This window comes from Pseudoxanthomonas daejeonensis (assembly GCF_022637495.1).
Lineage (GTDB): Bacteria > Pseudomonadota > Gammaproteobacteria > Xanthomonadales > Xanthomonadaceae > Pseudoxanthomonas > Pseudoxanthomonas daejeonensis.
Genome location: NZ_CP093331.1, coordinates 2494642 through 2552312 on the forward strand (window position 1 = coordinate 2494642; position 57671 = coordinate 2552312).

Here is a 57671-nt window from a genome sequence, read left to right on the forward strand (position 1 = left end):
TGGCCGAGGCAGCGCCCCTCACCCCCGGACGGGCAGACCGTGACCGGCACGCGTGCCGTGATGGCCGTGTTCCGTGCCTGCGCCAGCTGGGCGGCCAGCTGGTGCGTGGCCGACGCCGCGCGCTGCCGCTGCAGCGTCTCGCGGAAGCCGGGCAACGCCAGTCCCAGCAGGATGGCCAGGATCGACACTGTGATCGACAGTTCAACGAGGCTGAACCCGGAGAGGTGACCCGGCGCATCCTTGCGCATGGGCGAAGTCCTTTTCGCTCGGGAGGTTCAGGTTGGCGTAATCCCGAGGGCGCCGGGATCGGGCGCGACCGATCCGGGTTGTAGGAATCCGGCCCGGCCTTTGTAGGAGCGGGCATGGCCGCGACCCGGGCGTCGGAATCATAAGGGCGTTCTGTGTTGAGGGCGTCGTGTCGCGGTCATGCCCGCTCCTACAAAAAAGGCGGACTGGAACCGCCGGCAAGGGCGGATGCGCGGCGCGACCCACACGGCGTCGATGCGCCCCCTGTCTATACTGGCCTGTCCCCCCAAGACGGCACCGATCCGCGCATGAGCGAGCGATTCGAGCTGGTATCCCCGTATGCCCCGGCGGGCGACCAGCCGCAGGCGATCGAGAAGCTGGTCGCCGGCTTCGAGGCCGGCCTGGCCAAGCAGGTGCTGCTGGGCGTGACCGGTTCGGGCAAGACCTACACCATGGCCAACGTGGTCCAGGCGGTGCAGAAGCCGACCCTGGTCATGGCGCCGAACAAGACGCTGGCGGCGCAGCTGTACGGCGAATTCAAGGCGTTCTTCCCGAACAACGCAGTCGAATATTTCGTCAGCTACTACGACTACTACCAGCCGGAAGCTTACATCCCGTCGACCGATACCTTCATCGACAAGGACAGCTCGATCAACGACCACATCGAGCAGATGCGCCTGGCCGCGACCAAGGCGCTGCTGTCGAGGCGCGACGCGCTGGTGGTGGGCACGGTGTCGGCGATCTACGGCCTCGGTGCGCCGGAGGACTACCTGTCGCTGCGCCTGATCCTGTCGCGCGGCGAGCGCCTGGACCAGCGCGAGCTGCTGCGCCACCTGACCCAGCTGCAGTACACGCGCAACGAATACGAACTGCAGCGCGGCACCTTCCGCGTGCGCGGCGAGGTGGTCGACGTGCACCCGGCCGAAAGCGACGCCGAGGCGGTGCGGATCGAACTGTTCGACGGGGAGATCGAGAACATCGCGCTGTTCGATCCGCTCACCGGCGAGGTCATGCGCAAGTTGCCGCGCTACACGATCTATCCGAAGACCCACTACGCGACCAGCCGCGAGCGGGTGCTGAGCGCCGTCGACACGATCAAGATCGAGCTCCGCGAGCGGCTCGAGCAGCTGTACGCGCAGAACAAGCTGGTCGAGGCGCAGCGCCTCGCCCAGCGCACCCAGTTCGACCTGGAAATGATGGCCGAGGTGGGCTACTGCTCGGGCATCGAGAACTACTCGCGGCATCTCACCGGCAAGGCGCCGGGCGAGCCGCCGCCGACCCTGTTCGACTACCTGCCGCCCGACGCCTTGCTGGTGGTGGACGAATCGCACGTGACCATTCCGCAGATCGGCGCGATGTACAAGGGCGACCGCTCGCGCAAGGAGACGCTGGTGGAGTTCGGATTCCGCCTGCCTTCGGCGCTGGACAACCGCCCGTTGAAGTTCGAGGAGTGGGAGGAGCGCGCGCCGCGCGCGGTCTATGTTTCGGCCACGCCGGGACCGTACGAACTGCGCGAGGCGGGCGACCAGATCGTCGAGCTGGTGGTGCGGCCGACCGGCCTGGTCGATCCGCAGGTCGAGATCAGGCCCGTGGCGACGCAGGTCGACGACCTGATGGGCGAGATCAACAAGCGCGTGGCGATCGGCGATCGCGTGCTGGTTACCACGCTGACCAAGCGCATGGCCGAGAACCTCACCGATTACCTGTCCGAGCACGGGATCAAGGTGCGCTACCTGCACTCGGACATCGAGACAGTCGAGCGGGTGGAGATCATCCGCGACCTGCGCCTGGGCAAGTTCGACGTGCTGGTCGGCATCAACCTGCTGCGCGAGGGCCTGGATATGCCCGAGGTGTCGCTGGTGGCCATCCTCGACGCGGACAAGGAGGGATTCCTGCGTTCGGCCGGTTCGCTGATCCAGACCATCGGCCGCGCCGCGCGCAACCTGCGCGGTACCGCGATCCTGTACGCGGACCGGATGACCCGCTCGATGCAGGTGGCCATCGACGAGACCGACCGGCGCCGCGAGAAGCAGGTCGAGTACAACACCGAGCACGGCATCGTCCCGCGCGCGGTGGTGCGTCCGGTGATGGACGTCATGGAAGGTGCGCGCTCGGAGCCCGGCGAGGGCAAGGGCAAGACGGCACGCGGCAAGGCGCGGCAGGTCGCCGAGGCGGCCGCCGACTACGGGGTGATGGATCCGGCCCAGGCCGCGGTGAAGATCCGCGAACTGGAGCAGCGCATGTACCAGCACGCCCGCGACCTGGAGTTCGAGGACGCCGCCCGCCTGCGCGACCAGATCCGGCGGCTCAAGGAAGCCAGCCTGGCCGGCTGACCGCCTGCGAATACCGGGCCGGGTGGGCGCTGGCGGAGGGCCGGGTACATGCGCGGCGGCGAACGGACCTGCAGTGACGGCGCGACCGTGCCGCCAGGTTGTGGCTGGCCCCGGCCGCGGGGTAGAATGCGCGCCCTGCCGCGGGCAATCCGCGCAGGTTGGCAGCACCGGGCGGTTAGCTCAGCGGTAGAGCACTACCTTGACATGGTAGGGGTCACAGGTTCGAACCCTGTACCGCCCACCACTGCGGTCCTCTTCGGGCCCGGTGGATTCCTCGGGAACCCTTCGATTTCGTTCCAGTCCCGTCGCGTGCGGTGCATCGGCGCGCCTGCGCGGACGATGCCGGGCACCGGTCGATACCGTTTCGGATATCGAAAACCGGGAAAAAGTCATTGGATCGTTCTGGCTTCTTCGCGCATCGTCGCGGCATCCACCCGGGGAGAGGACGGGCGGAGGGGCAGGTCGGCGATCCGCGTGTCGCCGGTACATTGCGTCCCGGCATGTCTGTTGCGAACGGACCAGGTGATCTTCCACCACTTCTCCCCGAAGCCCTCGTGGGCGCCATCGTGCGCCTGCCCGCAAGCGTCCGAAGGAGAACTGCATGCACCTGCGATCAACCCTGCTGGCCCTGGCCATCGCGAGCGCGTCCGCGCTGCCTGCCTTCGCCCAGGACGTCGTCGTCAAGGTGGATGCCGGCAAGCCGGGTCCCACGATCGACCGCCACATCTTCGGCCAGTTCGCCGAGCACCTGGGTCACGGCATCTACGAGGGCATCTGGGTCGGCAAGGATTCGAAGATTCCCAACACCCGCGGCGTCCGCAACGACGTCGTTGCCGCGCTGCGCGACCTGAAGGTGCCGAACATCCGTTGGCCGGGCGGCTGCTTCGCCGACGAGTACCACTGGCGCAACGGCATCGGGCCGAAGGACCAGCGTCGCGCGATGGTCAACACCAACTGGGGCGGGGTGATGGAGCCGAACGAGTTCGGCACCCACGAGTTCTTCGACTTCATCGAGCAGGTCGGTGCCGATGCCTACATCTCGGTCAACGTCGGCTCGGGCACGGTGCAGGAGGCGGCGGACTGGCTCGAGTACATGACCGCGGTGCACCCGACCGCGCTGGCGAAGGAGCGCATCGCCAACGGCCGCAAGGAGGCGTTCCAGGTGCCCTTCGTCGGCCTGGGCAACGAGAACTGGGGGTGCGGCGGCGCCATGTCGGGCGACTACTACGTCGACCTGATGAAGGTCTTCGCCCGCTACACGCGCAACTACGACCCGTCGCAGAAGATGAAGCAGATCGCGGTCGGCCCGGACGGGGCCAAGACCGAGTACACCGAGGCGGTGATGAAGGCCTGGTCCGAGCGGGTCTGGAGTTGGAACCTCGACGGGCTGTCGCTGCACAACTACACCATCAACGGCTGGCCGCCGAGCATCAAGGCCACCGGGTTCGGCGAGGCCGAATACGCGAAGTTCCTGCATGAAACGCTGGGCATGGACCAGATGATCCGCACCCACGCGGCGATCATGGACCGCTACGATCCGGAGAAGAAGGTCGCGCTGGTGGTGGACGAATGGGGTTCCTGGCTGGCGCAAACCGAGGGAAGTACTCCCGGCTTCCTGGTCCAGCAGAACTCGATGCGCGATGCGATCCTGGCCGCGCTCAACATCAACATCTTCGCCCGCCACGCCGAGCGCGTGCGCATGGCCAACATCGCGCAGATGGTCAACGTGCTGCAGGCGATGATCTTCACCGACAAGGAGAAGATGCTGCTGACGCCGACTTACCACGTGTTCCACATGTACGTCCCGTTCCAGGACGCGACCTTCGTGCCGGTGGCCTTCGACAAGGGCAGCTACAAGGTCGGCGACATCGTCCTGCCGCGGGTGGATGCGATCGCCGCCAGGGACGCGCAGGGAACGCTCTGGATAGCGGTGACCAACATCGATCCGACCCGCCCGGTGGAAGTGGCCCTGGACGTTGCCGGCTTCGATCCGGCTTCGGCCAGCGGCCAGTTGCTCACCGCGCCGCGGATGGATTCGGTCAACACGTTCGAGGCGAAGCGGACCGTGGCACCGGTGCCGGTGAAGCTGGACGGTGGGAAGCTGCGCCTGCCGCCGCATTCGGTGGCGGTGGTGGGGCTGAAGGCGAACTGATCCGGCGCCGGCACGGCCCCGTGGCGGGGCTGCGCCATGCCGGCTGACCTGCCGATGGCCGCCGCCGATCAGCGGCGGCCGGAGATTCAGGGCGATGCTGCGTCCGTACGCAGCAGGCGCAGGTCGAACAGGCGCGGGGTGCGGCGGGTGTTGTGGGCGATGAAACGCACCTCGAGGCCGCCGTCGCGCGCCGCACCGGCCAGCGCCGGTGGCAGGGCGATCTCGCGCTCGATGAAATCGTCCACATCCGAGCCATCGAACTGCAGCGTCGCCAGCTCGACGCCATTGGCCTGCACGACCATGGCGACATGCCAGTCGCCGCCGAACAGGGTCAAGCGCAGCGCCAGCGGCGTGTCGTCGCCGATGACCGGCGGAGCCGCCAGGCGGTAGCCGAATGCATCGCCGGCATCACGCCAGCGCCGGCCCAGGTGCAGGCCCGTCGCCGAATCCCGGCCCTGGTAGCCATGCTCCACTTCCGGCTGTTGTTCGCCCGGCTGCACCCGGTCCACGGTGCGTATTTCGAGCGCCTGGCGCGCGCGTTCCTCGACCTCGACCGCGGCCAGGAGGGCCGGATACCCCGCGACTGTCGTGGTCCGCCAGTACGCCATGTAGCGCGCGTCGTGCACGCGGTACAGCGGCTCCATGCGCAGCGCGCCGAATCCGGCGGGCTGGACCAGTCCAGCGGCGCTGAACACCAGTGGATCGTCCAGCGGGACGATGCCGGAGGCCAATGTGTCGCGATCGCCGACCAGCATCGGCGCCCGGTCCAGCGGCTGGTACGGACCCGGCGCGATGTGGCTGCCACGGCCGGCATCGGCGACCAGGCCTTCGAGGTCTTCCTCGCCGGTGCGCGCGGCCAGCATCAGCGGGCCATGCATCACCGCGACCCAGTCCGATCCGTCGGGCAGGGCCTCGATCCGCGTGTGCATCGGCAGCGCGATCTCGACCCGGTCGCCGTCCTTCCAGCGACGCTCGATGCGCGCGTACGAGGACGGCGTGGATTGCAGGGGCCAGGCGCGGCCGTTGACCATCACCTGCAGCGGCCCCTGCAGCCAGTGCGGATGGCGCAGCTCCAGCGCGAACTTCTGCGGCCGCTCCAGCGACAGCCGGAGTTCGCTGCGCGGCTCTTCCGGGAAACGCGTCAGCTGGCTCAATACCAGTCCGCGCCCGGGCCGGCGCAGCTGCGAATCCAGGTACAGGTTGACCCGCACCGTCCCTTCGTCGTGCGCGTAGACGAACGCGGCGTGGCGCCCATGGTTTTCCATGCCGCTGCCCACGCAGCACCAGAAGCACTCCTGCGGCTGCGAATACACCCTGTAGTGGCGTGGGCGGACCGGTGTGAAGTAGACCAGTCCGCCATGCTGCGGATGCTGGGTGGAGAGGATGTGGTTGAACAGCGTGCGCTCGTAGAAGTCCGCATGCCGCGGATCCGGGCGCAGCCGGTCCAGCAGCAGGGTCAGGCGCAGCATGTTGTAGCTGTTGCAGGTTTCCGGTCCTTCGCGCGATTGCACCATCGGCGAAAAGTCGCCAGCCGGATTGAAGTGCTCGCGCACGCTGTTGCCGCCGAAAGCGATGCTGCGGTGCAGGGCGACCCGTTCCCAGAAGAATCGCGCCGCGTCGATCCACGCTTCGTCGCCGTCGAGCTCGCCGATGCGGGCAAAACCGATCACTTTGGGAATCTGGGTGTTGGCATGCAGGCCGTCCAGCGTGTCCTCGCCGCGCAGGAGCGGATCGAGCAGGGCGCGGTGCGAGAAGCGCCGCGCCAGTGCCAGGTAGCGACGATCGTCGGTGATGGCGCATACGTCGGCCAGCACTTCGTTCATGCCGCCGTGTTCGGTGTCGAGCACGCGCTGCAGTTGCACGTCGTCGAGGTGGGCGACGAGCCGCTCCGCCCAGTCGGCGAAGCCGACCAGCACCGCGCGCGCCTGCGCCTGGCCAGTCAGTAGCCAGGCATCGCGCAGGCCGGCGAAGGTCTTGTGCAGGTTGTAGAACGGCACCCACGCCCCTTCCAGCGAGAACGACTCCGCCTGGAAGTTGCCGGATGCGACCCGTTGCCACAGCACGCGACCGCCCGGTACGCCACCGACGTAGCCGTCGCCGTTGGCGCGCTGGCACGCGGCCATCGCCTGGACCATGTAGTCGAGCCGGCGGCGCATATCCGCATCGCCCTGCGCGGCCTGCTGCGCCAGTGCCGACAGGTAGTGGCCGGCGGTGTGGCCGTCCAGGCCCATCGATTCCCAGTTCGGATACTTCGGCGCGGGCGAGGGCAGGCCGGCTTCGATCCGGCACGGCGCCAGCAGCCGGTCCATGTCCAGCGTGGCGAGATATCGCAGGTTGAGTGCATTCGATCGGGCGAAGAGGCCCTCACCCAAGCGCACGTCACCGGGTGCGGGGAGGTGCAGCGACCGCGCCGCGGGCGCGGTGGCGCCGCGTGCCAGCGGCGGTACCAGCGGCAGGAGCGCCGCCGGCACAAGCGCGCCCAGCAGCCTGCGCCGGTCGGCGTCCACGCCCTGGAATTGCCGCGTAGCCATGCTCAGCGCAGCGGGCCGGGCCTGGGCCCGTCGGAGAGAAAGTCCCCGCCCCGCACGGGAGTTCCGGTCCGGGCCGGAAACGGGGCGGGGCAATCCCGGAATTCAGTGCGAGTCGCGGCCGACCGCATCGCCGCTGCCGCCGACCAGGAAATCCAGGTCCGCGCCCAGGTGCGCCTGCTGCACGTGGTCCACGTACAGCTTGGACCAGCCGCGCGCCGGTGCCGGCGGTGCGGTCCATTCGGTGCGGCGACGTGCCAGCTCGGCCTCGTCGACATCCAGGTGCAGGCGCCGGCCGGGCACGTCCAGTTCGATGAAATCGCCCTCGCGCACCAGCGCCAGCGGACCGCCGGCGGCGGCTTCGGGCGAGACGTGCAGGACCACGGTGCCGTAGGCGGTGCCGCTCATGCGCGCGTCGGAGATGCGGACCAGGTCGGTGACGCCGCGCCGCAGCAGCTTGGGCGGCAAAGGCATGTTGCCGACCTCGGCCATGCCGGGATATCCGCGCGGGCCGCAGTTCTTCAGCACCATCACGCAGGTCTCGTCGATGTCCAGCGCCTCGTCGTCGATGCGTGCCTTGAACTCCTCGATGCTCTCGAACACCACCGCGCGGCCCCGGTGGCGCAGCAGCTGCGGCGAGGCGGCCGACGGCTTGATCACCGCGCCGTCGGGGGCCAGGTTGCCGCGCAGTACGGCGATGCCCGCCTCGGCGCGCACGGGCTGCGCAAGCGGACGGATCACCTCGCGGTTCCAGCACGGCGCCTGTGCGATGTTCTCGCCCAGCGTGCGGCCGTTGGCGGTGATGGCGTCCAGGTCCAGTTGCGCGGCGATCTCGCGCAGCACCGCGGGCAGCCCGCCGGCGTAGCAGAAATCCTCCATCAGGTATTCGCCGGACGGCTTGAGGTTGACCAGGCAGGGCAGGCGCGAACCCAGCGCGTCCCAGTCGTCCAGTGAGAGTTCGACGCCCAGCCGGCCGGCGATCGCCAGCAGGTGGATTACCGCGTTGGTCGATCCGCCGATCGCGGCATTGGCGCGGATCGCGTTGGCGAACGCCGCCCGGGTCAGGATCCTGGACATGCGCAGGTCCTCGCGCACCATCTCCACGATGCGCCGGCCCGACAGGTGCGCCAGGCGGAAGCGGCGCGCGTCCACCGCCGGGATCGCCGCGTTCTCCGGCAGCGACATGCCCAGCGCCTCGACCATGCTGGCCATCGTCGAGGCGGTGCCCATGGTCATGCAGCTGCCCGTGGAGCGCTGCATGCACGACTCGGCTTCGGTGAACTCGTCCTGCGAAAGGGTGCCGGCGCGGACCATCTCCGACATCTCGATCACGCCGGTGCCCGAGCCCAGCGGCTTGCCGCGCCAGTTGCCCGACAGCGACGGCCCGGCGGACACACCGATCGTGGGCAGGTCGACGCTGGCCGCGCCCATCAGCAGCGACGGCGTGGTCTTGTCGCAACCCATCAGCAGCACCACGCCGTCGATGGGGTTGGCGCGGATCGACTCCTCCACCTCCATGCTGGCCAGGTTGCGGAACAGCATCGCGGTAGGACGCATCTGGGTCTCGCCCAGCGACATCGCCGGGAATTCCAGCGGAAAGCCACCGGCCTCGTACACGCCTCGCTTGACGTGCTCGGCCAGCTCGCGCAGCGAACTGTTGCACGGGGTGAGCTCCGACCAGGTATTGCAGATGCCGATCACCGGCCGACCGTCGAACAGGTCGTGCGGCAGGCCCAGCCCCTTGAGCCAGCTGCGGTAATAGAAGCCCTGCTTGCCCTCCCGGCCGAACCACTGGCGGCTGCGAAAGGGCGGTTTGCTGGAGTCGCTCATGCGATCGGGGATTCCTGCCCGGCGGGTGGATTCGGCCGCAACGCCACCTATTCCAGGCAGCACGGTGCGGTCCGTTGCGCGACGATGCTACCCGTCGGGGGAATGCCCGAAAAATAACAAATGCGCCCGGATCGATACGCGTATTGCAATCGAGCGTAGATCGCAGAGGGCACCCTGTTTTCGCTCGGTGGGGCGACGGCGGGGATGCGCGAGACACCCTTCCCGGGACACGATGCGATCCATGCGGTTGCAGGCGCGTGCGCAGCTATTCCATTCGGGGCGCCTGCCATGCCCCTGATGACATTGGTGGGTGCGGGGCGCCGCGACTATCCTGCGCGCGGCCGGGTCGCGGCCGGAAGCGGGCAGGGGAACCGGGGATGACGCGAACGAGGCCATTCGGCCGGCTGGATGACGGCACCCCCGTGCATGCCTGGACGCTGGGGGGTGCGGAGGGGCTGTCGGCGGAGATCCTCGACCTGGGCGGCATCCTGGCGCGGCTGGAGTTCCCCGGTGCCCACGGTCGTACCGGGCTGGTGCTCGGGTTGGGCGACGCGCAGGCCTATCACGACGATCCGGCCTACCTCGGCATCCTGGTCGGGCGCTTCGGCAACCGCATCGCCGGCGCGGCCTGCACGCTGGATGGGGAACGACTCCGGCTCACCGCCAACCAGGGCCGCAACCATTTGCACGGCGGCGCATCCGGTTTCGGTCGGCGGCTGTGGACGGTGGAGGCCCCCGATGCGTCCACCCTGGTGATGCGCTACCGCTCGCCGCACGGGGAAGAGGGTTATCCCGGCAACCTCGACGTGCGCGCGACGTATCGGCTGCAGGGCGCGCGCCTGCGCCTGGACTTCGAGGCGACCAGCGACCGGCCGACGCCGTTCAACCCGACCCACCACCCCTATTTCAACCTCGCCGGCGATCCGGCGGTGCCTGCGTCGGCGCAGTGGCTGCAGGTCCCGGCCAGCGGTTACCTGCCGGTGGACGAAGCCCTGATCCCGCTGGGCGAAGTCGCTGGCGTGTCCGGTTCACCGTTCGATTTCCGCGCCGCGCGCACGCTCGATGCGGCCTTCGATGGGCGCGATCCGCAACTGGGCACGGCAGGCGGCTACGACCACTGCCTCGTGCTCGATGCGCACAGCGACTACGCGGCGATGCTGTACTCGCCGCACAGCGGCATCGCGCTGCGCATCGACAGCGATGCGCCGGCGCTGCAGCTGTATGGCGGCCACGGGCTGGACCGGCAGCACCCGGGCCTCGGGCGCGGACTGTGCCTGGAGCCGCAAGGGTTTCCGGATGCGCCGAACCGGCCTGCGTTTCCCGACGCGATCCTGCGCCCCGGCACGACCTTCCGGCGGCGCATCGAGTACCGCTTCGCCATGCCCGGCCGGACGCGCCCCTGGGAAGAAGTGGCGGCGGCGCTGGAGCGCGCCTGAAGCCAGCAGCGTCCAATCGCTGTCGACCAGGCCTTACCGTAACCGCACTTCGACCGATGCCCGCATCGATCGGCCTTCCCCGGAGACCGCACCCGTGCCACCCATCAACCTCGCCATCGTCGGCATCGGCAAGATCGTTCGCGACCAGCACCTGCCGGCCGTGGCCGGCAACGACGACTACCGGCTGGTCGCCGCGGCGAGTCGCCACGGGCGGGTCGAGGGCATAGAAAATTTCAGCTCGATCGACGCAATGCTCTCGGCGCTACCGTCGATCCAGGCCGTCTCGCTGTGCATGCCGCCGCAGTATCGTTACGAAGCGGCGGTGAAGGCGCTCACGGCCGGCAAGCACGTGTTCCTGGAAAAACCGCCGGGCGCGACGCTTTCGGAAGTCGAAGGCCTCGCCGCGCTGGCCGCGGGCAAGGGGCTTTCGCTCTTCGCCAGCTGGCACTCGCGCTACGCGCCGGCCGTGGAAGCCGCGCGGGAATTCCTCGCCGGCACCCGGATTCGTTCGATGCGCGTGGCCTGGAAGGAAGACGTGCGCCAGTGGCATCCGGGCCAGGAATGGATCTGGCAGCCCGGCGGCCTGGGCGTGTTCGACCCCGGCATCAACGCGCTTTCCATCGTCACCCGCATCCTGCCGAACCCGGTGTTCGCCACCGCGGCGATGCTGGAATTCCCGGAAAACCGCGAGGCGCCGATCGCCGCATCGATCACCTTCAGCGATGCGGAAGGCCTGGACCTGGCGGCGGAATTCGACTGGCGCCAGACCGGCAGGCAGAGCTGGGACATCGTCGCGCTGACGGACGCCGGCGAGATGCTGCTGTCCGAGGGCGGCGCCCGGCTGTCGATCGACGGGCGCGTGGTGCACGAGCAGCCGGAGCAGGAGTATCCGATGCTGTACCGGCGTTTCGCCGCGATCATCCGTGCCGGCGAGTCCGACGTCGATCTCGCGCCGCTGCGCCATGTCGCCGATGCGTTCATGCTGGGCCGGCGCAGACAGGTCGACGCGTTCCACGACTGATCGCCGCAGCGACCGACGAACCTCGAGCGGAGATTATGCCGCTATATCCACGACGTTGCGGCTTGCGCGCAGCCGGACGCGTCCGTCTCTACAGGGCGCCGGATCAGGCCGGCGAGCCGTAGATTTCCGTGGCGGTCTCCTGCAGCGCACGCAGCACCGTGCGTGCGCCGGGCGACAGCAGCCAGTCGGTGCGGGTGATGATCCCGAACGAGTCCATCCTGCAGGACAGGTCCACCGGCACGATCCGGACCATGGCGTGTTCGGCGTAGTGGCGGGCGACGTCCACCGGCACGACGGCCAGGTAGTCGCTTTCCTGCAGCATCTTGGTCATGAACATCAGCGCGGTGGTCGCCAGCACCTGCCGCGGCGGTTGCTGGCCGGCGCTGCGGAACATCAGTTCGAAACGGTGGCGCAGCACGCTGCCCTCCGGCGGCACGATCCAGCTGGCGCGCGCCAGTTCGGCCAGGTCGGGGGCATCCAGCGCCAGGATCGGATGGCCGGGCCGGGCGATCGCGCAGATATCCTCCTCGGCCAGCGCCTGGTAGTGCAGGTAGCGCTTGTCATGGCGTTCGAACAGCCGCGCGACCAGGAAATCGAGCCGGTTCTGCTCCAGCCGTTCCAGCAGGACGTCGCTGCTCTCCACCAGCAGCGACACGCGCAGGTCCGGGTGCTGCCGGGCGATCCGCGCCAGCGCGGTCGGAAGCAGGCTCATCGCCGGCCCGGCGATCGCGCCGACCGCGATGTTGCCGGCCAGGCCGCCCTTGAGCGCCTCGATCTCCGCGCCGGCCTCGCCGAGGCTGGCCAGGGCGATACGCGCGTGCCGGATCATGGTCTCGCCGTACCAGGTCGGGCTCATGCCCCGGGGCAGGCGCTCGAACAGCGGCACCCCGATCATTTCCTCCAGGTCCTTGAGCAGCTTGGAGGCGGCCGGTTGCGACATCGCCAGCGTTTCGGCGGCGCGATGGATGTTGCCTTCCTCGTCGATCGCGATCAGCAGCATGAGCTGCCGGGTCTTGAGCCGTGCACGGACGAACCAGGGGATGTTCTGCGGCACGGCGACTCCACGGATACAAATGTTCGTATATGTTATGCAGGAAATCGGATTGGATGCATATTCCTTCAGTGGGCAGAATGGGTGCAGGCACGTTCCGTCCCTCCCGGGACGGTCTGCCTTCCCATCCACGAGTCGGGCGGAAGGTAAAGATGCGACTGATCCAGCTGCGGGACGAGGCCGGGAACACGCGGGTGGGCGCCGTCGACGCCGACGCGAGCCGCGTGACCTTGCTGGAGGATGTCGATTCGACCTATGCGCTCGCCCACGCGGCCCTGGCCGCGGGCCGGAGCCTGGGAGCACAGGCTGCGGCGACCCTCGGTACGACGACCCTCGACTACGCGGCGTTGCTGCAGGCCGGGCGGGTACTCGGTCCGCTGCATCATCCCGACCCCGCGCACTGCCGGGTCACCGGTACCGGCCTCACCCACCTGGGCAGCGCGGCCGCGCGCGATGCGATGCACCAGAACCTCAAGCAGCAGGCCGACGCGGGCACGCTCACCGATTCCATGCGCATGTTCCGGTGGGGCGTGGAAGGCGGCGCGCCGGAGGCGGGCATGGCCGGCGCGCAGCCCGAGTGGTTCTACAAGGGCGATGGTTCCATCCTGGTCGCGCCCGGCGCGCCGTTGCCGTCCCCGGACTTCGCCCTGGACGGCGGCGAGGAACCCGAACTGGTCGGCCTGTACGTGATCGGCCCGGACGGCACCCCGTACCGGCTCGGTTTTGCGATCGGCAACGAGTTCTCCGACCACGTCACCGAGCGCCAGAACTACCTGTACCTGGCCCATTCCAAGCTGCGTGCGTGCGCGGTCGGCCCGGAGCTGCGCACCGGCGCGCTGCCGCGCGACCTGCGCGGGACCAGCCGCATCCGCCGCGGCGGCGTGGTGCTGTGGGAAAAGCCCTTCCTCACCGGCGAGGCCAACATGTGCCATTCGCTGGAGAACCTCGAATACCACCACTTCAAGTACGCCGCGCATCGCCGTCCTGGCGACGTGCACCTGCACTTTTTCGGCACCGCCACGCTCAGCTTCGCCGATGGCGTCCGCGCCGAGGCCGGCGACGTGTTCGAGGTCGACCTGCCGGAGCTCGGTGCGCCGCTGGTCAACCCGTTGCAAACCGTCGCCGCGGGTTTTGCCCCCGGTGGCGTGCGCGCGCTGTAAGGTTTCGCTGGCACCAGCCCGCACGCCAGGACAGGAAAGGAGAAAAACCGTGAGCGAACAGCGTTTCAGCAGCTACATCGCCGGCCAGTGGGTCGAGGGCGATGGTGGCCACGCCGACGAGAACCCCTCCGACCTGGCCACGCCGGTCGGCCACTACGGCGTGCTCGATGCCGCGCGCACCGCGCAGGCGGTCGATGCCGCCAGCGCCGCTTCGCCGAAATGGGCGCTGTCCAATCCGCAGCAGCGCGCCGACATCCTCGACGCCGTCGGCAGCGAGATCCTCGCCCGCAAGGAGGAACTGGGCCGGTTGCTCGCACGCGAGGAAGGCAAGACCCTGGCCGAGAGCATCGGCGAGGCGGCGCGTGCCGGACAGATCTTCAAGTTCTTCGCCGGCGAGGCGTTGCGCATCCCCGGCGAGAAGCTGGCCTCGACGCGCCCGGGCGTGGACGTGGAGATCACCCGCGAGCCGGTCGGCACCGTCGGCATCATCGCGCCGTGGAATTTTCCGCTGGCGATCCCGGCCTGGAAGATCGCGCCGGCGCTGGCCTACGGCAATACCGTGGTGTTCAAGCCGGCGGAGATCGTGCCCGGCTGCGCCTGGGCGATCGCCGAGATCCTGTCCCGCGCCGGATTGCCCGAAGGCGTGTTCAACATGGTGCTCGGCGGCGGCCGCATCGTCGGCCAGGCGATGGTCGAGCACCCGAAGCTCGACGCGCTGACCTTCACCGGTTCGGCGCCGACCGGCCATGCGCTGCTCAGGCAGGCGGCCGCGCGCGCGCTGAAGGTGCAGATGGAAATGGGCGGCAAGAATCCGCTGGTGGTGCTGGCCGATGCCGACCTGGACAAGGCGGTGGAGTGCGCGGTCAACGGCGCGTACTTCTCCACGGGCCAGCGCTGCACCGCGTCGAGCCGGCTGATCGTCGAGAACGGCATCTACGACGCCTTCGTGGCCAAGGTCCAGGCGCGGCTGGCGAAGGTGAAGGTCGGTGATCCGCTCGAGGCTGGCGTGGACATCGGTCCGGTCGCCAGCCAGGCGCAGCTGGACACCGACCTGGCCTACATCCGCGCCGGGCACGAGGACGGCGGCGAACTGCTCGCCGGTGGCGAGCGCGTGGAATGGAAAACGAAGGGCCACTTCCTGGCGCCGACCCTGTTCGCGGCCAAGCCGTCGGATCGCGTCGCCCGCGAGGAGATCTTCGGGCCGGTCGCCGCGCTGCTGCGCGCCGACGACTACGAGCACGCGCTGGCGCTGGCCAACGACACCGAATTCGGCCTGTGCGCCGGCATCTGCACCACCTCGCTCAAGTACGCCACGCACTTCAAGCGGCATGCGCAGGCGGGCATGGTGATGGTCAACCTGCCGACCGCGGGCGTGGATCCGCACGTGCCGTTCGGCGGGCGCAAGGCGTCCAGCTATGGGCCGCGGGAGCAGGGGCGCTACGCGGTGGAGTTCTACACGACAGTCAAGACGGCCTATACCGCGGCATGAGCCGCGACTTCCGCGGCCGCGCACTGGAGGGTGCGTGGCACGTCGCCGACGGCAAGGCCGGGGCGACGGCGGAGGCACCACATGCATCGAGGGAGGAGCGATGGACAAGGGTTTGAAGCTGGCAGCGGCGATGCTGTGCGCGGTGGTGCTCGGCGCCTGCGGCAAGGGTGGCGGTGACGCTGCGGCGAAGGCGGACGCGATCACGGTCGGCTTCAGCCAGGTCGGCGCCGAGAGCGAATGGCGCACCGCCAATACCCGTTCGGTGAAGGAAGCGCTGGTCGCGCCGGAATTCAACCTCAAGTTCTCCGACGCGCAGCAGAAGCAGGAGAACCAGATCAAGGCATTGCGCTCGTTCATCGCCCAGGACGTGGACGTGATCGCGTTCTCGCCGGTGGTCGAGTCCGGGTGGGAGACGGTGCTGCGCGAGGCCAAGGTCGCCAATATCCCGGTCGTGCTGACCGATCGCGCGGTGGACGTGTCCGACGACTCGCTCTACACCACGCTGATCGGCTCGGACTTCGTCGAGGAAGGCCGTCGCGCCGCGCGCTGGCTGCTCGAGGACTCCGCGTCCCGCAAAAGCTCGGGCGCGGCCGGCCCGGTCCGCATCGTCGAACTGCAGGGCACGGTCGGTTCGGCCCCGGCGATCGACCGCATGGCGGGCTTCAAGGAAGTAATCGGCCAGGATCCGCGCTTCGCCATCGTCCGTTCGCAGAGCGGCGACTTCACCCGGGCCAAGGGCAAGGAAGTGATGGAAGCCTTCCTCAAGGCCGAAGGCCGCGACGGCATCGACGTGCTGTTCGCGCACAACGACGACATGGCGATCGGCGCGATCCAGGCCATCGAGGAGGCCGGTCTCAAGCCGGGCGAGGACATCCGCATCGTCTCCATCGACGGCGTGCGTGGCGCGTTCGAGGCGATGAAGGCCGGCAAGCTCAACGCCACGGTCGAGTGCAATCCACTGCTCGGTCCGCAACTGGCCCAGATCATCCGCGACGTGCATGCGGGCAAGCCGGTGGCCAGGCGCGTCGAGGTCGAAGAGGGTGTGTTCACCCGCGACCAGGCCGCGGCCGAACTGCCCAACCGCAAGTACTGATCGCGTCCGTGGCGCCGGCGATGCGAACGTTGCCATCCGCTTCGTCCGTCGTCCCGGCGTGGGTGCCGGGTTGAGCGCGGTCGTGCTGCAGGCGCGGGGCCTGGCCAAGCGCTACGGGGGTACCGTGGCGCTGGACGGTGCCGGTCTTGTCCTGCGCGGCGGCGAGATCCACGCGCTGATGGGACAGAACGGCGCCGGCAAGTCGACCCTGATCAAGCTGCTCACCGGCGTGGAGCAGGTCGACGCCGGGACGATCGAACTGGACAGGCGTACGATCGCCCCGGCTTCGCCGCTGGCGGCGCAGCGCGAAGGCATCAGCACGGTCTACCAGGAAGTGAACCTGTGCCCGAACCTGTCGGTGGCCGAGAACCTGTATGCCGGCCGTTATCCGCGCAGGTTCGGGCTGGTCGACTGGAAGCAGGTGCGGGCAGGGGCGCGTGCACTGCTCGCCGAGCTGCGCCTGGACATCGACGTCGACCTGCCGCTGGCGGCCTACCCGGTAGCGGTGCAGCAGATGGTGGCGATCGCGCGCGCGCTGGGCGTGTCGGCACGGGTGCTGATCCTGGACGAACCGACCTCGAGCCTGGACGAGGACGAGGTCCGCGAGCTGTTCGCGGTGATGCGCCGGCTGCGCGAGCGCGGCATGGCGATCCTGTTCGTCACCCATTTCCTCGACCAGGTGTATGCGGTGTCCGATCGCATCACCGTGCTGCGCAACGGCGCGCTGGTCGGCGAGTACCTGCCGGCGCAGTTGCCCCAGGCCGCGCTGGTTTCGGCGATGGTGGGGCGCGAGGTCGAGCTGGCCGGCGGACGCGACGCAAGCCACGAAGTGCCGGTGGATGCACTGGTGGTGGTCGAGGCGCGCGGCCTGGGTCGGCGCGGCAGCCTGCAGCCGGTCGACCTGCAGTTGCGCGCCGGCGAGGTGCTGGGCCTGGGTGGTCTGCTCGGTTCCGGGCGCACCGAACTGGCGCGACTGCTGTTCGGGCTGGATCGTGCCGACTGCGGCGAACTGCGCATGGAACACGGGCCGGTGGAGTTGCGGCATCCGGCCGAGGCGGTCGCGCACGGGCTGGCGCTATGCCCTGAAGAGCGCAAGACCGAGGGAATCGTGGCAGGCCTGTCGGTCCGCGAAAACATCGTCCTGGCACTGCAGGCCCGGATGGGCTGGTGGCGCGCGCTGCCACGCGCAAGGCAGGAGGAACTGGCGCGGCAGTCAGTCGCGCTGCTCGGGATCAAGGTCGCCGACATCGAGACCCCGGTCGGTGCGCTGTCCGGCGGCAACCAGCAGAAGGTGGTGCTCGCGCGCTGGCTGGCCACGCAGCCGAGGCTCCTCGTGCTGGACGAACCCACGCGCGGTATAGACATTGCCGCCAAGCAGGAAATCATGGCCGAAGTGCTGCGCCTCGCCCGCCAGGGGATGGCGGTGCTCTTCATCTCCGCCGAGATCGAGGAACTGACCCGCCTCAGCGACCGCATCGCGGTCATGCGCGAGCGGCGCAAAGCCGGTGAACTCCCGGGAGGCAGCGACGGAGGCCAGGTGCTGGCCCTGCTTGCCGCGCACGAGCCCGCCGTTCGTGCAGCCGGCGCGGCGGGCGCATGAGCGGCGCGGAGCCACGCACGAGCTCCAGGCAGGTGCTGCACCGCGGCCTGGCCCACCCCCTGTTCTGGCCTTTGCTGGCGCTGGCCCTGCTGCTGCTCGGCAATGGGCTGTTCAATCCGGGTTTCCTTTCGCTGCAATGGCGCGACGGCCACCTGTACGGCAACCTGGTCGACATCGCCAACCGCGCCGCGCCGCTGGTGCTTGTGTCGCTGGGCATGACCCTGGTGATCGCCGTGCGTGGCCTGGACATCTCCGTGGGCGCGGTGCTCGCCATCGCCGCCACCGTGGCGGCATGGACGATCGCACGGATGCAGGCCGCGGGCAGCGAGGGGCTGGCGCCGCTGTTCGCGGCGATCGCCGCCGCCCTGGGCGTGGCGCTGCTGTGCGGGTTCTGGAATGGCCTGCTCGTGGTCAGGCTCGGCCTGCAGCCGATCATTGCCACGCTGGTGCTGATGGTGGCCGGACGCGGCATCGCCCAGCTGGTCAGCGACGGCCAGATCCTGACCATCTACTACGAGCCCTTCGCCTTCCTCGGCAACGGATTCCTGTTCGGCCTGCCGTTCTCGCTGTTCGTGGTCGCCGCGGTGTTCGTTGGGCTGAAACTGCTGCTTGACCGCAGTGCGCTGGGCCTGTTCGTGCGCGCGATCGGCCACAACCCGGTCGCCGCCCACGTGGCCGGCGTGCGCGCGAAAGCCATCACCTGGTCGCTGTACGTGTTCTGCGGCTTCACCGCGGGCCTGGCCGGATTGCTGGTCAGTTCAAACGTGGCCAGCGCCGACGCCAACAACGCAGGCCAGTTGCTGGAGCTGGATGCGATCCTGGCGGTGGCGCTGGGCGGTACCGCGCTGGCGGGCGGCCGCTTCAGCCTGGCGGGCAGCCTGGTCGGCGCGCTGATCATCCAGGCGCTGACCACCACCATCTATGCCATCGGCGTGCCGCCTCAGGTGAACCTGGTGGTCAAGGCGCTGCTGGTGACGGCGGTCCTGCTGTTGCAGTCGCCCGAGTTCCGCGGGCGCCTGCGTGCACGGCTGTCGCGCCGGGCGGGAGGTGCGACGTGAGTGCACCGGTTGCCGCGATGCGCGCGCCGGGTTTCCTGTCGCGGCTGTGGCGCGATCCGCGCCAGCTCTCGCTGGCGATCACGATCGGCCTGTTCGTGGCCATGTCGGTGGCCGGCGGCGTGATGTACGACGGCTTCCTGCGCCCGCAGGTGTTCCTCAACCTCCTGATCGACAATGCGTTCCTGCTGATCGTCGCGGTGGGCATGACCTTCGTGATCGTCAGCGGCGGCATCGACCTGTCGGTCGGCGCGGTGGTGGCTTTCAGCACGGTCCTGCTGGCCTGGCTGGTGCAGGTCCACGGCTGGCATCCGCTGGCGGCGATCCCGTTGGTACTGGCGCTGGGCGCGGCCTTCGGCGCGCTGATGGGCATGCTGATCGAGCGCTACCGCCTGCAGCCGTTCGTGGTCACCCTGGCGGGCATGTTCCTCGCACGCGGCGCGGCGACCCTGCTCAGCGTGGAGTCGATCGGCATCGACCACGCCTTCCATGTCGCGGTGGCCAACCTGCGTATCCCGCTTGGTGGCGGCGCCTCGCTGTCGGCCGGGGCGGTGATCGCGCTGCTGGTGGTGGCCGGCGGCGCGGTGCTGGCAGGGATGACCCGGTTCGGTCGCGGCGTCTACGCGATCGGTGGCAGCGAAGCCTCGGCCTTGCTGATGGGCCTGCCGGTGGCGGCCACGCGGGTCGGCGTCTACGCACTGAGCGGGTTCTGCTCGGCGCTGGCCGGCGTGGTCTACACGTTCTACATGCTCAGCGGCTACAGCCTGCACGCCACGGGGCTGGAGCTGGATGCGATCGCCGCGGTGGTCATCGGTGGCACGCTGCTGGCCGGCGGCAGCGGCTACGTGCTCGGTACCCTGTTCGGCGTGCTGGTGCTCGGCCTGATCCAGACCCTGATCGTGTTCGACGGCACGCTGAGCTCGTGGTGGACGAAGATCGCCATCGGCGGCCTGCTGCTGGCGTTCTGCCTGCTGCAGCAGCTGCTGGTGCGCAGCTCGCGCCGCAGGGCCCCGCAGGAACCACCTGCATGATCGGACGCGGGTGGAAACTCCGTCTCCGCTTCCTCGCAACGTCCAGCCTGCTGGTCGCGTCCGCGATCCTCGGCACGGCGCCCGCGGCACCGGCGACGACCTGGATCGCCGACAATGGCAACGGCAGCTTCACCAACCCGATCTTCCACGACGAGTTCTCCGATCCGGACCTGATCCGGGTCGGCGACGATTTCTACATGGTCGGCACGACCATGCATGCGGTGCCCGGGTTGCCGGTGCTGCACTCGCGCGACCTGGTCAACTGGACCTTCCTCACCTACGCGATGCCCGGCTTCGGTGCCGGCGACGAGTTCCGCCTGGCGGGCGGCCGCGAGGTCTACGGGCAGGGCATCTGGGCGCCGTGCATCCGCTACCACGACGGCACGTTCTACATCTTCTCCAACATCAACGGCCACGGCCTGCAGGTGTTCACCGCGCGCGATCCGGCCGGCCCATGGGAGCAGCGTTCGCTGGGGCGAAGCCTGCATGACCTCTCAGTTTTGTTCGACGACGACGGACGCGTCTACGCGGTGTACGACTACCAGCAGGTGCGGATGGTCGAACTGAAGCCGGACATGAGTGGCTTCGTCGAAGGCAGCGACCGGGTGGTGATCCCCGCCGGCCAGGCGATGGGCGAGGGCCACCACTTCTACAAGATCGATGGCCGCTACTACATCATCAGCGCCAACTACGCACCGGTCGGGCGGATGCAGGCCGCGCGTGCCGACCGGATCGAAGGTCCCTACGAGACGGTCGTAATCAGCGCCGGCGAGACCATGGGCACGCAGCGCGGCTGGTGGCTGGACAACGTCGGCCAGCGCGCCCCGGTGCCTACCGGCGCTACTGCATTCCGGATGCACAAGCCCGACGCCAACGCGCTGGGTGCGGTGCCGTTGCACCAGGGCGGGATCGTGCAGCTGGCCAATGGCCAGTGGTGGGGCTTCTCGATGATGGACGTCAAGTCGATCGGGCGCACCACGTTCCTCTCGCCGGTCACCTGGCACGATGGCTGGCCGTACTTCGGCCTGCCGGGCAACCTGGGGCGCTCGCCGCGCACCTGGACCAAGCCCGATGTCGGCATCGCCACGGAGCCCGTGGCCACCTGGGAGCGCAGCGACGATTTTTCCGGAGCGGCACTCAAGCCGCTGTGGCAGTGGAACCACGAGCCGGTGGCCGGGCGCTGGTCTTTGTCCGAACGTCCCGGCGCGCTGCGGCTGCATGCCTTGCCTGCCGACGATTTCCTCTGGGCGCGCAACACGCTCACCCAGCGTGCGATCGGCCCGGAGTCGTCGGCCACGGTGCTGCTGGATGCCTCCGGCCTGCGCGCGGGCGATGTCGCCGGCCTGGGGCTGCTGAATATTCCCGCCGCCTGGATCGGCGTGGTCCGCAACGATCAAGGCGCGGTCCTGCGCGCGTACTCGCAGGATGGCGACAGGCGCATCGACCTGCCGTTGTCCTCGACCCGCGTGCATCTGCGCGCCAGCGGCGACTACGAGGCCGACCTGGCGCAACTGTCCTACAGCCTCGACGGCATCCACTTCACGCCGGTGGGCGAAGCAGTGCGCCTGCCGTACGGGCTGAAGACCTTCCAGGGCGTGCGTTATGCGTTGTTCGCCTACAGCAAAGACGGCGTAGCGGGCGGATACGCGGATTTCGACGATTTCGTGGTGGACGAACCGCAGGCCGACCGCTCGCGCAACATTCCCTTCGGCCAGGTGATCCGGCTGGCCAACCTGGCCGATGGCAGCCTGGCCTGGACCAGTCCCTTGGGCATGCTGCACTCCGCCGGTGCCGGCTCCACGGACGCGGCGGGTACGCGTTTCCGCGTGCATGATCGCGGCCAGGGCAGGGTCGCGCTGGAGGTCGTTGATGGCGGCGGCTTCCTCACCGTGGTCGGCGCCGGGCTCGCCGCCGACGTGCGCGTGACCGCGCGCGAGTCCGAGGGAAGCCTGTTCGCGTGGCAGGACATGCTGCGCGGCGAGGCGATGCTGATGTCGCTGCTGACCCACCGCTACGTCGGCCTGTCACCCGGCTCGGGCGAAGCGTATTCCGCGGACCGCCCGGGTACGCGACCGGACCGGCGCGACGGGACGGTACTGTCGTGGAGGCCGGCGCGCTGACCCGTTCAGCGAAGCGGCGTGAGCGAGGACCACGGGCATCCGATCGGCATTGCCTATAATCGAGGCCGTGTCGCCGGCTGCGTGGTGCCGGCTCGCCATGGGGAAACCGGTTTGTCCGAAGACATCACACGACTGCTGCTGTCCTGGCGCGGAGGCGACCTGCAGGCGCGCGAACAGCTGTTCGACGCGGTCTACGAGGCCTTGCGCGAGATGGCCATGGCCCGGCTGGGTGCGGCCCGCGGCGACGTCACGCTGCGCCCGACCTCGCTGGTCCACGAAGCCCTGCTGCGCATGCTCGGCCGCGATGTCGGCTACGCCGACCGCGCGCACTTCTTCGCCCTGGTCGCCTTGAAGATGCGCGCGGTGCTGGTCGACCACGCGCGTTCCAACGTCGCTGCCAAGCGCGGAGGCGGCGCGATCAACGTAACCCTGTCGCACGTGGACCAGGGGGGGGCGCACAACGAAGATGTAGGCGACTACGATGTGCTGGCGCTGCACCAGGCGCTGGAGCAGCTGGCAAGCCACGACGAACGCGCCGGGCGCGCCGTGGAGCTGGCGTACTTCGGGGGCATGTCGCACGAGGAGATCGCCACGGTGCTGGAGATCTCGGTGCCGACGGTGGATCGCGACCTGCGTTTCGCCAGGGCCTGGCTGAACCGCCAGCTCGCCTGAGCGGCGCCACAGGGGGGAGGGGCATGAGCGGAAACGAGCACTGGCACCAGCTGCGCGGCCTGTTCGACGCAGTCTGCGACCTGCCGCCGGAAGCCTGGCGCAGCGAACTCGAACGCCTGACCGCCGACCCGGCCCTGCTGCGTGAAACGCTGGAGCTGTTGCGCTCGCAGACCGTGTCGCTGGAACGCGCCCGCGCGCCGGTGGACGGACTGCTGGCGAGGCTGGCCGGACCGGAGATGCAGCCGGGTGACACGCTCGGTCCCTGGCGCCTGACCGGGCGGCTCGCGTCGGGCGGGATGGGCGTGGTCTTCGTCGCCGAGCGCGCCGATGACCTCTACCTGCAGAAAGTGGCGGTGAAGCTGCTGCGTGGCCTGCCCGACCCGCGCACGGCCGAGCGCCTGGCCGAGGAGCGCCGGATCCTGGCCGGCCTGCAGCATCCCAACATCGCGCGCCTGTACGACGGCGGCACCACGGCGGCCGGCCTGCCGTACCTGGTCATGGAATTCGTCGACGGGCAGCCGCTGGACGCGTACTGCAGCGAACAGGCGCTGGACCTGCGCCAGCGGCTGGCCCTGTTCGTGCGGATGTGCCGCGCGGTGCAGGCCGCGCACGCGCACCTAGTCGTGCATTGCGACCTCAAGCCCGGCAACGTGCTGGTGCGCGCCGATGGCGAACCGGTGCTGCTGGATTTCGGCATCGCCCGGCTGCTCGATGGCGCGGGGCAGGGCGAGCGCACCGCCTATTGCACGCCTGCCTACGCCGCGCCGGAAACGCTGGCGGGCGAGCCGGTCGGCGTGGCCAGCGATGTTTTCAGCCTGGGCGTGATCCTGGTCGAACTGCTCGCCGATCGACGCGTCGAGCGCGATGCCGGCGATCGCGACCGGTCCGTGGTCGTCCCAAGCGAGTGGGCCGGCGGCGATTGCGCCTGGCGCCGGCGCCTGCGCGGCGACCTGGACGCGATTGCCGGCCGCGCCTGCGCGCTGGAACCTGCGCGGCGCTATGCATCGGTCGACGCCCTGGCCAACGATGTGCAGCGCTACCTGGACCATCGTGCCGTCGCCGCGCGACAGGGCTCGCGCACGTACCGGTTCGGTCGCGCCCTTCGTCGCCACTGGCGTGGCGCGAGCGTGGCCACGCTTGTCCTCGGCCTCAGCGCCGGCTTCGTCTGGCAGTTGGGCCAGGAGCGCGATCGTGCGCGCCAGGAAGCCCGGGTCGCCGAACAGGTCGGGCAGTTCCTGCTCTCCGCCTTCGAGGCCGCCGATCCGCGCCAGCGCGGCAAGGGCGAGACCGAAGCTTCGGCGCGCGAAGTCCTCGATGCGGGCCTGGCCCGGGTCGACGTGGAACTGGCCGACTCGCCGGCGATCCGTGCCCGCGTGCAGCAGGTGATCGGTCGCGCCTACAACAACATAGGCCAGCCGCAACGTGCCGAGGTGCTGCTGCGCGCGGCGGTCGAGGGGCTGCTTGCGCCTGGCGTCGACGAGCCGCTGCTGGCGGCCGAAGCGATGGCCGACCTGGCCACGCTGCTGGCCAACGACCGCCGTGGTCCGGACGCCGAAACGGTCGCCCGTCGCGCGCTGGACGTCCTCGACAAGCACGGCGCGGGCGAAGGCCCGGAAACGGCACATGCCTGGAACGGGCTCGGCCTGGCGCTGATGGAGCAGGAGCGTTTCGACGACGCGGAGGCCGCGTTCCAGCACTCGCTGGAGATGCGCAAGACCCTGCCCGAGGCACAGCGCAAGGTTGCGGTCATCACCCACAACCTCGGGCTGCTCTATCGCAGGCGCGGCGACCTGGAGCGCTCGGAGAAAGCCCTGGACGAAGCGCTGGCGATGAAGCGCGAGCTGCATGGCGACCGCTCCTACGAGGTGCTGGGGACGCGCCACGTGCTGTCGATGACGTTGGCCGAACAGGGCCGGTTGCGCGAAGCGGAGGCGCTGCAACGCGAGAACCTTGCGCTGTCGCTGGACCTGTTCGGCGAAATGAGCGACCACACCAGCACCGCCTACAACGAACTGGCCAGCCTCAACCAGGACCTGGGCGAATACCCAGCGGCCGCGGACTACTACGCGCGCGCGCTGGAGGTGGAGGCTGAGGTGGCAGGCGAACAGAGCGTGGGCTACATGGTCACGCTCAACAACCTGGCCACCCTGGAGGAATCGCGTGGCGATGCCGAGCGTGCGCTGCAGCTGTTCCGGCGCTCGTTCGATTACCGCCGCGGCAGCCTGGGTCCCGACAATCCGAACACCCTGCGCGCCGAGGTCAACCTCGGGCGGGCGCTCATGCGGGTCGGGCGCCTGGACGAGGCCGAGCCGCTGATCGCGCGCGTGCAGTCGGTGTGGACGGCGCGCCTGGCCCCGGATGCGGCCGACGTGCTGCGCACGCGCATGGGCTGGGCTGAGTGGGAAATGCGCAAGGGCCGCTTCGATGATGCCCGCCAGACGCTGGACGCGCTGCAGCCGCTGATCGTAGGCAAACCGCCGATGTTCGAGTTCCGCCACCAGACGCTGGTGGCCGAGCTGCTGCAGCGGCAGGGGCATGCGGCCGAAGCGGCGGCGGCCTGGGCGCGCGCCGTGGCCTTGGCCGAAGCGCAGTTCGGAAGCGACACCATCTCCACCGCGCGCTGGCGGCTGTCGTGGGCCGAGGCGCTGCTGCAGTCCGGCGAGGCCGGGCAGGCGAGTGTCCAGGCAGGAAGGGCCGCGCCGGTGCTGCGTGCGCAGCTGGTGCCCGGCTCCGAACTGCCCCGCAGGCTTGAAGCGCTTCAGGCGGCGCTGGGAAGCGAAGCGGGCGCGCCGGTCGGCGCGGCCGCGGCGGACTAGCAGGCAGGCGAGGCAACCGGGTCACGGCCAGGCCCGCGGCGGTGGCGCGCAGGGCCTGCGAAGCCCGGCGCGCCCTCAGACTTCCAGTGAAGCCAGGTCGCCCTTGGTCTCCAGCCACGCCTTGCGATCCGACGCCCGCTTCTTCGCCAGCAGCATGTCCATCAGCGCGCGGGTCTGTTCGCCGTCGTCCACGGTCAGCTGCACCAGTCGGCGCGTGTCCGGATGGATCGTCGACTCGCGCAATTGCTGCGGGTTCATCTCGCCCAGGCCCTTGAAGCGGGTCACGTTGACCTGTCCGCGCGTCTTCTCGCGCGCGATCTTTTCCAGCAGCAGGCGCTTTTCTTCCTCGTCCAGCGCGTAGTGCACCTGCTTGCCCACGTCGACGCGGAACAGCGGCGGCATCGCCACGAACACGTGGCCGGCCGCGACCAGCGCCGGGAAGTGGCGCAGGAACAGCGCCGCCAGCAGGGTGGCGATGTGCAGGCCGTCCGAGTCGGCGTCGGCCAGGATCACCACCTTGCCGTAGCGCAGGCCGCCGATGTCGTCCTTGCCCGGGTCGCAGCCGATCGCCACGGCCAGGTTGTGCACTTCCTCGGAGGCGAGCACGGTGGTGCTGGCCACTTCCCAGGTGTTGAGGATCTTGCCGCGCAGCGGCAGGATCGCCTGGAAGTCCTTGTCGCGCGCCTGCCGCGCGCTGCCGCCGGCCGAATCACCTTCGACCAGGAACAGTTCGGTGCGCGACAGGTCCTGGCTGATGCAGTCGGCCAGCTTGCCCGGCAAAGCCGGGCCCTGGGTGACCTTCTTGCGCACGACCTGCTTTTCGGTCTTCAGGCGCGCACTGGCGCGATCGATCGCGATCTGGGCGATCTTCTCGCCGAGCTCGACATGCTGGTTGAGCCACAGGCTGAAGGCGTCGTGCGCGGCGCCTTCGATGAAGCCGGCGGCCTGGCGCGAGGACAGGCGTTCCTTGGTCTGGCCGCTGAACTGCGGGTCGGTCATCTTCAGCGACAGCACGAACGACACGCGGTCCCACACGTCCTCCGGCGCCAGCTTGACGCCGCGCGGCAGCAGGTTGCGGAAGTCGCAGAATTCGCGCAGCGCATCGGTCAGGCCCGAGCGCAGGCCGTTGACGTGGGTGCCGTGCTGCGCGGTCGGGATCAGGTTGACGTAGCTCTCCTGGACCAGCTCGCCGTCCGGGATCCAGGCCACCGCCCAGTCCACGATCTCGGTGTCCTTCTTCAGCGCACCGGTGAACAGGTCGGCCGGGAGCAGTTCGCGGCCCGCCAGCTCGCCCTTGAGATAGTCGCGCAGGCCATCCTCGTAGTACCAGCGGTCACGCTCGCCGGTCGCCTCGTCGAGCAGGGTGACGCTCAGCCCGGGACACAGCACGGCCTTGGCGCGCAACAGGTGGCGCAGTGCGCGCAGGTTGAACTTGGGCGTATCGAAATACTTCGGGTCGGGCCAGAAGCGCACCCGCGTGCCGGTGTTCTTCTTGCCGACCGTGCCGACCACTTCCAGCGGCGTGGCGCGGTCGCCATTGCGGAAGGTGATGCGGTGCTCGCTGCCTTCGCGCTTGATGTGCACTTCCACCAGCGTGGACAGCGCGTTGACCACGCTCACGCCGACGCCGTGCAGGCCGCCGCTGAAGGTGTAGTTCTTGTTGTTGAACTTGCCGCCCGCGTGCAGGCGGGTAAGGATCAGTTCCACGCCCGGGATCTTCTCTTCGGGGTGGATGTCCACGGGCATGCCGCGGCCGTCGTCGGCCACCTCGCAGCTGCCATCCTTGAACAGGACGACCTCGATCTCGCGGGCATGGCCGGCCAGGGCTTCGTCGACCGCGTTGTCGATGACTTCCTGGGCCAGATGGTTCGGCCGCGCGGTGTCGGTGTACATGCCCGGTCGACGCTTGACCGGGTCCAGGCCGGAGAGGACTTCGATGTCGGCGGCGTTGTAGCGGCTGCTCATGGAACCTTGCGCTGGAAGCGTTGCGATGCAGCGTCGAAGTGTGCGGCCTGGCCCCGGTTTTTGCACCCTGTTGCCTGTTCAGGGGGGCGCAGGCGGCGACGGCGTATAAGGAACCCGGGACGGAAAACAGGCAGTGGAACGCGGGGATCCCGCGTCGCCGCATCCAGTTTCCCGGACCGCAACAACGGGCGGGACCCCTTGTCCGACATCCCGCCCACGCAAAGGAGGAACGCATGAACCGACGTCTGTTCTGGGGTGCCGTGGTCGCCACCGTCGCCGTGGCCGCCGCCGCCCCGCTGCTGGCGCAGAACCGCCAGGCCGGCCAGGGGCAGGGCCAGCAGAACGCCGCGCTGGCCGAGCACAAGGCGCAGGAGCAGCGCGAGCGCGACCAGGCCGCCGAGCGCGCCAAGCGCCGCGAGGCCGCGCGCGCCGGCCAGGACGACCGGGACAAGTCCCGGCCGCAAAAGGAAGAGGAAGAAGAGCAGAAGCGCGATCCGCGCTGAGCCTTGCGGGACGGGGCCTGCCGGTGGATCCGGCAGGCCTGGACCCGGATTCCGGGAGCAGCGGAACGCTGCGTGCGGGGGCGCCCGGCTTGGGTGATGGCGGTCGAGCCGGTAGACTATGGCTTTCCGGAGCCCCGCTCATGACTCCCCTCATTTTCGTTACCGGCGGCGTCGTGTCCTCGCTTGGCAAGGGCATCGCCGCGGCTTCGCTTGCGTCCATCCTCGAGACCCGTGGCCTCAAGGTCACGATGATGAAGCTGGACCCCTACATAAACGTAGATCCCGGGACGATGAGCCCGTTCCAGCACGGCGAGGTGTACGTCACCGATGACGGCGCCGAGACCGACCTGGACCTCGGGCACTACGAGCGCTTCGTCCGCACCCGACTTAGCCGCAAGAACTCGGTCACCACCGGCCGGATCTACGAGGCCGTGATCCGCAAGGAGCGCCGCGGCGACTATCTCGGCGCGACCGTGCAGGTGATCCCGCACATCACCGACGAAATAAGGCGCTGCATCGACGAGGCCACCGAAGGCTCGGACGTCGCCCTGGTCGAGATCGGCGGCACCGTGGGCGACATCGAGTCGCTGCCGTTCCTGGAGGCGATCCGCCAGATCCGCGCCGAGCGTGGCCCGGACAAAGCGCTGTTCATGCACCTGACCCTGGTGCCGTACATCGCCGCGGCAGGCGAGCTCAAGACCAAGCCGACCCAGCATTCGGTCAAGGAGCTGCGCTCGATCGGCATCCAGCCCGACGTACTCCTGTGCCGTTCCGAGCAGCCGCTGCCCGAAGGCGAGCGCCGCAAGATCGCGCTGTTCACCAACGTGCCCGAGCGCGCGGTGATCTCGGTCGAAGACGTGGACGTTCTGTACAAGCTGCCGATCGAACTGCACGCGCAGGGCCTGGACGCACTGGTTGCCGACCGCTTGCGCCTGCCGGTGACGCGCCCGGCCGACCTGTCCGAGTGGGAAGCGGCCGTCGATGCGACCGTGAATCCGGTCGACGAAGTCACGATTGCGGTCGTCGGCAAGTACGTGGACCACAAGGACGCGTACAAGTCGGTAAGTGAAGCGCTCAAGCACGGCGGCCTGCGCCAGCGCACGAAGGTCAACCTGAAGTGGCTGGAATCGCAGGACGTCGAGGAAGACGCGCAGGCGCTGCTCGGCGACGTCGACGGCATCCTGGTGCCCGGCGGCTTCGGCGACCGCGGCTTCGAGGGCAAGGTCCTGGCCGCGCAGTTCGCGCGCGAGCACGGCGTGCCGTATTTCGGCATCTGCTACGGCATGCAGGCGGCGGTGGTGGACTACGCGCGCCACGTGGGCGGGCTGGAAGGTGCCAACAGCACCGAGAACGACAAGCAGTGCCTGCATCCGGTGATCGGCCTGGTCACCGAATGGCGTACCGCCACCGGTGAGCTCGAGCGCCGCAGCGAGGGTTCGGACCTGGGCGGCACCATGCGCCTGGGCCTGCAGGAGCAGCGGCTCAAGCCGGGCACGCTGGCCCGCGAGCTGTACGGCAAGGACGTGGTCGCCGAGCGCCATCGCCACCGCTACGAGTTCAACAACCGCTATCGCACCCAGCTCGAGGACGCCGGCCTGGTGATTTCGGCCAAGTCGATGGACGACCTGCTGGTGGAAATGATCGAGCTTCCGCGCACGGCGCATCCGTGGTTCCTGGCCTGCCAGGCGCACCCGGAATTCCTGTCCACGCCGCGCGACGGGCATCCGCTGTTCGTCGGCTTCATCCGCGCCGCGCGCGAGAAAAAGGCCGGTGGCAAGCTGCTCAAGGAAGCGCGGGCGTAACGGCGTAAAGCGTCATGGCCTGATGATTGCCGAGGGGCGCCGTTGCGGCGCCCCTGGCATCCATGTCCCCCGGCGCCGGTGAAGCCGGCGCCTCCTCCTTTACTTCCTGCCAGGGGCACCGCAACGGCGCCCTGACCGGATGGCAGGCAGTTCTCGAAGGAGGAGGCCGGACGAGTCCGGCTCTACGCAACCGGAGTTGCCGGTGCATCCTTCCATCCGCGCGCCCGAATCGGCGGGTGTCTGCGTGGATGTGCGGCTGTTGCTGTTCCATGCGCGCGGGTCACCTCCGGACGTCGTGGTGAGGGGGTTCCCACCCGCAAGTGAAGGAGGAGGCACCGGCTTCACCGGTGCCGGGGGACATGCAGGGTGGGAACCCCCTCGCCGCGACGCCACCGCCAACCAGTCCGATGCTTTCCCTGGCAACGGACCGCCGGGTGCCTGCGGCGGCCAAGTCACGGAAAACACGGGCAAACCGGCGCATGAACGGCCCCGCTCCGTTAAACTCCGGACCGACTCCACACACCTGACGCATGCCCAGCCCATGACCAGCATCGCCAAGATCCACGCCCGCGAAATCCTCGACAGCCGCGGCAACCCGACCCTCGAAGCCGAAGTCACCCTGGCCGACGGCTCCTTCGGCCGCGCCGCGGTGCCGTCCGGTGCCTCGACCGGCACCAAGGAAGCGGTGGAACTGCGCGACGGGGACAAGACCCGCTACCTGGGCAAGGGCGTGAAGAACGCCGTCGCCAACGTCAACGGCGCGATCGCCACGGCGCTGGCCGGCTTCGAGGCGACCGACCAGCAGGGCCTGGACCGCCGCCTGATCGACCTGGACGGCACCGAGAACAAGGGCCGCCTGGGCGCCAACGCGCTGCTCGGCGTCTCGCTGGCCAATGCCCATGCGGTGGCAGCGTCGAAGAAGCAGCCGCTGTGGAAGTACCTTTCGACGATCACCGAGTCCGACGTGGCCCTGCCGGTGCCGATGATGAACATCATCAACGGCGGTGCGCATGCCGACAACAACGTCGATTTCCAGGAATTCATGGTGCTGCCGGTCGGCGCGTCGTCCTTCTCCGAAGCGCTGCGCACCGGCACCGAGATCTTCCATTCGCTCAAGTCGGTGCTGAAGGGCCATGGCCTGAGCACGGCGGTCGGCGACGAGGGCGGCTTCGCCCCGGACTTCCGCAGCAATGTCGAGGCGCTGGACACCATCCTCGAGGCGATCGGCAAGGCCGGCTACACCGCGGGAGAGGACGTGCTGCTGGGCCTGGACGTGGCTTCCAGCGAGTTCTACGACAACGGCAAGTACCACCTGGTCGGCGAGAACAAGCGCCTGACCAGCGAGCAGTTCGTCGACTTCCTCGCCGACTGGGCCGCGCAGTACCCGATCATCACCATCGAGGACGGCCTGGCCGAGGACGACTGGGCCGGCTGGAAGCTGATCACCGAGCGCATCGGCAAGAAGGTTCAGCTGGTGGGCGACGACCTGTTCGTGACCAACCCGAAGATCCTGCAGCAGGGCATCGATTCGGGCACCGCCAACGCGATCCTGATCAAGGTCAACCAGATCGGTACGCTGACCGAAACCCTGGACGCCATCGCGCTCGCGCACCGGGCCAACTACGCATCGATCGTCTCGCATCGCTCGGGCGAGACCGAGGACACGACGATCTCCGACATCGCCGTCGCCACCACCGCGACCCAGATCAAGACCGGCTCGCTGTGCCGCAGCGACCGCGTCGCCAAGTACAACCAGCTGCTGCGGATCGAGGAAGCACTGGGCGGCTCGGCCCGCTACGCCGGCCGCGACGCGTTCGTCTCGCTCAAGCGCTGACCGGAAGCGTTCGATGCGCACGTTGCGCTGGGTGCTGCTGGGGCTGGTGCTGCTGCTGGGATGGCTGCAGTACCGGCTCTGGTTCGGCATCGGCAGCGCCGGTGAGGTGTCCGCGCTCGAGGCGCAGGTCGCGCACCAGGACCGCGAGAACGGGGGGCTGAAGGAGCGCAACGCGGCGCTGGCCGCCGAGGTGCGCGACCTCAAGGAAGGCGTCGCCGCGGTCGAAGAGCGCGCCCGCAGCGAGCTGGGCATGGTCAAGCCGGGCGAAGTGTTCTATCGCGTGGTCGAGGATCCGGCGCAGCGCGCCGCGGCCGCGCAGGAAGAGGACGATCCGGCCGAAGCCGCCACGCCGGCGGAGATGGACTGATGGCGTCGATCTGGGCCGTGGTCCCGGCGGCCGGGCGGGGCAGCCGCTTCGGCGGCGAACTGCCCAAGCAGTATCTCCACGTCCAGGGCAGGCTCCTGCTGGAGCACACCCTGGATGCGCTGTTGGCGCACCCGGCCGTGTCCGGCGTGGTGCTGGCGCTGGCCGATGGCGATGCGCTCTGGCCCGGCTGGACGGAATACGCGGGCCGGCCGTTGCTTGCCTGCACCGGGGGCGAAAGCCGCGCGGCTTCCGTGCTGGCGGCGCTGCAGGCACTCCCCGACTCGGTACGCGCGGACGACTTCGTGCTGGTCCACGATGCGGCGCGGCCCAACCTCTCGCTGGCCGACCTGGACCAGCTGCTGGAACGGGGTCGTGCCGATCCGGTCGGCGCGATCCTGGCGGCACCGGTTCGCGACACGCTCAAGCGTGCTGGCGACGACGGCGGCATCGACGCGACCGAGTCACGCGACCGCCTGTGGCGTGCGCTGACCCCGCAGCTGTTCCGCCGCCTGCAGCTGACCCGTGCGCTGCAGGCCGCGTCGGAGGCCGGTATCGAGATCACCGACGAGGCCATGGCGCTGGAACGCCAGGGCCTGCGCCCGTTGCTGGTAGAGGGGCGCGAGGACAACTTCAAGGTCACCACCCCGGCGGACCTGGCACGCTTCGAATTCGAGCTCTCGCGGCGCTGAGTACGGGTCCCCTGGAGGGCGGCCCTGCCTGAAGGAAATTCCTGTATCGCGTAGCTGGCCTCCCGCGAAGGGAAGCATGCAGATGGCCCTCCTTCTCCGCAGAGGTTGCCGCGGCGGCATTGCCGCACGCTCCGCAGAACCGGGTGGTATTCGTGCCCATCTCCGCTGCAGGGTGAGAGAATCGTTTCCGGCCCGTTTGCCGGGCGCCAGCAGCGAAGCAGGATCCACATGACCGAATCTTCCGCCACCGTTCCCATCCGCATCGGCCAGGGCTTCGACGTGCATGCCTTCGGCGAGGGTGACCACGTCATGCTCGGCGGCGTGCGCGTGCCGCATGACCGCGGCATGGTCGCGCACAGCGACGGCGACGTCGCCCTGCATGCGCTGTGCGACGCGATCCTCGGCGCGCTCGCGCTGGGCGACATCGGCGTGCACTTCCCGCCATCGGACGAGCGCTGGCGCGGTGCGGACAGCTTGGGGCTGCTGCGCCATTGCGTTGCCCTGGCGGCGGAGCGCGGCTGGCGGCTGGGCAATGCCGACGTCACCGTGGTCTGCGAACGGCCGAAGGTCGGTCCGCATGCGTTGTCGATGCGGGAACGCATTGCCGAGGCGTGCGGCGTGGCGCTGGACGCGATCAGCGTCAAGGCCACCACCAGCGAGAAGCTGGGCTTCACCGGGCGAGGCGAGGGCATCGCCGCGCAGGCGGTGGCTTTGCTGGTGAAGGCGTGAGCGGTCCGGAGGCCCCCGCCGTCGCATTCGGCGCGCCGGTCCTGTCGGCGCGGATCCGGGTGCAGCCGGAGGACTTCAGGGTCGACGAGATCGATGCCTTCGAGGCCAGCGGCGAGGGCGAGCATCTGCTGCTGACCGTGGAGAAGCGCGGCATGAACACCGGGTTCGTCGCCGGCGCGGTCGCGCGCTGGGCGGGTGTTCCCGAGGTGGCCGTGGGTTTCGCCGGACTCAAGGACCGGCACGCGGTCACCGTCCAGCGTTTCAGCGTGCAGTTGCCCGGTCGCGATGCCCCGGATCTGGCCACGCTGGAGCAGGACGGTCTGCGCGTGCTGGCGCAGGCGCGGCACCGGCGCAAGCTGTCGCGTGGCGCGCTGGACGGAAACCGCTTCGCCATCGTGCTGCGCGGCGTTGTCGGCGAACGTGGGGACATCGAGGCGCGCCTGGCGCAAATCGCCGCGCGCGGCGTCCCCAATGCCTTCGGCGAGCAACGCTTCGGCCATGGCGGCGGCAACGTCGGCAAGGCGATCGCGATGTTCGCGCAGGGCCCGCGCGGCAAGCGGATGGGGCGCGAGCAGCGGTCCATGCTGCTGTCGGCGGCACGTTCGGCGCTGTTCAACCGGGTACTGGCGATGCGTGTGGCCGACGGCAGCTGGGACCACGGCATCGATGGCGAGGTGTGGGTGCTGGCGGGCAGTCGCAGCGTGTTCGGCCCGGAACCCTGGAGCGATGCACTCGCGCAGCGGCTGGCTGCGTTCGACATCCACCCCAGCGGTCCGCTCTGGGGGCGCGGTTCGCTGCGCAGCGAGGGTGCCTGTCATGCGCTGGAACAGGCGGCGCTCGACGACGACACCTCACTGTCCCTGCGGGACGGCCTGGAGCGTGCAGGCCTGGAGCAGGAGCGCCGCGCCTTGCGCGTGCAGGCGGGGGCTCTGTCCTGGGAGTGGCTGGATGCGACCAGCCTGCGCGTGTCGTTCTCGCTGCCACCCGGCAGCTACGCTACCGCCGTCCTCGACCAGCTTGGCCTGGTCGAGGACGCCGCCGGCTTCGCCGGCGCGGGTCGCTAGCAACACCTGCGCGCCTCGCGGACCGGCGCGGGTTTGGCCTGATGAAAAGCACTGCGGCCCCAGGTGGGGCCGCAGGCGTTGCTTTGCAGCGTGGGGTCCGGCGCCTGCGCGAGGCAGGCGCCAGCGACTCAGAAGCCGCCGCCGAAGGTGAACTGCAGGCGCTCGATCTCGTCGCCGTCCTTCTTCTTGAACGGGTAGGCGTAGCTGATCGAGATCGGGCCGACCGGCGCGCGCCACAGCAGGGCCACGCCCGCCGACGCACGCAGCTCGTTGGCGTCGAAGTTGTCCCAGCCGTCGTACACGTTGCCGAAGTCGACGAAGGCGGACACGCGTGCGGCCTTGCTGTCGAACAGGCGCGGGAACACCATTTCGATCTGGCCGACGGTCTTCAGCGAGCCGCCCAGCGGCTGACCGCGGTAGCCACCGATCGGTTCGGAACGCGGACCCAGCGTGTTGTCGCGGAAACCGCGGACAGAACGCGTACCACCGGCGTAGAAGTTCTCGAAGAACGGCAGGCCGGTAGCGGTGACGGTCTTGTCGTAGTCCGGCGAGCTCGGCAGGCAGGGTTCGCTCGGTGGCGGGCCGGGGACGTAGGTGTCGATTACGCCATCGCCATTGCTGTCCACGTAGGAGCCCGGGGTGAAGCAGAGGGCTCGCACTTGGTCGTTCCCGTAGCTGTCGCCGTAGCCGAGGTCCAGGCCGGTGCGCAGCACGAACGCCGGATGCAGCATCCAGTACTTGGAGAACTCGTAGTTGAGCTTGTAGTACTCGACCGTCGAGCCCGGCAGCGTGGTTTCCAGGCCCACGCGCTGGTACATGCCCGCGGTGGGCATGAAGTAGTCGTTGCGCGTGTCGCGCGCCCAGCCCAGCTCGCTGCGCCAGGCGTGGAAGGTGTTCTGCCCGATCGCATTGACGTAGTCGACGATCGACTGCGGCGTGCTGCCCGGGTAGGTCTGGATCTGGTTGCTGTCGATGCCGAACAGCAGCGAGACCGAGCTGTTCTCGGTGATCGGCAGGCCCAGGACCGCCTGCGCCGCGGCGTTGGTGCTGTTGTACTGCGCGGTGTTGAAGTCCGAGTAGTCGAGCTCGCGCCACCACAGGTTGTAGCCCAGCGACACGCCTTCGTCGGTGAAGAACGGGTTGAGGTAGGAGAACGCGTAGCGCTGCATGTAGTCGCTGCGCTGCGCCTCCACCGACACGCGGTTGCCGCCGCCGAGGAAGTTGTTCTGCGACAGCTGGATCGAGGCGGTCATGCCGGCCAGCTGCGAGTAGCCCAGGCCGAACACGAAGCTGCCCGAGGTGGTTTCCTTGACGTTGAACACCACGTCGACCTGGTCGTTGGTGCCGGGCACGGCCGGGGTCTCGACCTCGACCGTCTCGAAGTAGCCCAGGCGCTGCAGGCGGATCTTCGAGCGGTCGATCGCCGCCTGCGAGAACCAGGCGTTCTCGAACTGGCGCATCTCGCGGCGCAGCACTTCGTCGGAGGTGCGCGTATTGCCCTTGAAGCTGACCCGGCGCACGTTGACGCGCGGGCCGGGGATGACCTGCAGGTTGATCGCGACGGTGCGGTCTTCGCGGTTGGTCGTCGGGATCGGGTTCACCTGGGCGAAGGCGTAGCCGATGTTGGCCAGGGTGTTGGTGATCGAATTGGCGGTCAGTTCCAGCAACACGCGCGAGAAGGTGTTGCCGGCCTTGGGGATGACCAGGCGCTCGATCTGGTCCTGCGGCAGGATCGTGTCGCCGGTGACCTTGATCTCCGAAATCGTGTAGACCTCGCCCTCGGTGACGCTCGCGGTCAGGTACATGTCGCGCTTGTCGGGGCTGATCGAGACCTGGGTCGAGTCGATGTTGAAATCGATGTAGCCGCGGTCCAGGTACCAGGAGTTGAGCTTTTCCATGTCGCCGGACAGCTTCTCGCGCGAGTACTGGTCGTCGCGGCGGTACCACGACAGCCAGCTGCTCTCGCGCGATTCCCACGCGGCGAGGATCTCTTCGTTCGGGTAGGTCTCGGTGCCGATCAGGTTGACGTGGCGGATCTTGGCCGCCTTGCCTTCCTTGACGTCGATGGTCACGTCGACGCGGTTGCGGTCCAGCTGGCTGACCGTCGGCGTGATCTGCACGTTGTACTTGCCGCGGTTGTTGTACTGGCGCGTCAGTTCCTGCAGCACCCGGTCCAGGCTCATGCGGTCGAAGGTTTCGCCTTCGGACAGGCCGATGTCCTGCAGGCCCTTGAGCAGGTCTTCGGTCTTGATGTCCTTGTTGCCGGTCAGCGTGAGCTTGTTGATCGCCGGACGCTCGGTCACGGTGATCACCAGGATGTCGCCCTGGCGGTCCACGCGCACGTCCTCGAAGAAGCCGGTCTTGTACAGCGCGCGGATGGTATCGCCTGCGCCGGACTGATCCAGGGTCTCGCCACGCTCTACCGGCAGGTAGGTGAACACCGTGCCGGCCGCAATACGCTGCAGGCCGTCGATGCGGATGTCGCTGACGGTGAACGGTTCGACCGACTGCGCCATCGCCGGCAGGCCGTACGTGGTGGCCAGGGTCGAAACGAGGGCAAGGGCGAGCAGGCGGCGCACGGGGAATCGCGTCATGTCACATCCGGTGGGGAAACGTAGGGCTGGAACCACGGTGGAGGGGCGAGAGCCGGTATGGAGGTCGGTCATCGCGGCACCAGACCCAGAATGTCGTTGTAGAAGGCCAGGCCCATCAGGCCGGCCAGCAGGGCCAGGCCGACGTACTGCCCGGCAGCCATCGCGCGTTCGCTCAACGGGCTGCCTTTGACCAACTCGATAAGGTAATACAGCAGGTGACCGCCGTCCAAGATCGGGATCGGCAGCAGGTTGATGATCGCCAGGCTCAGCGACAGCAGGGCGAGGAAGAACAGGAACCAGTCGGCGCCGCGCTTGGCCGAGGCATTGGCCGCCCGGGCGATGGTGACCGGACCGGACAGGTTCTTCACCGAGGCCTCGCCGGTCAGCATCCGTCGCATCATGCCCAGCGAATCGCTGGCCAGGCGGCCGGTCTCGCGCAGGGCGGCGGGGATCGCGGCCAGCGGGCCGTAACGCTGCACGGCGTCGTAGGCGGGCACCTGCGGGGCGGCCAGGGCGATGCCCAGCTCCCAGTGCCCGGCGCGCTGCGGATCGGTGCTTGGGCGCGGGGTGAGCTCCAGGGCCAGGCGTTCCCCGTTGCGGTCGACTTCGACCATGCCCGTGCCGCCGCGTTCGCCCAATTCCTGCACCAGGGGCGAGATCTCGCCGGCCGAATCCACCCGGGCACCGTCGATGGCCAGGACCAGGTCGCCCGGCTGCAGGATGCCGGCGGCGGCGGAGTCGTCGCGGACCGTATCGATCCGCGCCGGTGCCAGCATGAATCGCCAGGTGAAGCCGGACTGCTCGGGTATGCGGCGTTCGTCGAGGTTGTCGGGGAGGTCGGACAGGCGCAGGGTGCGGACGGCCTCCTCGCCCCCAGCATCCTCGACCCGTACCTCGATGTCGCGACGGTCCAGGGCCGGCGTGGCCAGCGCCATGGCCGCCTCGGTCCAGGTGGCGACCTCGCGGCCCGCGACCTCGACCAGGCGATCCCCGGGCTGGAAGCCGGCCTGCGCGGCGACGCCGGTCGCATGGCCGACGATCGGCGCGTAATCCTGGCGCCCGACCATGAACATGGCCCAAAGCAGGGCCACGCACAGCAGCAGGTTGGCCGCGGGACCGGCGGCCACGATCGCGATGCGGCGCCAGACACCCTGCCGGTTGAAGGCATGCGCCTGGCGGTGCAGTGGTACGTCGCCCTCGCGCTCGTCGAGCATCTTCACGTAGCCGCCCAGCGGGATCGCGGCGATCGCGAACTCGGTGCCGGCGCGGTTGTATCGCGACCACAGCGGTTTGCCGAAGCCGACCGAGAAGCGCAGCACGTCCACCCCGCAGCGGCGCGCGACCCAGTAGTGGCCGAATTCATGGAAGGTCACCAGCAGCCCAAGGCTGACCACCAGCCACCAGATGGAGCCGAAGAAGTCACCCATGGGCGGGGCTCTGTCGCGAAACGCCGGGGCGTGCGGTGGCGCTCATGCGATGGAAGTCCGGGAGTCGATCCGTTGGCGGGTGAACCTGCGCGCGTCTGCGTCTGCGTCCAGCAGCGCCTGCAGCGAGCCGGCTGGTGCCGCGGGCAACGCGGCGAGGGCGTCCTCGACCAGCGCGGGGATGCCTAGGAAACCGATCCGGCCCTGAAGAAACGCTGAAACGGCTTCTTCGTTGGCGGCATTGAGCACCGCCGGGGCGGTGCCACCGGCGGACATCGCGTCGCTGGCCAGGCGCAGGCAGGGGAACGCGACCGGGTCCGGAGCCTCGAAATCGAGCCGGCCCTGGGCCAGGAGGTCCAGGCCCGATACGCCCGAGTCGATCCGCTCCGGCCAGCCCAGGCCCACCGCCAGCGCGGTGCGCATGTCCGGCATGCCCAGCTGGGCCAGGGTCGAGCCGTCGATGTACTCCACCAGCGCGTGGACCAGGCTCTGCGGATGCACGAGCACGCCGATGCGGTCGGCCGGCAGGCCGAACAGGTGGTGTGCCTCGATGACTTCCAGGCCCTTGTTCATCAGCGTGGCCGAATCGACGGAGATCTTGGGGCCCATCGACCACTTCGGATGCGCGATCGCCTGCGCCGGCGTCACCTGCGCCAGCCGGGCGCGGTCCCAGCCGCGGAACGGACCGCCCGAGGCGGTCAGCACGATCCGGCGCACGCCGCCGGCCTCGCACGAGCGCAGGCACTGGAACACCGCGCTGTGCTCGCTGTCGATCGGCACGATCTCCGCGCCGGAGCGCCTCGCGGCGGCGATCACCAGTTCGCCGGCGAGCACCAGCGATTCCTTGTTGGCCAGCAGCAGGCGCTTGCCGGCGCGCGCGGCGGCAAGCGTCGAGCCGAGACCTGCGGCACCGACGATCGCGGCGACCACCGTGTCGCAGGCCGGGCCGGCCACCAGCGCTTCGAGTGCTTCGGCGCCGGCATGGGCCCGGGTGTCCAGGCCAGCCTCGCGCAGGCCGTCGCGCAGGCGCGCGTAGGCCGCCGGATCGGCGATCACCGCATGGTCGGGCTGGTGGACCGCGCACAGCGCCAGCAGCGCCTCCACGTTACCGCCGGCGGCGAGCACGCTCGCCCGCATCCGCGCCGGATGGCGCGCGATCACGTCCAGCGCCGAGGTGCCGATCGAGCCGGTGGCGCCAAGCACGGCGACCTGGCGCATGTCCGCAGCGGATTGCATGGGCGAGTTTCCGGTCGTCCTCAGAAGCCCAGGATGTCCTTGCCGATCGCGAACACCGGCAACGCCGCCAGCACGCCGTCGATGCGGTCGAGGATGCCGCCGTGGCCCGGGATCAGGGCGCCTGAATCCTTCACCCCGGCCTGGCGCTTGAGCAGGCTTTCGACGAGGTCGCCGACGATCGAGGCCACCACCGCGACCACGGCCACCAGGGCCAGCGCGGGCAGCTGCGAGGGCGTGGCGCCGGCGAAAGCACCGAACGCCAGGGCTACGCCCACGCCCGCGACCAGGCCGCCGATGGCGCCCTCGACCGTCTTGTTCGGGCTGATCGTCGGGGCCAGCTTGCGGCGGCCGAAACGGCGGCCGGCGAAGTAGGCGCCGGAGTCCGCGGCCCAGACCAGGGCCAGCGCGGCCAGCAGCCAGCGGTGCCCGTTGGCCCCGGGTTCGGGCGAGGCCGACAGTGCGGAAAAACTGTCCGAGTGGATCAGGCACAGCGCGCACCAGGCCGGCACCACCGCCAGCGTGCCGGCGGCCAGCTTGAGTGCACGCGTCCAGGGACGGTGGTCGGCAGTGAAGCCCGGTCGCCACAGCCACAACAACGCCAGCACCCAGCCCAGCGTGCCGGCGAGGGTGACGATCTGGAACAGCACCGGGGAAAAGCCGCCGTCGCCGCGCGAAGCCCAGACCAGCAGCACCATCAGCAGCAGGTTCAGCATCACCAGCACGGTGCGCGGCAGGCTGTCGTCGACCCCGGCCAGCTTCAGCCATTCCCACAGGCCGCCGAGCATGACCAGCGCGGCCAGCGCGGCCAGCCACTGGGTCGGCAACAGGAGGATGGCGGCGATCGCGGCCGGCGCCATGATCAGCGCGGCTATCACCCGGGTGCGGGTCATGGGGCGGCCTCTGCGCCGAGCTGGGCGCTGGTCAGTCCGAAGCGGCGTTCGCGCCCGGCGTATTCGTCCAGGGCCTGCTGCAGCACGTCGGCATCGACGTCCGGCCACAGGGTCTCGGTGAACCAAAGTTCGGTATAGGCGAGCTGCCAGAGCAGGAAGTTGCTCACGCGCTGGTCGCCGCCGGTGCGGATGAACAGGTCCGGCGCGGGCAGGTCGGCCAGGGCCATGCGCGCGGCGACCGCGGCCTCGTCGATGTCCTCCGGACGCAGCCGGCCCGCGGCCACCTCCGCGGCGAGGGCGCGCGCGGCGGCGGCGATGTCCTGGCGGCCGCCGTAGCTGGCGGCGATGGACAGGTGCAGGCGCTGGTGGCCCGCCGTCTGCTGCTCGGCGGCGACCATGCGATCGCGGATCGCGTCCGTGAACAGGGCGCGCTCGCCGATGAAGCGCACGCGCACGCCGCGGCGGTCGAGTTCATCGACTTCGCGTTCGAGTGCGTTGAGGAACAGCTTCATCAGTGCGCCGACTTCCTCGACCGGCCGGCCCCAGTTTTCGCTGGAGAAGGCGAACAGGGTCAGCGCGCCGATCCCGCGCTGCAGGCAGAAGTCGATGACCCGGTTGACCGCGCGCGCGCCGGCCCGATGGCCGATGGCACGCGGCCGGCGCCGGCGCTGGGCCCAGCGTCCATTGCCGTCCATGATGATCGCCAGGTGGCGGGGGACGGGTGCTTCCATGCTGGCGGGATCTGCAGTCATGCCCGATACGGATCGGTCAGACCGCTCAGACCGCCATCAGTTCCTGTTCCTTCGCCTTGACCACCTCGTCGACGTCCTTGATCGCCTTGTCGGTGATCTTCTGGATGTCCTCCTCGGCGCGGCGGACCTCGTCCTCGGTGACCTGCTTTTCCTTGAGCAGGTCCTTGACCTGCTGGTTGGCATCGCGGCGCACGTTGCGGATCGCGACCTTGGCGTCCTCGCCTTCTCCATGCACGACCTTGGTCAGGTCGCGGCGTCGCTCCTCGGTCAGGGCCGGGAGGTTGAGGCGGATGGTGGTGCCGGCGGTGTTCGGGGTCAGGCCCAGGTCCGAGGCGAGGATCGCCTTCTCCACGGCGCCGACCATGCCCTTGTCCCACGGGGTGATCACCAGCGAGCGCGCATCGGAGACCGAAACGTTGGCGACCTGGGACAACGGCACGTCGCTGCCGTAGGCGTTGACCCGGATCGTGTCGACCAGGCCGGTGGACGCGCGGCCGGTGCGGACCTTGACCAGGGTGTGGCGCAGAGCATCGATGCTCTTCACCATGCGGGCCTGCGCGTCTTGCTTGATCTCGTTGAGCATCGCCGTATTCCGTCGAAAAAGCCGAATCGGCCGATTATACGGGCATCGCCGATCCGCGGCGCAGCCGGCGGGACGGGGCGGTAGGGCTCAGCGGCGGGCGCGGACCAGGGTGCCGATGCTGTCGCCGCGCAGGATCCGCATCAGGTTGCCGGGCACGGAGATGTCGTAGACGCGCAGCGGGATGCCATGGTCGCGGCACAGCGCGAAGGCGGCGGTATCCATCACCTGCAGGTCGCGGGCGATCACTTCGTCGTGGTCCAGCTCCTCGAAGCGGACAGCGTCGGCATGCTTCTTCGGGTCGCGGTCGTAGACGCCATCGACCTTGGTGGCCTTGAGCAGCAGGTCGGCGTTGATCTCGATCGCGCGCAGGGCGGCGGCCGAATCGGTGGTGAAGAACGGGTTGCCGGTGCCGGCGGCGAAGATGCCGATGCGGCCCTTCTCCAGGTGGCGCACCGCGCGGCGGCGGATGTAGTCCTCGCACACGTCGTTGATCTTGAGCGCGCTCATCACCCGGACCTTGCCGCCGATCTTCTCCAGCGCGTCCTGCATGGCCAGCGCGTTGATCACCGTGGCCAGCATGCCCATCTGGTCGCCGGTGACCCGGTCCATGCCGGCGGCGGCCAGGCCGGCGCCGCGGAAGATGTTGCCGCCGCCGATCACCAGGCCGATCTCGGCACCGGCCTCGCGCACTTCCATGATCTCGCGGGCGATGCGGCCGATCACCACCGGATCGATGCCGTAGTCCTCGGCACCCATCAGCGCTTCCCCCGAAAGTTTCAGCAGGACGCGGCGGTAGGCGAGATCGGACATGGCGGCACCTGGGGGGAATGGCAAACGCGCGAATTCTAGCGGAAAGCCCCGGTGCGCGGCTCGCGCGTGGCGCGCGCGGACGCAGCGCCGTTCATTGCCCGTGCTGGCTGACCCGGTTGCGCCCTTCGCGCTTGGCGCCGTACAGGGCGTCGTCGGCGGCCTGCAGCAGGCTGCGGGCGTCGGCGAACTGGCGGCTCGTGCCATGGGTGGCCAGGCCCGCGGAGAAGGTGACGTAGAGCGGTTTGCCGTCGACCTCGGCCATCGGCATGCGCGAGGTCTCCTCGAGGATCCTGCGCAGCACGCGCCCGGCCGCCGCTTCGTTGGAGTGGCTCAGCACCACCAGGAACTCCTCGCCGCCGTAGCGCGCGACCAGGTCGGTGCTGCGCAGCATGCGCTGCAGGGCCTGTGCGAACTGGTGCAGCACGCGGTCGCCGACCAGGTGGCCGTGGCGGTCGTTGATGTTCTTGAAGTCGTCCAGGTCGATGAATGCGATCGACAGGGGATGCTGCAGGGCGACCGCCGTGGCGAACTCGCGTTCCAGCACGTCTTCCATCTGCAGCCGGTTGTAGACCCCGGTCAACGGATCGCGGCGCGCCTGTTCGGTGAGCCGGCGCACCTGGTCCTCGGAAGCCTGGGCCTCGCTGCGCGCGCGGGCTGCGTCCTGGATCTCGCGCAGGTTGCGCACGATCAGCAGTTCCTTGGCGTCGTCGATGATCGCCGCCAGGTGCGCGGGATGGGCGATCTGCACCTCGAACAGGGTCGCGACCTCGGGCAGGGCCGTCTCGATCTGCACCAGCAGGCCGTCCAGCCGGGTGCTGTCGGTCACGCACGCTTCCACCCGCGCGCGCGCATGTTCGCCCAGTTGTTCGACCTGGCCGTTGGCCAGCCACAGGTCGGCGATCGTTCCGGACGCCACGACGCAGGCCTGGAAGGCATCGTCGCTGTCGGCTTCGCTGGCGGCGATCGCGTCGACCAGGTAGGACGGCAGTCGCCAGTGGCGGGCCAGCCATGCACCGACTTGGGCATGGTCGGCACCGAATGCCGTGCGCTCGCGCTGCAGCAGGTCGGCGTTGTCGACGGCCTGCGCGCGCAGGGTCGAGTACTCCTCGGGCATGGCCTGGAGCAGCGCCAGCGCGCCGATGTCCTGGAGCAGGCCGGCCAGCAGCAGGTCCTCCAGGCGCCTCACGCCGGCATGATGGCCAAGCAGTCGGGCCACCAGGGCCGCCAGCGCGCTGCGACGCCAGATGCAATCCTGCTCGGCCGCCGTGCCGTTGGTTCCGCGCAAGCCCTGCGCGAGCGAGAAACCCAGTGCCAGACTCAGCGTCGCGTTGACGCCGAGCAGGGTGAGTGCCTGGCCCAGGTTGTCCACCCGGCGCCGGCCCGCGTAGAGCGGCGAGTTGGCCACGCGCAGCATGCGCGCGCTCAACGCGGCGTCCATGCCGATCAGGCGCGCGGTCGCCGCCAGGTCGGCCCCCGGATCCTGCGCCAGTTCGATGATCCGCAGCGCCACGGCAGGCGGCGACGGAAGGTTGCGGCAGTGCAGGAGTTGGGTTTCGAGTTCCGGACGCATCACTACGCGGTCATGGCGGTTTGCCCGACGAGTATGCGGCCAAAACCGTGTCGCAGTCAGCACTTTCGCTGCATGAAGTGATCACGATGGGCGACGTGCGCGTCGGAAACGAAGAAGGCCGCGGAAATCCGCGGCCTTCGATGCAGCCCGTTACCGGTGGTGCAGGATCAGACCTGCATCGCCTTGGCGACTTCGGCGGCGTAGTCCTCGACCACCTTCTCGATGCCTTCGCCGACAACCAGGCGCTGGAAGCCGATCACGTCGGCACCGGCGGCCTTGACCACCTGCTCGACGGTCTTGTCGCTGTCCAGTACGTACGGCTGGCCGTACAGGGTCACCTCGTTGACGATCTTGTTGATCTTGCCGGAGATGATCTTCTCGAGGATCTCGGCCGGCTTGGCCTTGTCCTTCTCGGACATCTTGGCCAGCTCGATCTCCTTTTCCTTGGCGACGAACTCGGCCGGCACGTCGGCGGCCTTGTTGTGCGGCGGGTTCATGGCGGCCACGTGCATGGCGATGCCACGGGCCAGCTCGGCGTCGCCGCCGCTGATCTCGACCAGCACGCCGATCTTGCCGCCGTGGACGTAGGCGGCCACGTTGTGCGCGCTGTCGATGGCGACCACGCGGCGGACCTGCATGTTCTCGCCCAGCTTGGAGATGGCGGCGGCACGGGCTTCCTCGACGGTCTCGCCGGAAGGCAGCTTGGCCGACTTCAGCGACTCGATGTCGGTGGCGCCGGCGGCCAGTGCGGCAGCGGCGACGGCATCGGTGAAGGCGATGAAGTTGACGTCCTTGGCGACGAAGTCGGTCTCGGAGTTGATTTCGGCCAGCACGGCCTTGCCACCGTTCTGGGCGACCGCGATGCGGCCTTCGGCGGTGACGCGATCAGCCTTCTTGTCGGCCTTGGCCAGGCCGGACTTGCGCAGCCACTCGCCGGCGGCGTCGATGTTGCCGCCGTTCTCGGTGAGTGCCTTCTTGCACTCCATCATGCCGGCGCCGGTGCGCTCGCGCAGTTCCTTGACCAGGGAAGCAGTGATTTCCACGGGATTACCTCTTTATGGGATGAATGTGGCTCCGCGGGGCGGAGCAGGGCGGACGGTCGATCGCGCCTGCGGCGCACGCGGTCGTCCGGCCCGGACCGCGGACGGCGCGCGTGGCGCCACCGTCCTGCGGGTTGGCGGCCGCACGAGGCGGCCGCCGGATGGATCACTCGGCAGCGGCAGGAGCAGCGGCTTCGCCGCCTTCAGCCTTGTCCTTGCGCGGCGGACCCTTGCGGGCCGGGGCGCGACGGCCCGGCTTGTCGCCATCGGACTCGGCGAAGTCGTTCTCGCTGACGGTGGCGGCGTGCGGCGCAGCGGCCTTGCCTTCAAGCACGGCATCGGCGGCGGCACGGGCGTACAGCTGCACGGCGCGGATGGCGTCGTCGTTGCCCGGGATCGGGTAGTCGACCAGGGCCGGGTCGTAGTTGGTGTCGACGACCGCGATCACCGGGATGCCGAGCTTCTTGGCTTCCTTGATGGCGATGTCTTCATGGCCGATGTCGATGACGAACAGCGCGTCCGGCAGGCGGTTCATGTCCTTGATGCCGCCCAGCGAGGCTTCCAGCTTGTCGCGCTCGCGGCGCAGGCCCAGCACTTCGTGCTTGACCAGCTTTTCGAAGGTGCCGTCGGTCTCGGCCGACTCCAGTTCCTTCAGGCGGGCGACCGACTGTTTCACGGTGCGGAAGTTGGTCAGGGTGCCGCCCAGCCAGCGCTGGGTCATGTACGGCTGGCCGCAACGCTCGGCTTCTTCCTTCATGGACTCGCGCGCGCTGCGCTTGGTGCCCAGGAACAGGATGGTGCCGCGCTTCTGGGCGATGGCCGAGATGAAGTTCATCGCGTCTGAGAAGAGCGGAACGGTCTTCTCGAGGTTGATGATGTGGATCTTGCCGCGGGCGCCGAAGATGTACGGAGCCATCTTCGGGTTCCAGTAACGGGTCTGGTGGCCGAAATGGACGCCGGCTTCCAGCATCTGACGCATGGTGACCTGGGGCATTGCATGTAACTCCTGGCAGTGGAATCGCGTCGCACGTGCGGCTGTTCTTGGTAGACCGCGCATGGATCGGCGGGCCCTTGCGAAGGGCGCGCAGCGACGATTCCGGGGTTGGGCCTCCCTGGCGCTTCCGTGTCCGAACCGGCTTCCGTGGAAGCAGGCACCCCGGCACGGGGCATGGCGTCAGGTGTGGATTCGCCGGGGCCGGACAGGGCCGGCGCCTTCCCGCCCGGCGTGGGCGGCCCCCGGATGGAATCAGGAGGGCGCAGGAAAGCCGCGGAAGTATAGCCCCAGGGCTGCGGCCCGGGCAAATCGCCTCAGCGCCCGCTGATCAGGACCTGTTCCGGGACCAGGACCACCGGTTCCCCGTTCACGTCGGCCTCGAAGCGGCCGTAGGGTGGCTGGCCGACCTCCTCGGGCAGCGGCCAGAGCTTGTAGCGCCCGGCCAGCACGTATCCGGCGAGGTTCGGGGCCAGCACGTGGCGGCGCCCGCCGGTACCGACGAAGGCCAACCCCGCGATGCGGGCATGGCGTCCACCACTGTTGTCCAGCCGCAGCAGGCGGCGTCCGGACGCGTCTTCCTCGATCCTGGCGCTGAGCCTGGAGGCGGCGGCCGGCGCCGAGGGCTGCACGAAGACCGGGATCGAGTAACGGAGCAGCGAAGCTTCGCTCCCGGCGCCTGCCGCGGAGGCAGCGACGGTGGAGGGCAATTCGTCCACGACCAGGCGGTAGGCGGTCTCGGTCGCGGGAGAGCCGCTCCCGAGCCGGATCAGCCGGACCCGCTGGCGACCCAGCGGCGGGACTTCCATCAGCGGCGGGCTCACCGCCAGATCGCGGGTCGGGGCCAGCACCTCGCCGCCCCCGTCCTGGGTCCAGGAGAACAGCCGCACCTGTGCCTGCAGCGGCTGCCGGCCCGTGTTGCTCAGCCACAGGCTGGTCGAGTCCTCCGACGGATGCATGACCAGCGACACCGGTTCCAGGCGCAGGTCGCCCGTGTGGGCAGGAATGGCGGCGCCAAGCCAGGCGGCGAGCGCCAGCGCCAGCGACGTGGCCTTGGCGCGTGGCATCAGAAGACGATCGTGGTGACCCGCGATCCGTCCACGGGACCGCTATGCGGAACGGGGAGGTGCGAGAACTGGTCGCCGTCGGCGATCCGGTAGGGGGCGGCTGCCGGGGTGCCCGGTGCGGCCATCGTCCAAGGCACGCCGATCGAACAGTCGACGCTGGGGCTGGTGGTGCCGTCGCGGACGTCGCATCGGTCGACGACGGTCATCGAGATCCGCAGGGTGCTCTGCCTGCTGGATGCCTGCACGGCCCCTGCCGAAAGGGCCAGAGCTGCCAAGGCCAGGATTGCTTTGCGGGTACGCATCGGCGGCTCCTTGCCAGTCGGGGAGACCGGCCTTCAGCCACGCTTTCGGCGGGTGACGCGGAAAGTTGAGCCCACCGTGGACCCGGGGGTGTTGCGTCGGCGTGATCTGTGCAATGGATCACGCAAATGGCGCGAAGCGCCGGCCGGCCCTGCAAGCCGGCGGGCAATCGCCGCCGGGGGCGCCTGCCCCGGATCAATAAGTCAGCGTAATGGTGATCGTGTCTGAGTAAGTGCCCGCGGAGTTGATCGCCTGCGCGGGGACCTGGCCATAGACGGTCAGCGTTTGCGTGGCGTTGTTCCCGGTGCCGGCTACGTCGGTCGAGGTGGTGTTGCCCCACGGGATGCTTCGCGCCGAATCCTGGAACAGGTGATAGGTGACGTAATTGCTGGCGGGTCCGATCATGCGCCGGGTCGTTCCCGTCGGATTGTTCCCGTAGCTCAGTGCAACCTGCCAGGCCGTGTTGTTCGGGCAACGCAGGCTGATGGTCGACGTCTGGTTGCGCGCCGTGGCCAGGTTGACCACCGAGTTGAAATCCATGTCGGTGGCCGCGCTGATGTAGCAGGTGTTGGCGAAGCTCGCGTAGACCTCGAAGTAATCGCTGGCTTGCGGTCCGGACGCGCACAGCGATGTCGCGGGCGCGGTCGTGCCGCCCTGCGACGGGGCCCGCAGCACGAAGTTGTTCTGGGCGATGTACGAGTCGGCCGACATTGTCTGGCCGGCCGGGATTCGCGCGTAGAAGGGAATCGAGCCGGTGGTCTGGCCCGTGGAGCTGGTGGTTCGCACCACGCTCTGGACGGCATGGCCGCTGGTTTCCGAGCCGATGAGTTGGGTCATCGCCGGGTCGGAATAGAGGTCGTAGTTCATGTATTCGACCGGCCACCACTGCCGGATCAGCCGGCGTGGCGCGACGCCGGTGGGCAACGACGGATTCACGTACAGGCAGATCCGGAAGGTACGTTGGGCCGGGCTATCGTTCTGGCAGATGTAGTTGAGCGTGCCCGACGAGGTGCCGCCACCGCTGCCCACGGTTCCGAACGACACATTGCTCAGGGAGCTGAACCAGCAAGAGTTGGCGGCCATCGCCTTGCCTGGCATCAGCCACACGCAGGCCAACATCGCGACGACTGGGAGGGTGCGAAGCCAGCGGCGCGCACGGTCCGGGGTCGGGAAGAGGTTGTTCATCGGCATACCACTCCATCCAGTTCGACGAATCCCGACGGCTTGGGCAGCTCGGGCAGGACGACGTCGCAATAGGCGCCATTCTGGCGGATCTTCAGGCCGGCACCGGGCGGCAGCTCCTGCAGGTAGATCAGGCCGTCGTAGCCGACCACCGTCAAGGCAGGCGAGGTGTCAGGGTCGGCGTCCTGCAGCCAGACCGGGCTGCCGGCGGCGATGGGCCGGCCGTCCGGGGCGGTCACGGTCGCCTGGATCGACAGCACGCTGCGCATCGGGAACCTGGCGAGCATGCCGCTTCGGCTTTCCGGGACCGCATACATTTCCGTCCGGTCCATGCGCACGTCGGTCGGCGTCTTCAGCGGATCGATCGAAAGCCGGTTGTTCTGCCACGAGTTGAGTCGATTCACCAGCAGCAGGCCGTCCTCGTTGGTGTAACCGATCAGGCGGTTTTCCTGGAGGATCGGGACGTTGGCGATGCCGTCCGTGGTCACCAGCGCGAACGCGTCTTCGACCCGGCGCATGGCGAACAGGTGCTTCTCCATGAACAGCACGCTGCCGGTTGCGCCAGCGAAGCCGCTGGTGGTGTCGGGCGCGCCGCCATCTCCACGCATGTAGAGCAGGCCCGCATTCCAGCCACCAAAGCGACCGAGTCCGGAAATCTGGCCCTGGGCGCCGGGTCGCTCGCCCAGCGTGGTCTGCGCGCGCCAGCCCAGGCCACCCAGGTCGCTGTCGACGGGGCGGTTGGCCTCGAGGGTGAGATTGTCCGAATCGCGGCTGTGACGGAGCGAGGCGGACACCGACACCCGGCGATCCAGGGGCATCGACCAGTACAGGAAGGCGCTGTCCGAGTCGCGGTTCTCGAGGTCGCGATTGACGCTCAGGCTGAGGTAGCCGTTGTGGGGCAATTGCCTCGACCAGTGAAGACTGGCGTAGCGCGCGGGAGTCTGCCCGGCCATCTCCTGGCGCACGTAGCTGGCGCCAATCTGGGCGACGCCCCAGTTCACGCCCATGAAGACGCTGTCCATCCGGCGGGGCAGGATCGCATCTTCCAGGGTGGCCACGTCGGCGAACTCGTCACTGCGACGGAGCGTGGACATGCCCACGTTGAAAATGGACGAGTTCCACTGGTAGCCCGCGCCATACTGGTGGCCCGACTGGCCGTCGTACTGGCTGCCGGCCACGTTCAGGTCGAGCACGCCACCGCGGTCGCCGAGCAACCACGCCCCCCCGGCGCCGGCCATCTGCAGATCGGCAGTGCCTTCGGCATGGAATTCAAGCGTGGCGCTGTCGCTCAGGCCATGGCGGACCGTGGCGCTGCCCATCGGGTCGTCGGCATAGGAGAACGAACGCAGGCCATAGTCGCGTCGCACCTTGCCAGCCTCGACCGACCAGTCGGTCAGGCCTTGCTGCAGCAGGTATGGCGTGTTGTACAGGGCGAAACTGACGACCCGGCTCTGGCCGTTGATGTCGGTGATGACCATCTGTGCCTGCCCGGCGCCGGTGATGGTCGGGATGCTGTCGATCTGGAACTGGCCAGGCCGCACTTCCTGGCTGGACTGGCGCACGCCGTTGATGAACAGGTCGACCGTCGATGGGAGCACCGCTTCGCCGGCGAACGAGGCCAGCGGCGTGGTCACCCGATACGGCTGCAGGGCGAAATTGGTCGATGCGCGCACGCCGCCGATGCGCGTGGTGCGGGTCCAGCCCAGCCCCCCGCTGTAGGTATCGCCCACGACCACCGAGACCATGCTGTCCTGCAGGTCGAGCTGCCAGGACGTGTCCAGGCGCGTGGTGTCGTGGATGTCGCGCTCGCCTGGGAGGGAGTCCACCCGGCTGACCAGGCTGGTGCTCCAGACGCCCGGGCCGACGCCGAACAGGCGCAGCTCGTTCCAGCTGCTGATCGAGCGGTAGTCGCTGTCGCCCTGGGCATAGACGTCGTAGTTGAACAGCAGGCCAGGGGCGCGGGTCAGCGGATCGATCTTCGGCGCCGTCCGGTCGGCGATGCCGAAGTGCTCCCGGTCGCCCGACAGGGCTTCCAGCGGAGCGGACAGGGCGAGAATCTGGTTGCTCGCGTCGTAGCGCGCCTGCAAACCCGGGATATCGTCGAGCGCCACCAGGTCGCCCGCCGTCTCGCTGCCCGGCCATTGCAGGCCCAGTTCGCGCAACGTCGAAGCGCTTGCATGCAGGCGCCCGTCGATCATGACGAAACGGGCCAGTCGCCCCGTTGCGAACTCGTTGAGCGAGACTTCGAGATAGAGCTCCTGCGAACCAGCCGCTGCTTCCGCGTCCGGTCCGCCGGTTTCGATCAGGTCCAGCGCACCCGGCGCGAAGAATGGGGCGGGCGAGGGATTGGGGGCAGGGGCGGCCAGCAGCGCACAGGGCGCGCAGGCCGCGGCGACGCTAGCTGCCAGGATTTTCCAGCGGCAATGTCTGGTCGTTCGGATCGTCATTGAACCTGACCTTCAGGCTGCCTCCATTGGCGCGCTGCTGCGGCGACAGCGGAATAGTCCACTGCATCCGTTGCCCGGCCAGCACATAACCGAACAGGCCCGGTGCGAGCTCGGTGCGATGTCCGCCGGTATCCACCCAGACCAGGTTGCTCAACCTCACCCGCTGCCGCTCGGGGTTGGTGATGCTGAGCAGGCTGGCATCCCCGCGTGCTTCCAGACGGGCGGACAGCGTGGTGGGTGTGCCGGTGGACGGTGGGGTACTGGCGGTCCGTCGCGAGGGACTCAGCGGTTCGGTTCCCTCGGCCAGGACAAACACCGGCACCGAATAACGCAACAGGAACTGGAGGCCCGAGCGCTGCGGTTCCGAACCATCGGCAGGCAACTCGTCGATGGTCAGCCGGTAGGCGGCTTCGGTCTGCAGCGGTTCGCTCCGTGGACGGATGATCCGCACCAGCTGCTGCTGCCCGGCCGCGACCTCCAGGATCGCCGGACTGGCCACGAGGTCCCGGCTGGGTTCGGTCTGGTCCGTGCCCCCGGCCTGGCTCCAGGCCGATACCCTGACCTGGGCCTTGAGCGGCTCGGTTCCCGTGTTGCTGAGCCACACCGCCTGCGACTGCTCGCCAGGTGCGAACTCGAGCATGATCGGGTTGACCTGCAGGTTGGCGGCCAGCGCGGCCGGTCCGGCAAGCGCCAACGCCGCAAGCAGCAGCCACCCCCGGATGCGGGAACCACGCCCCTTGGGGGGGCGCGGCCGGTCCTGATCAAGCGTCATCGGGGCCATAACCCGACCTCATCGAGTCGATCAGTAGTTGATCGTCGCGGTGATGGTATCGGCATACGTGCCGGCCGGCACATTGGTGTCGGCGCTCAGCACGCGGCCGTAGACCGAGACGTTCTGCGCGTTGCCGTTGCCGGTGCCGGCAACCGTGTCGGTACCGGCCGTGTTGCCCCAGTTCTGGGTGCGGCCGGTATTGCGGTACAGGGTGTACGGAACCGAGACGCCGACGCCCGTGCCGTTGTGCATGCGACGGGTGGTCACGGTGGCGCCGCCGTAGCTGCCAGCATTCAGGGCGATGGTGTAGGGGGTGCCGCTGGTGCAGGTGACCACCAGGGTACCGGTGGCATCGACGTCGCCGGCGGAGGAACGGGCCTTGGAGAGGAAGTCGACATCGGAGGCGCCGGCGGTGCTGAAGGTGCACGACTCGGTGATGACGATCTTCGCCTGGAAGTTGCCGGTGGCGGTGGCGGCATTGGCAGTGCCCGCGAAACCGGCGGCGACCAGGGCGGTGGCGATCAGGGTGCTCTTGAACAGGTTCATCGGGGACTCCGGGAGATTGTTGTCTGGGTGGTTGTGAGGCTTGCGAGGGGGATGGAGCAGGAAGCGTGCCAAGTCTCTGGCGCCTCGACTTCCGCGTCCCCGGGGCGTCTCGGGACGCGGCCGCCACAACCTGAATAGGCATACTGTGACACAGTTCGCGCCCGATGTAGTGCCTATTAAGCAAAAAGTGACCCGGCACGTCAGTTGTTTGACGTCACCTATTCAGGTGCGGGGGCGGGGTCGGCGGTGCAGGTATCGGGGTGCGTCAATTCCCGGGCGGAGGCCCGTCGGGCCGATGCGCGTTCAGGAAATCGCCGGATCGGCGATAATCCCCGCATGAGCCTGCACCTGAAGACCCCCGACGAAATCGAGCAGATGCGCATCGCCGGCCGCCTGGCCGCCGAGGTGCTGGAGATGATTGCCCCGCATGTAAAGCCGGGCGTGACCACCGAGGAGCTGGACCAGCTGTGCCATGACCATATCGTCAAGGTGCAGGGCGCGATCCCGGCAAACGTCGGTTACCGGGGCTACCCCAAGACGGTCTGCACCTCGGTCAACAACGTGATCTGCCACGGCATCCCGAGCCCGGGCAAGGTCCTGAAGGACGGCGACATCGTCAATATCGACGTCACCGTCATCAAGGACGGCTGGCACGGCGACACCAGCCGCATGTATTACGTCGGCACGCCGTCGGTGATGGCCAGGCGCCTGGTGGAAGTCACCTTCGAGGCGATGTGGCGCGGTATCCGCGCAGTGAAGCCCGGCGCCACGCTGGGCGACGTGGGCCATGCGATCCAGAGCTATGCCGAGGCCGAGCGTTTCACCGTCGTGCGCGAGTACTGCGGCCATGGCATCGGCAAGGTCTACCACGACGAGCCGCAGGTGCTGCATTACGGCCGGCCCGGCGACGGCCTGGTGCTCAAGCCGGGCATGACCTTCACCATCGAGCCGATGATCAACGAGGGCACCCGCTATACCAAGGTGCTGCCGGATGGCTGGACCGTGGTGACCAAGGACCGCAAGCTCTCGGCGCAGTGGGAGCACATGATCGCGGTGACCGAGGACGGCGTGGACGTGCTGACGCTGGCCGCCGGCCAGCAACCCCCGGCGTGAGTACCGGCATGGGCGTCGGACCGCTGGTCGCCGAAGCCCATGGCGGAAAGGAGCCGGCGGACGATGCCGGCTGGGCCGCGCATGCGCGGGAACTGCTGGCGCACGGCGATGCGCGCCTGCTCAAGCGCTACGGCCGCGAGGTCGACATCGGTCGCTTGCTTGCCCTGCGCGCGCGCCTGGTCGATGACCTGCTGCGACGCGCCTGGCACCACTGCATTCCCGACGACGCGGCCCTGTCGCTGATCGCGGTGGGTGGCTACGGCCGCGGCGAGCTGTTCCCGCGTTCCGACATCGATCTGCTGGTCCTGGCCGAGCCGGAGGCGCAACAGGCGCAGCAGGCCGGCCTTTCGCGCTTCTTCGCGCTGCTGTGGGATTTCGGCTTGCCGGTCGGCCATGCGGTGCGCTCGGCGGCCGAATGCACTGCAGCGGCGGCCGACCAGACGGTGATGACCGCGCTGCTCGAGGCGCGCCCGGTGGCCGCCGAACCGGAGGCAATGGCGGCGCTGGCCGCAGCGATCGCGCCGGAGAAAATCTGGCCGCCGCGCGACTTCTTCATGGCCAAGCGCGAGGAGCTGCTGCTGCGCCATCGTCGCCATGGCGATACCTCCGACAACCTGGAACCGAACATCAAGGACGGCCCCGGTGGCCTGCGCGACCTGCACACGCTGGGCTGGATGGCGCAACGCGCGTTCGGCGTGAGCGACCTGGAGGCCGTGGTCGGCCTGGGCCACCTCGGCCCGGACGAAGCGGCGGCGCTGGCGCGCGAGCGGCGTTCGCTGGGGCGGCTGCGCTTTGGCCTGCACCTGGTGGCCGGCCGGCCCGAGGAGCGCCTGCGTTTCGACTACCAGAAGGCGCTTGCCCAGCGGCTGGGCTACGACGACGACGAGCACAGCCTCGGCGTCGAGAAGATGATGCAGGGCTTCTACCGCAGCGCAGCGATCGTGCGCCGGATCAGCGACCGCCTGCTGCAGCGTTTCGAGGAAACCTTCGACGGCGAAGCCACGCCCGAGGTCCTCAATCCCGATTTCGTCCTGCGGCGCGGTTACCTGGCCGCCGCCGCGAACTATTGGCCGGAGGCCGACCTGCGCGAGGTGCTTGCGCTGTTCGCCACTTGGGCGGCGCATCCGGAGGTGCGGGGCCTGCACTCGCAGACCGCACGCGCGCTGGCGGAGTCGCTGCCTCGCCTGCCGGCCTACACGGTGGCCGGACCGGCCGCGCGCGCGCGCTTCATGGCGCTGCTGCGCGGACCACGCCCGGTCGAAACCCTGACCCGGATGGCGCGGCTGGGCGTCCTCGGCCAGTACGTGCCGGCATTCGCGCAGGTATCCGGGCGGATGCAGTTCGACCTGTTCCACGTCTATACCGTCGACCAGCACACCCTAATGGTCCTGCGCAACATCGCCGGTTTCGCCAGCGGTGCAGGCGACGAGCGCTTTTCGATCGCGCACGAGGTCTGGCCGCGCCTGCGCAAGCCCGAGCTGCTGCTGCTGGCAGGCCTGTTCCATGACATCGCCAAGGGCCGCGGCGGCGACCACTCCGAACTGGGCGCGGTGGACGCGCGCGAGTTCTGCTCGGCCCACGGGCTGAGCGACGCCGATACCGGCCTGGTCGTGTGGCTGGTGGAGCAGCACCTGCGCATGTCGGTCACCGCGCAGAAGCAGGACATCTCCGACCCTGACGTGGTCCGCGCCTTCGCCACGCTGGTGGGCGACCGCGAACGCGTGGACTACCTGTACCTGCTCACCTGCGCGGACATCGCCGGCACCAGTCCCAAGTTGTGGAACGCGTGGAAGGACCGGTTGCTGGCCGACCTGTACCTGTCCACGCGGCGGGTGCTCCGCGAGGGGCTGGAGACGCCGGTCGATGCGGAGGCGCGCGTCGCCGAGGCCCGCGAGGCCACCCGCGAAACGATGCGGGTGCAAGGCCACGACGATGCCACCATCGATCGGCAGTTCGCGGAGATGCCCGACGAGAGCTTCCTGCGCTTCCGGCCCGAGCAGCTGGCCTGGCAGGCGGGGGCGCTGGTCCAGGTGCGGATGGGCGACACCCGGGTGGCGGTTCGCCGTATCGGCGGGCAGGGCGGCGAACAGGGGGGGGCGCTCGAAGTGTTCGTGCACTCGCCCGATCGCGACGGCCTGTTCGCCGCGATCGTTGCCACGCTCGACCGCCACGGTTACGGCGTGCACCAGGCGCGCATCCTGATGGGCCCGCATGGCACGGTCTTCGATACCTTCGAAGTCCTGCCGGCCGACAGTTTCGCCAGCGGCGATCCGCTCCAGCTGGAACAGGCACTGCAGCAGGCGCTTTCCGGCGCGCTGGAGAACGTGCGCGCGCCGCGCCGTGCGGCGCCGCGGCAGCTGCGCCATTTCAGGTTCCCGCCGCAGGTGGAGTTCAGTGCGGCCGCCGATGGCCGCCGCAGCCTGCTCCGCCTGGTCTGCCCCGATCGCCCCGGACTGCTGGCCGACCTGGCCCAGGCCCTGCGCGCCTGCCGCCTGCGGGTGCATGACGCGCGCATCGCCACCTTTGGCGAGCGCGCCGAAGATATTTTCCAGATCACAGACGAACACGACCAGCCGCTGGACGCCGCCGCGCAGGAATTGCTGCGCGGCGAACTGCGTGCGCGGCTGGAACCCGAAAACCTGACTCCCGGAGCCCCAAGCTGATGGCCACCAGCCCGAAGAAGACCGCCACACGCAAGACCGCGCGCAAGCGCCCCGCCGTGCCCGCCGGCCCCGGGCTGGAAGAGCTGAAGTTTTCGATCGACAGCGCGTTCGCGCGCCGCGCCGCGCTGACCCTGGACGAGATCGACGGATCCACCCGCCCGCTGGTCGAGCGCGTGATCGGCGGCCTGGAGTCCGGCGAATTCCGCGTCGCCGAGCCGGACGGGAAGGGCGGCTGGCAGGTCAACGAATGGCTGAAGAAGGCGGTTCTGCTGTACTTCCGGGTCAACGACATGACCGTGATGGAGGGCGCGCCCGCGCCGTTCTGGGACAAGGTCGCGACCCGCTTCGAAGGCTACGGCGAGGCCGAGTTCCGCAAGCTCGGCGTGCGCGTGGTGCCCGGCACGGTGGCGCGCCGCGGTGCCCATTTCGGCAAGGACGTGGTGCTGATGCCGAGTTTCATCAACATCGGCGCGCATGTCGGCGAAGGCACGATGGTCGATACCTGGGCCACGGTCGGGTCGTGCGCGCAGGTCGGCAAGCACTGCCATATTTCAGGCGGCGCCGGCATCGGTGGCGTGCTCGAGCCCCTGCAGGCCAGCCCGACCATCGTCGAGGACCACTGCTTCATCGGCGCGCGCTCGGAAGTGGTCGAGGGCGTCGTCGTCGGCCACCACAGCGTGATCGGCATGGGCGTGTTCATCGGCCAGTCCACCCGCATCTACAACCGCGCCACCGGCGAGGTGTCCTACGGCTACGTGCCGCCGGGCAGCGTGGTAGTGTCTGGCTCCCTGCCGGCTGCCGACGGCAGTCACTCGCTGTACTGCGCGGTGATCGTCAAGCAGGTCGATGCCAAGACCCGGGCCAAGACCAGCATCAACGAGCTGCTGCGTGGGTGAGATGACGACCCTGTACGGCTTGAAGAACTGCGATACCTGCAAGAAGGCGACGAAGTGGCTGGACCGCTTCGACGTGCCGTATGCCTTCGTCGACTACCGCGACAGCAAGCCTTCGCCGGAAGTGCTGGTGGAGTGGGCCGGCAAGGCTGGTGGCTTCGATGCGCTGGTCAACAAGTCCTCGACCACGTGGCGCCAGCTGCCCGACAACC

At 69.0% G+C, this 57671-nt stretch carries 45 protein-coding genes and 1 tRNA gene (2 of these 46 only partly in view); 25 read left to right on the forward strand and 21 right to left on the reverse strand.

Going from position 1 to position 57671, the window contains the following annotated elements; all coding sequences use genetic code 11:
- Positions 1-248 carry the beginning of a GspH/FimT family pseudopilin gene (locus MNQ95_RS11180; protein WP_241952911.1) on the reverse strand. Its footprint begins 289 nt before the window's first position, so the window shows 248 of its 537 coding nt (coding positions 1-248); its start codon is at positions 246-248; its stop codon lies off the left edge, out of view.
- A 306-nt stretch (positions 249-554) separates the two neighbouring features.
- Here MNQ95_RS11180 and uvrB point away from each other — a divergent pair, with 306 nt between their 5' ends.
- From uvrB to MNQ95_RS11195, 3 genes are all read left to right on the forward strand, one after another.
- Positions 555-2579 carry an excinuclease ABC subunit UvrB gene (gene uvrB, locus MNQ95_RS11185; protein WP_162410152.1) on the forward strand — a complete coding sequence of 675 codons (2025 nt, stop codon included), beginning with the start codon at positions 555-557 and terminating at the stop codon, positions 2577-2579.
- A gap of 169 nt (positions 2580-2748) precedes the next feature.
- A tRNA-Val gene (locus tag MNQ95_RS11190) sits at positions 2749-2823 on the forward strand.
- A gap of 357 nt (positions 2824-3180) precedes the next feature.
- A complete protein-coding gene (locus MNQ95_RS11195) occupies positions 3181-4731 on the forward strand; it encodes an alpha-N-arabinofuranosidase (RefSeq protein WP_241952912.1) in 1551 nt (516 codons plus the stop codon).
- Between the two features lie 86 nt (positions 4732-4817).
- Here the strand turns inward: MNQ95_RS11195 and MNQ95_RS11200 are convergent, their stop codons facing one another.
- Complete coding sequence (locus tag MNQ95_RS11200; RefSeq protein ID WP_241952913.1) at positions 4818-7262, reverse strand: glycoside hydrolase family 127 protein; 2445 nt, start codon at positions 7260-7262, stop codon at positions 4818-4820.
- Positions 7263-7364: 102 nt separating this feature from the next.
- Complete coding sequence (locus MNQ95_RS11205; RefSeq protein WP_241952914.1) at positions 7365-9089, reverse strand: IlvD/Edd family dehydratase; 1725 nt, start codon at positions 9087-9089, stop codon at positions 7365-7367.
- 377 nt (positions 9090-9466) lie between these two features.
- Between MNQ95_RS11205 and MNQ95_RS11210 the strand changes: the two genes are divergently transcribed.
- Positions 9467-10525: an aldose epimerase family protein gene (locus tag MNQ95_RS11210; protein ID WP_241952915.1), complete on the forward strand. Its 1059-nt coding sequence runs from the start codon at positions 9467-9469 to the stop codon at positions 10523-10525.
- Between the two features lie 94 nt (positions 10526-10619).
- Positions 10620-11546 (forward strand): Gfo/Idh/MocA family protein, encoded by a 927-nt coding sequence (locus MNQ95_RS11215; protein ID WP_241952916.1) that lies wholly within the window; start codon positions 10620-10622, stop codon positions 11544-11546.
- Positions 11547-11649: 103 nt separating this feature from the next.
- Here the strand turns inward: MNQ95_RS11215 and MNQ95_RS11220 are convergent, their stop codons facing one another.
- Positions 11650-12600 (reverse strand): LysR family transcriptional regulator, encoded by a 951-nt coding sequence (locus MNQ95_RS11220; protein ID WP_241952917.1) that lies wholly within the window; start codon positions 12598-12600, stop codon positions 11650-11652.
- A gap of 149 nt (positions 12601-12749) precedes the next feature.
- On the opposite strand from MNQ95_RS11220, the gene araD1 reads away from it, so the two are divergent.
- The 9 genes from araD1 (at position 12750) to MNQ95_RS11265 (ending at position 25633) form a co-directional block, all read left to right on the forward strand.
- Positions 12750-13757, forward strand: a complete 1008-nt coding sequence (gene araD1, locus MNQ95_RS11225) for an AraD1 family protein (RefSeq protein ID WP_241952918.1) — start codon at positions 12750-12752, stop codon at positions 13755-13757.
- A gap of 49 nt (positions 13758-13806) precedes the next feature.
- Complete coding sequence (locus MNQ95_RS11230) at positions 13807-15246, forward strand: aldehyde dehydrogenase family protein (RefSeq protein ID WP_162410132.1); 1440 nt, start codon at positions 13807-13809, stop codon at positions 15244-15246.
- Between the two features lie 100 nt (positions 15247-15346).
- On the forward strand, positions 15347-16339 hold the full coding sequence (locus MNQ95_RS11235; protein WP_241952919.1) for an ABC transporter substrate-binding protein: 993 nt from the start codon (positions 15347-15349) through the stop codon (positions 16337-16339).
- 70 nt (positions 16340-16409) lie between these two features.
- On the forward strand, positions 16410-17939 hold the full coding sequence (locus MNQ95_RS11240) for a sugar ABC transporter ATP-binding protein (RefSeq protein ID WP_241952920.1): 1530 nt from the start codon (positions 16410-16412) through the stop codon (positions 17937-17939).
- Positions 17936-18997: an ABC transporter permease gene (locus tag MNQ95_RS11245; RefSeq protein ID WP_241952921.1), complete on the forward strand. Its 1062-nt coding sequence runs from the start codon at positions 17936-17938 to the stop codon at positions 18995-18997. The genes MNQ95_RS11240 and MNQ95_RS11245 overlap by 4 nt, the downstream gene beginning before the upstream one ends.
- 17 nt (positions 18998-19014) lie before the next feature.
- On the forward strand, positions 19015-20025 hold the full coding sequence (gene yjfF, locus MNQ95_RS11250; RefSeq protein WP_241954416.1) for a galactofuranose ABC transporter, permease protein YjfF: 1011 nt from the start codon (positions 19015-19017) through the stop codon (positions 20023-20025).
- Positions 20022-22145 (forward strand): glycoside hydrolase family 43 protein, encoded by a 2124-nt coding sequence (locus MNQ95_RS11255; RefSeq protein WP_241952922.1) that lies wholly within the window; start codon positions 20022-20024, stop codon positions 22143-22145. The genes yjfF and MNQ95_RS11255 overlap by 4 nt, the downstream gene beginning before the upstream one ends.
- 18 nt (positions 22146-22163) lie before the next feature.
- The gene (locus MNQ95_RS11260; RefSeq protein WP_202922853.1) at positions 22164-22817 is read left to right on the forward strand and encodes an ECF-type sigma factor; all 654 of its coding nucleotides are present in this window, start codon (positions 22164-22166) and stop codon (positions 22815-22817) included.
- Positions 22818-22840: 23 nt separating this feature from the next.
- Positions 22841-25633 carry a serine/threonine-protein kinase gene (locus tag MNQ95_RS11265; RefSeq protein WP_241952923.1) on the forward strand — a complete coding sequence of 931 codons (2793 nt, stop codon included), beginning with the start codon at positions 22841-22843 and terminating at the stop codon, positions 25631-25633.
- A gap of 75 nt (positions 25634-25708) precedes the next feature.
- Here MNQ95_RS11265 and parE read toward each other — a convergent pair whose 3' ends face one another.
- Positions 25709-27598, reverse strand: a complete 1890-nt coding sequence (gene parE, locus MNQ95_RS11270) for a DNA topoisomerase IV subunit B (RefSeq protein WP_162410127.1) — start codon at positions 27596-27598, stop codon at positions 25709-25711.
- A 233-nt stretch (positions 27599-27831) separates the two neighbouring features.
- On the opposite strand from parE, the gene MNQ95_RS11275 reads away from it, so the two are divergent.
- The 7 genes from MNQ95_RS11275 (at position 27832) to truD (ending at position 34586) form a co-directional block, all read left to right on the forward strand.
- Positions 27832-28101, forward strand: a complete 270-nt coding sequence (locus MNQ95_RS11275) for a hypothetical protein (RefSeq protein WP_162410126.1) — start codon at positions 27832-27834, stop codon at positions 28099-28101.
- 140 nt (positions 28102-28241) lie between these two features.
- Positions 28242-29903 carry a CTP synthase gene (gene pyrG, locus MNQ95_RS11280; protein ID WP_162410125.1) on the forward strand — a complete coding sequence of 554 codons (1662 nt, stop codon included), beginning with the start codon at positions 28242-28244 and terminating at the stop codon, positions 29901-29903.
- Between the two features lie 541 nt (positions 29904-30444).
- Positions 30445-31737: a phosphopyruvate hydratase gene (gene eno / locus MNQ95_RS11285; RefSeq protein ID WP_241952924.1), complete on the forward strand. Its 1293-nt coding sequence runs from the start codon at positions 30445-30447 to the stop codon at positions 31735-31737.
- Positions 31738-31750: 13 nt separating this feature from the next.
- Positions 31751-32104 (forward strand): cell division protein FtsB, encoded by a 354-nt coding sequence (ftsB, locus tag MNQ95_RS11290; protein ID WP_162410123.1) that lies wholly within the window; start codon positions 31751-31753, stop codon positions 32102-32104.
- The gene (gene ispD / locus MNQ95_RS11295) at positions 32101-32793 is read left to right on the forward strand and encodes a 2-C-methyl-D-erythritol 4-phosphate cytidylyltransferase (RefSeq protein WP_202922859.1); all 693 of its coding nucleotides are present in this window, start codon (positions 32101-32103) and stop codon (positions 32791-32793) included. The genes ftsB and ispD overlap by 4 nt, the downstream gene beginning before the upstream one ends.
- A gap of 228 nt (positions 32794-33021) precedes the next feature.
- Positions 33022-33522 (forward strand): 2-C-methyl-D-erythritol 2,4-cyclodiphosphate synthase, encoded by a 501-nt coding sequence (gene ispF, locus MNQ95_RS11300; RefSeq protein ID WP_241952925.1) that lies wholly within the window; start codon positions 33022-33024, stop codon positions 33520-33522.
- On the forward strand, positions 33519-34586 hold the full coding sequence (gene truD, locus MNQ95_RS11305; RefSeq protein ID WP_162410120.1) for a tRNA pseudouridine(13) synthase TruD: 1068 nt from the start codon (positions 33519-33521) through the stop codon (positions 34584-34586). The genes ispF and truD overlap by 4 nt, the downstream gene beginning before the upstream one ends.
- Positions 34587-34714: 128 nt before the next feature.
- Here truD and bamA read toward each other — a convergent pair whose 3' ends face one another.
- From bamA to MNQ95_RS11385, 16 genes are all read right to left on the reverse strand, one after another.
- Complete coding sequence (bamA, locus tag MNQ95_RS11310; protein WP_241952926.1) at positions 34715-37180, reverse strand: outer membrane protein assembly factor BamA; 2466 nt, start codon at positions 37178-37180, stop codon at positions 34715-34717.
- 68 nt (positions 37181-37248) lie between these two features.
- Positions 37249-38607: an RIP metalloprotease RseP gene (gene rseP, locus MNQ95_RS11315; RefSeq protein WP_162410118.1), complete on the reverse strand. Its 1359-nt coding sequence runs from the start codon at positions 38605-38607 to the stop codon at positions 37249-37251.
- Positions 38608-38649: 42 nt separating this feature from the next.
- Positions 38650-39840 (reverse strand): 1-deoxy-D-xylulose-5-phosphate reductoisomerase, encoded by a 1191-nt coding sequence (locus tag MNQ95_RS11320; RefSeq protein ID WP_241952927.1) that lies wholly within the window; start codon positions 39838-39840, stop codon positions 38650-38652.
- Between the two features lie 20 nt (positions 39841-39860).
- A complete protein-coding gene (locus MNQ95_RS11325) occupies positions 39861-40730 on the reverse strand; it encodes a phosphatidate cytidylyltransferase (protein WP_241952928.1) in 870 nt (289 codons plus the stop codon).
- Entirely contained in the window at positions 40727-41482 is a 756-nt protein-coding gene (uppS, locus tag MNQ95_RS11330) for a polyprenyl diphosphate synthase (protein WP_202922852.1), read from the reverse strand. Before uppS ends, MNQ95_RS11325 begins: the two co-directional genes overlap by 4 nt.
- A gap of 25 nt (positions 41483-41507) precedes the next feature.
- On the reverse strand, positions 41508-42065 hold the full coding sequence (gene frr / locus MNQ95_RS11335; RefSeq protein ID WP_162410115.1) for a ribosome recycling factor: 558 nt from the start codon (positions 42063-42065) through the stop codon (positions 41508-41510).
- 87 nt (positions 42066-42152) lie between these two features.
- Positions 42153-42875, reverse strand: a complete 723-nt coding sequence (gene pyrH, locus MNQ95_RS11340) for a UMP kinase (RefSeq protein WP_241952929.1) — start codon at positions 42873-42875, stop codon at positions 42153-42155.
- Between the two features lie 91 nt (positions 42876-42966).
- Positions 42967-44445, reverse strand: coding sequence for a GGDEF domain-containing protein (locus tag MNQ95_RS11345; protein ID WP_241952930.1), 1479 nt, complete (start codon positions 44443-44445; stop codon positions 42967-42969).
- Between the two features lie 167 nt (positions 44446-44612).
- Positions 44613-45488: a translation elongation factor Ts gene (gene tsf / locus MNQ95_RS11350; protein WP_241952931.1), complete on the reverse strand. Its 876-nt coding sequence runs from the start codon at positions 45486-45488 to the stop codon at positions 44613-44615.
- A gap of 163 nt (positions 45489-45651) precedes the next feature.
- Positions 45652-46479, reverse strand: coding sequence for a 30S ribosomal protein S2 (rpsB, locus tag MNQ95_RS11355; RefSeq protein WP_162410111.1), 828 nt, complete (start codon positions 46477-46479; stop codon positions 45652-45654).
- Positions 46480-46793: 314 nt separating this feature from the next.
- Positions 46794-47543: a fimbrial biogenesis chaperone gene (locus MNQ95_RS11360; protein ID WP_241952932.1), complete on the reverse strand. Its 750-nt coding sequence runs from the start codon at positions 47541-47543 to the stop codon at positions 46794-46796.
- A complete protein-coding gene (locus MNQ95_RS11365) occupies positions 47543-47845 on the reverse strand; it encodes a hypothetical protein (protein WP_241952933.1) in 303 nt (100 codons plus the stop codon). Before MNQ95_RS11365 ends, MNQ95_RS11360 begins: the two co-directional genes overlap by 1 nt.
- 193 nt (positions 47846-48038) lie before the next feature.
- Complete coding sequence (locus MNQ95_RS11370; protein ID WP_162410108.1) at positions 48039-49028, reverse strand: Csu type fimbrial protein; 990 nt, start codon at positions 49026-49028, stop codon at positions 48039-48041.
- On the reverse strand, positions 49025-51472 hold the full coding sequence (locus MNQ95_RS11375) for a fimbria/pilus outer membrane usher protein (RefSeq protein WP_241952934.1): 2448 nt from the start codon (positions 51470-51472) through the stop codon (positions 49025-49027). Before MNQ95_RS11375 ends, MNQ95_RS11370 begins: the two co-directional genes overlap by 4 nt.
- Positions 51423-52244 (reverse strand): fimbrial biogenesis chaperone, encoded by an 822-nt coding sequence (locus MNQ95_RS11380; protein WP_162410106.1) that lies wholly within the window; start codon positions 52242-52244, stop codon positions 51423-51425. The genes MNQ95_RS11375 and MNQ95_RS11380 overlap by 50 nt, the downstream gene beginning before the upstream one ends.
- Before the next feature lie 30 nt (positions 52245-52274).
- On the reverse strand, positions 52275-52790 hold the full coding sequence (locus tag MNQ95_RS11385; protein WP_241952935.1) for a Csu type fimbrial protein: 516 nt from the start codon (positions 52788-52790) through the stop codon (positions 52275-52277).
- A gap of 336 nt (positions 52791-53126) precedes the next feature.
- On the opposite strand from MNQ95_RS11385, the gene map reads away from it, so the two are divergent.
- The 4 genes in view from map to MNQ95_RS11405 are tightly spaced (at most 8 nt apart) and all read left to right on the forward strand, a layout consistent with a single transcriptional unit that may run on beyond the window.
- Positions 53127-53903 carry a type I methionyl aminopeptidase gene (map, locus tag MNQ95_RS11390; RefSeq protein WP_162410104.1) on the forward strand — a complete coding sequence of 259 codons (777 nt, stop codon included), beginning with the start codon at positions 53127-53129 and terminating at the stop codon, positions 53901-53903.
- An 8-nt stretch (positions 53904-53911) separates the two neighbouring features.
- Positions 53912-56566, forward strand: coding sequence for a [protein-PII] uridylyltransferase (gene glnD / locus MNQ95_RS11395; protein WP_241954417.1), 2655 nt, complete (start codon positions 53912-53914; stop codon positions 56564-56566).
- Complete coding sequence (dapD, locus tag MNQ95_RS11400; RefSeq protein ID WP_241952936.1) at positions 56566-57462, forward strand: 2,3,4,5-tetrahydropyridine-2,6-dicarboxylate N-succinyltransferase; 897 nt, start codon at positions 56566-56568, stop codon at positions 57460-57462. The genes glnD and dapD overlap by 1 nt, the downstream gene beginning before the upstream one ends.
- Before the next feature lies 1 nt (position 57463).
- A protein-coding gene (locus MNQ95_RS11405) for a Spx/MgsR family RNA polymerase-binding regulatory protein (RefSeq protein WP_241952937.1) crosses the window boundary here: on the forward strand, positions 57464-57671 show its 5' portion. The gene runs 149 nt beyond the window's last position; 208 of the gene's 357 nt are visible here — the first part of the coding sequence; the start codon lies at positions 57464-57466; the stop codon falls past the right edge of the window.

Bases quoted from the DNA above. Each gene is read 5' to 3' on its own strand.
- MNQ95_RS11200 (WP_241952913.1), bottom strand. From the start codon at position 7,262: ATGGCTACGCGGCAATTCCAGGGCGTGGACGCCGACCGGCGCAGGCTG.
- uppS (WP_202922852.1), bottom strand. From the start codon at position 41,482: ATGACTGCAGATCCCGCCAGCATGGAAGCACCCGTCCCCCGCCACCTG.
- map (WP_162410104.1), top strand. From the start codon at position 53,127: ATGAGCCTGCACCTGAAGACCCCCGACGAAATCGAGCAGATGCGCATC.
- MNQ95_RS11235 (WP_241952919.1), top strand. From the start codon at position 15,347: ATGGACAAGGGTTTGAAGCTGGCAGCGGCGATGCTGTGCGCGGTGGTG.
- MNQ95_RS11360 (WP_241952932.1), bottom strand. From the start codon at position 47,543: ATGCCACGCGCCAAGGCCACGTCGCTGGCGCTGGCGCTCGCCGCCTGG.
- ftsB (WP_162410123.1), top strand. From the start codon at position 31,751: ATGCGCACGTTGCGCTGGGTGCTGCTGGGGCTGGTGCTGCTGCTGGGA.
- MNQ95_RS11345 (WP_241952930.1), bottom strand. From the start codon at position 44,445: ATGCGTCCGGAACTCGAAACCCAACTCCTGCACTGCCGCAACCTTCCG.
- MNQ95_RS11385 (WP_241952935.1), bottom strand. From the start codon at position 52,790: ATGAACCTGTTCAAGAGCACCCTGATCGCCACCGCCCTGGTCGCCGCC.
- MNQ95_RS11210 (WP_241952915.1), top strand. From the start codon at position 9,467: ATGACGCGAACGAGGCCATTCGGCCGGCTGGATGACGGCACCCCCGTG.
- MNQ95_RS11265 (WP_241952923.1), top strand. From the start codon at position 22,841: ATGAGCGGAAACGAGCACTGGCACCAGCTGCGCGGCCTGTTCGACGCA.
- dapD (WP_241952936.1), top strand. From the start codon at position 56,566: ATGGCCACCAGCCCGAAGAAGACCGCCACACGCAAGACCGCGCGCAAG.
- eno (WP_241952924.1), top strand. From the start codon at position 30,445: ATGACCAGCATCGCCAAGATCCACGCCCGCGAAATCCTCGACAGCCGC.
- MNQ95_RS11325 (WP_241952928.1), bottom strand. From the start codon at position 40,730: ATGACCCGCACCCGGGTGATAGCCGCGCTGATCATGGCGCCGGCCGCG.
- rseP (WP_162410118.1), bottom strand. From the start codon at position 38,607: ATGGGTGACTTCTTCGGCTCCATCTGGTGGCTGGTGGTCAGCCTTGGG.
- araD1 (WP_241952918.1), top strand. From the start codon at position 12,750: ATGCGACTGATCCAGCTGCGGGACGAGGCCGGGAACACGCGGGTGGGC.
- ispF (WP_241952925.1), top strand. From the start codon at position 33,022: ATGACCGAATCTTCCGCCACCGTTCCCATCCGCATCGGCCAGGGCTTC.
- MNQ95_RS11375 (WP_241952934.1), bottom strand. From the start codon at position 51,472: ATGACGATCCGAACGACCAGACATTGCCGCTGGAAAATCCTGGCAGCT.
- MNQ95_RS11380 (WP_162410106.1), bottom strand. From the start codon at position 52,244: ATGACGCTTGATCAGGACCGGCCGCGCCCCCCCAAGGGGCGTGGTTCC.
- MNQ95_RS11195 (WP_241952912.1), top strand. From the start codon at position 3,181: ATGCACCTGCGATCAACCCTGCTGGCCCTGGCCATCGCGAGCGCGTCC.
- parE (WP_162410127.1), bottom strand. From the start codon at position 27,598: ATGAGCAGCCGCTACAACGCCGCCGACATCGAAGTCCTCTCCGGCCTG.
- MNQ95_RS11320 (WP_241952927.1), bottom strand. From the start codon at position 39,840: ATGCAATCCGCTGCGGACATGCGCCAGGTCGCCGTGCTTGGCGCCACC.
- bamA (WP_241952926.1), bottom strand. From the start codon at position 37,180: ATGACGCGATTCCCCGTGCGCCGCCTGCTCGCCCTTGCCCTCGTTTCG.
- MNQ95_RS11245 (WP_241952921.1), top strand. From the start codon at position 17,936: ATGAGCGGCGCGGAGCCACGCACGAGCTCCAGGCAGGTGCTGCACCGC.
- MNQ95_RS11275 (WP_162410126.1), top strand. From the start codon at position 27,832: ATGAACCGACGTCTGTTCTGGGGTGCCGTGGTCGCCACCGTCGCCGTG.
- yjfF (WP_241954416.1), top strand. From the start codon at position 19,015: ATGCGCGCGCCGGGTTTCCTGTCGCGGCTGTGGCGCGATCCGCGCCAG.
- rpsB (WP_162410111.1), bottom strand. From the start codon at position 46,479: ATGCCCCAGGTCACCATGCGTCAGATGCTGGAAGCCGGCGTCCATTTC.
- uvrB (WP_162410152.1), top strand. From the start codon at position 555: ATGAGCGAGCGATTCGAGCTGGTATCCCCGTATGCCCCGGCGGGCGAC.
- glnD (WP_241954417.1), top strand. From the start codon at position 53,912: ATGGGCGTCGGACCGCTGGTCGCCGAAGCCCATGGCGGAAAGGAGCCG.
- MNQ95_RS11370 (WP_162410108.1), bottom strand. From the start codon at position 49,028: ATGAACAACCTCTTCCCGACCCCGGACCGTGCGCGCCGCTGGCTTCGC.
- MNQ95_RS11205 (WP_241952914.1), bottom strand. From the start codon at position 9,089: ATGAGCGACTCCAGCAAACCGCCCTTTCGCAGCCGCCAGTGGTTCGGC.
- pyrH (WP_241952929.1), bottom strand. From the start codon at position 42,875: ATGTCCGATCTCGCCTACCGCCGCGTCCTGCTGAAACTTTCGGGGGAA.
- MNQ95_RS11255 (WP_241952922.1), top strand. From the start codon at position 20,022: ATGATCGGACGCGGGTGGAAACTCCGTCTCCGCTTCCTCGCAACGTCC.
- pyrG (WP_162410125.1), top strand. From the start codon at position 28,242: ATGACTCCCCTCATTTTCGTTACCGGCGGCGTCGTGTCCTCGCTTGGC.
- MNQ95_RS11365 (WP_241952933.1), bottom strand. From the start codon at position 47,845: ATGCGTACCCGCAAAGCAATCCTGGCCTTGGCAGCTCTGGCCCTTTCG.
- frr (WP_162410115.1), bottom strand. From the start codon at position 42,065: ATGCTCAACGAGATCAAGCAAGACGCGCAGGCCCGCATGGTGAAGAGC.